Genomic DNA, 43,601 nt, shown 5'->3' on the forward strand with positions numbered 1-43,601 from the left:
GGCCCGCGCCACCGTCTCCCGCTCCAGCGCCAGCCCGCCCCGCCGGAACGTCGCGCTCAGGTGCAGGCCCGCCACGGAGGGCACCACCTGGAGCCAGTCCCCGCAGTGGCGCGCCAGCCCTTCCGCGACGCGCGCATGCCGCGCCTCGTACTCCCGCCGCATCTTGCGGATGTGCCGCGCGAGCCCACCGCTGTCGATGAACCGCGCGAGCGCGGCCTGTTCCGGCACCGGGCTGTGCCAATCCATCACGCGCCGGGCCCACCGCAGCTCCCGCTGGAGCGAGGGCGGCGCGACGAGGAAGCCCAACCGCAGCATGGGCACCATCACCTTCGAGAACGACCCCACGTAGAGCACCCGCCCGGAGCGGTCCATCCCGTGCAACGTCTCCAGGGGCCGGCCGCCGAAGCGGAACTCGCTGTCGTAGTCATCTTCAATCACCACCGCGTCCCGCTGCTTCGCCCACGCCAGCAACGCGACTCTCCGCGGGGGCGACATGGGCATCCCCAGCGGGAACTGGTGCGAAGGCGTGACATAGACGAGCCGCGCGGTGTCCGGCAGCGCCGCCACGTCCAGCCCCTCCGCGTCCACCGGCACAGGCACGACGCGCGCGCCCAATGACTGGAACACCTGCCGCGCGGGTGGATAGCCCGGCTCCTCCATGGCGACGCAGTCTCCCGGTTCGATGAGCACCCGGCCCACGAGGTCCAGCGCCTGCTGCGCGCCATTCGTGATGAGCACGTCCTCCGCCTCCGCGCGCACGCCCCGCGCGACGCCCACGTGCCTCGCCACCGCCTCCCGCAGCCCATGGTGTCCCGCGGCGTCCACGTAGCCCCGGGTCAGCGCGGCGGGCCGAAGCTGGCGCGCCACCAGCCGGCGCCAGGACTCGAAGGGAAAGCCCGAGACGTCCGGGCTGCCCACGCCAAAGTCATACGCGGCGGGAGCCAGCGGCACGGGCAGCTCCGGCAGCGCGCGCCAGAAGGCCCGGGCACGCAGCGGCACCTGGGGTTCCCTCCGGCCTCTCGGCCTGGAGGCGTCTCCCTGGACGAAGCTGCCCGCTCGCGTGCGCCCCGCGATGAGCCCCTCGGCGGTGAGCCACTCATACGCCACGCTCACGGTGTTGCGCGCCACGTCCAGGCGCAGCGCCAGCTCGCGGGTGGGCGGCAAGCGTTCCCCGCGCCGCAGGCGCCCGTCGAGGATGGCCGCGCGCAGCCCCCGGTAGATCTGCCCGGCCAGGTCCCGGCGGCCACGGAGCTCCACATGGAAATCCATGCCCCATCCTCCCACGGATTGGCCCAATGGAATTCGTCAATCCTGGCCCTGTCAGCGGGCCAGCGGCGGACCATCCTGCCGGCATGACCTCTTCCTCCTACGCCTCCCACCCCATCGACTCCGAACGCATGCCGTGGATCCCCATGGGCCGGCCCGGGCTCGCGTTCAAGCCGCTGCGCTTCTTCCGCGACGGCAGCGGCTGGATGTACCTCTTCCGCCTGGAGCCCGGCACCCTCATCCCCCGGCACCGCCACGTCGGCGAGTCGCACGCCTTCAACATCTCCGGCCGCCGCCAGCTGCTCGACACCGGCGAGGTGATTGGCCCGGGCACGTATGTCTATGAACCGCCCGGCAACGTCGACAGCTGGCAGGTCGTGGGCGACGAACCCGTCGTCCTGCACATCACCGTGAAGGGCGGCATCGAATACCTGGGCGAAGACGGCCAGGTCCTCAAGAGCGTGAGCCCCGCGGAGCGGCTGGAGACCTACCGCCGCTGGTGCCAGGAGCACGGCACGGAGTTCCTCGCCACCTGCGAGTAACCCGCGCCCTAAAAATGTCAGACACGCTTGCTAGGGTTCTCTTCATCCGACGGACGGCAACGAGAGTCTTTCCGCCGCCGCGGGTGCAACACCTTCTCACAAACCGAGGAGCAACCCTTGAAGCGTCTTGCATGGAAGGCTTTCGCCGCGGCGTGGCTGACGTGTTCCCTCGCGGGTTGTGGCCCTGAGTTCGAAGCACCGGCGGAAGAGACCGTGGAACAGGCCCCGCTGGCACCGAAGGGGCCGCCGCCGGAGGAGCGGGTCGGGGCGCTGGCCTCTGGCTGCTCGGGGACCATCGCGCTCGCCAGCAACGTCCCCGTCAGCAACATCAGCGCGAATACCGGCGAATGGTCCTGCACCTACACCTTCAACGTCACCTCACCGAACAGCACCCTGAAGATCACCACCACCAGTGGCACGGGCGACGCGGACCTCTACGTGCGCTACGGCTCGGAGCCGTCCACCACCGGCGTGAATGATTGCAAGTCCGACCAGAGCAGCAACGCCGAGACCTGCGAAATCACCAACGCGAAGGTCGGCGTCTATTACGTGAAGGTCTACGGCTACGCGGCCTTCACCGGCTTGAAGCTGACGGCGGTCTACACGCCCGTGGGCAGCTCCGGTTGCTCCAGCACCACCACGATGAGCAACGGCGTCCCCGCGTACGGCGTGGGCACGGCGGAGGCCAGCTGGTCCTGCATCTACATGCTCTATGTCCCCACGGGGGCCACCCGGGTGGACTTCGTCACCAGCGGGGGCAGCGGCGACGGTGACCTGTTCGTCCGCCGGGGCTCGTCCCCCAATGACGTGACGTATGACTGCAAGGCCGCCGGCCCCACCAACGTGGAGACCTGCACGCTCACCGTGACGGAGCCCGGCATCTACTACGCGCGGATGTATGGCTATCACGCGTTCTCCGGCGCCTCCATCACGGGCACCTACACCCTGACCACGGGCCAGCCGGGCTGCACGACCACCAGCCCCCTCACCAACAACTCGCCCACCTCCGGAGTGAGCGCGCCTGCCGGGACCTTCTCCTGCGACTACACGCTGGAAGTCCCGGCCGGAGCCACCAGCGTCACGTTCAACACCTACGGCGGCTCCGGCGCTCCCGCGCACCTCTACGTGAAGCGCGGCAGCGCCCCCACCCTGAGCGCCTACGACTGCGCCGGCACGCTGGGCGGCAGCAGCAACAACAGCCAGACGTGCACCCTCAACACGCCCGCGGCGGGCACCTGGCACGTGCGCCTGTACAACGCGGGCTCGTCCCTGCCGCTCACCGGCGCCACCCTGCGCGGCGCGTATGTCACCGGCGGCGGGAACCCCAGCAGCGGCACGCTGGTGAACGACGTGCCGGTGAGCAATCTCTCCGGCCTCAAGGACTCGTACCGCTACTGGACCATCACCGTGCCGTCCGGGAAGTCCTCGCTGCTCGTGACGACGACGGGTGGCACGGGGGACGCGGACCTGTACGTCCGTCAGGGCTCGAAGCCCGAGGATTACGTCTACGACTGCCGCCCGCTGACGGGAGGCAACACGGAGTCGTGCCTCATCAGCAATCCCGTCGCGGGCGTCTACCACGTGATGATCAAGGGCTACGCGGACTACGCCGGGGTGACCTTGAAGGCGACCTACTGAAGGCGACTCGCTGAAGCCCCCTGAAGTGTGAAGCAGTGCCCGGCTCCAGGGTGATTTCTTCCCCTGGGGCCGGGGTTGGGGGAACACTCCGGACCCATGAGCGCTCGGCGGTTCGACGTGGTGGTCCTCGGCTCCGGTCCGGGGGGTGAAGGGGCTTCGATGAAGGCGGCGAAGTCCGGCCGCAAGGTGTGCGCCGTGGAGCAGGGGGCGCTGGTGGGTGGCGCCTGCACGCACACCGCCACCATCCCCTCCAAGGCCCTGCGCCACGCCATCCAGCGGCTGATGGACGTGCAGAAGGACCACCCGGAGATGCGGGCGGACCTGGCCCGCCACACCACCCTCAAGGACATGATGCGCGCGGCGACCAACGTCGTGTCCAAGCAGGTGGACCTGCGCACCACCTTCTACGAGCGCAACCGGGTGGAGCTGGTGGTGGGCCGGGCGAAGTTCCGGGACGCCCACACCGTGGAAGTGATGGAGCCGCGCGGCTCCGTGGAGCTGCTCACCGCGGATGCCTTCGTCATCGCCACGGGCTCGCGGCCCTACCGGCCCGCGAACGTGGACTTCCGCCACCCGCGCATCTTCGACTCGGACACCATCCTCAAGCTGCGCGAGTCCCCGCTGTCGATGATCATCTACGGCGCGGGCGTCATCGGCTGCGAGTACGCCTCCATGTTCCGGATGCTCGGCGTGAAGGTGGACCTGGTGAACACGCGCGACCGGCTCCTGTCCTTCCTGGACGACGAAATCTCCGACGCCCTCTCCTACCACCTGCGCGAGCAGGGCGTGCTCATCCGCCACCAGGAGGAGATGGTGTCCGTGGAGCCGCACGACGACAGCGTGGTGCTCCACCTGAAGAGCGGCAAGCGGCTGAAGGCGGACGTGTTCCTCTGGGCCAACGGCCGCTCCGGCAACAGCCAGGACCTGGGGCTGGAGGCGCTGGGCGTCGCGGTGGACTCCCGCGGCTGCATCCAGGTCAACGACGGCTACCAGACGTCCGTGCCCCACATCTACGCGGTGGGTGACGTGGTGGGCGCCCCGTCCCTGGCGAGCGCGTCCTATGACCAGGGCCGCTTCGCCGCCACGCACATCGTGGAGGGGCGGCTGGAGCACAAGCTGGTGAAGGACATCCCCACCGGCATCTACACCAGCCCTGAAATCAGCAGCCTGGGCCGCACCGAGCGCGAGCTCACCCAGGCGGGCGTCCCCTACGAAGTGGGCCACGCCTTCTTCAAGAGCCTGGCCCGCGCGCAAATCACCGGCCGCACCGTGGGCATGCTGAAGCTGCTGTTCCACCGGGAGACGCGGGAGATTCTCGGCATCCACTGCTTCGGGGACAACGCCTCGGAGATCATCCACATCGGCCAGGCCATCATGGCGCAGGACTGGCCGGGCAACGGCATCGACTACTTCATCAATACAACCTTCAACTACCCCACCATGGCGGAGGCGTACCGCGTGGCGGCGCTCAACGGCCTCAACCGGCTGTTCTAGCCGGAAACACGAAGGGCACCGCGGGCGGCAAGGCCCACGGTGCCCCGGGTGTGTCACATCAGGCAGGGACTAGTAGCGGTAGGTGTCCTGCTTGTACGGGCCGCTCTTCTCCACGCCGATGTACTGCGCCTGCTCCGGGGTGAGCTCCGTGAGCTGGGCGTTGAGCTTCTTGAGCTGGAGCCGGGCGACCTTCTCGTCCAGGTGCTTGGGCAGCACGTACACCTTGCCCACCTGGTACTTGTCGCTGTGCGAGTAGAGCTCGATCTGCGCGATGGTCTGGTTCGCGAAGGAGCTGGACATCACGTAGCTGGGGTGGCCGGTGCCGCAGCCCAGGTTCACCAGGCGGCCCTTGGCCAGCAGGATGATGCGCTTGTTGTCCGGGAAGATGACGTGGTCGACCTGGGGCTTGATCTCCTCCCACTGGTACTTCTCCAGGGAGGCGACCTCGATCTCATTGTCGAAGTGGCCGATGTTGCAGACGATGGCCTGGTCCTTCATCTTGGCCATGTGCTCATGGGTGATGACGGACTTGTTGCCCGTGGCGGTGACGAAGATGTCCGCCTTGTCCGCGGCGTACTCCATGGTCACGACGCGGTAGCCCTCCATCGCGGCCTGGAGCGCGCAGATGGGGTCGATTTCGGTCACCCACACCTGGGCGGACAGCGCGCGCAGGGCCTGCGCGGAGCCCTTGCCCACGTCGCCATAGCCCGCGACGACGGCGATCTTCCCGGCCACCATCACGTCCGTGGCGCGCTTGATGCCGTCCACCAGGGACTCACGGCAGCCGTAGAGGTTGTCGAACTTGCTCTTCGTCACGCTGTCGTTGACGTTGATGGCGCGGAACAGAAGCGTGCCCTTGGCGGACATCTCCTGGAGGCGGTGCACGCCCGTGGTCGTCTCTTCCGTGACGCCCATGATCTTGGCGCTCTTGCGCGAGTACCAGGTCGCGTCCTCGGCGAGCTTGGCCTTGATGGAGGCGTACAGCTCCGTCTCCTCCTCGCTCTGGGGGTTGGCGATGACGGACAGGTCCTTCTCCGCGCGCTTGCCCAGGTGCATGAGCAGCGTGGCGTCACCGCCGTCGTCGAGGATCATGTTCGGACCCTCGTGGTCGCTGCCGGCGGGGCCGAACTCGAAGATGCGGTGGGTGAAGTCCCAGTACTCCTTGAGGGACTCGCCCTTGTGGGCGAACACCGGCGTACCGGCCTCCACCAGCGCGGCGGCCGCGTGGTCCTGGGTGGAGAAGATGTTGCACGACGCCCAGCGCACCTGCGCGCCCAGCGCCTGGAGCGTCTCCACCAGCACGGCCGTCTGGATGGTCATGTGCAGGGAGCCCGTGACGCGCGCGCCCTTGAGCGGCTGCTGCTTCGCGTACTCGTCGCGGATCGCCATGAGCGCGGGCATCTCGCTCTCGGCGATGCGGATCTCCTTGCGGCCCCAGCTGGCGAGCTTGAGGTCGGCGATGGCGTAGTCGTGATTCTGCTGCTTGGTAACCGCGGTCATGGTGTGGCTCCGGATCCAGGTGTGGCGCGCCGTGCTGGCAAAGGAGAGGCTTGGGCCCAGGAACGGCCGCCTCACCCTCGCAAGAAACGCGTACAGGTGAGCGCCGTTGGGTCATTCGGCTTCGAGCCTGGGGCCGGGAAGGCCTCGCAACGCTCCTCGAAGTCGCGGGGGAAACTACGGGAAGGCGTCCGTAATTTCAAAGGGAGATTGGCGCTCGCCGGGTCGGCCGCTGGTCCCATGTAGGAGTGGGCGGGAGGACACCCGCCCGCTCCCACGTCCGCCCTCCTAGAAGCAGGCTGCCACGGTGCCCTTGTAGTCGTAGTAGCGGCCACGCACGCCGTGCTGGACGTAATAGGGACCGCAGTCACAGTCCTCGCGGCCCACCTCGATGGTCTTCGCGGCGTCGCTGTACCACCACATGGTCCAGGTCCGCGAACCGTCACAGGGGTAGATGATCCCCTGCTCCTGGCTGGACAGCTCCTCGTTGGCGGCGGCCTCGTCGGTGGGCGCTCCACCGCAGGCGGAGAGGAACAGGGCCGCGACAGCCGCGAACACAACGCGCTTCATCGACATGGGTTTCCCTCGCTCAGCGGACGCGCGAAAGGCGCATCCGAGCGCTGGAGGATCTCCCGGCTTCTGGCGGGAAAGCAAATCACCATAGCAATCACACACACGGGAGCACCGGCAGCGCGTCCAATGACACACTGACCTTCAATCCCCGAACCCACCCTGGCGTGGTGCGCACGGACCTGGGCGCACGGCCGGGCTCATAGGCTGGCTGCTGTCCCAGGACGGGGGCGCTCGCGGCTGGACAGCGAGTGGAAGCTCCTGTGGCGACGGATCGACCGCCATCCCAGGGCCGACCACCCAACCAGCCAGGCCTTAAAACCCATTTATCCATCGAAATCTGAGAGAACTGGAGTGAGAATGGCATACCTCCTGACTTCCAGGTGGTTCGGCTTCGGGGGTGTTTGTGCGCTTGGTGGGAGCCGTCGCGTTATTGTTTTTTGTGGGAGGGTGTGCGACCACTCGCGTTATCCACGTTGATGTTGGAGACGGCAGGCAGGTGGTCCACGAATCCGTGGAGGTTGCTCCGGTCCAGGTGAGTGAGGACGCGTTCAAGGCCGCCCTCGCGCAGCTCATCCTGGACATCCGCATGGACGTTGCCTTCCGCGAGACCGATGCGGCCGACCAGCGAGGATCGGTGAGGTCCAGGACCCTGCTCGCGTCCGCGAAGGGACTCGCGGACCCTGGCTCGGGCAGCTCACCTGAATCGCTGTACGCGCGCATCTGCCCTGACGGGGACGACTGCTTGACCCTGGTGGGCGGGACGGGGCTGACGTTCTCGCGCAAGGACCGAACAATGATGGCGCTATCGTTCGCGCTCGACACCGTGTGGGATAGTGTCGAGGCCGAGGTCGGCAAGATGCTGAACCCGGTGGTGCTCAAGGCCATGGTGACCTCGGTCGCCTTGTCCGTGCTCCTCACGATGACGCTGCCCGAACCCGTCACGAAGGTCATCGCGGTGGCACTGACCGCGGCGATGGTGGCCTACCTGGGGGTGGTGCCGGTCTGGGAAATGGGACGGGGCTTCGTACGGTTGTGGGACGACGCCGGGACGGCAACGAGCGTCATCGAGTTGCAGGACATTGGCCATCGCTTCGGCAAGGTGCTCGGGACAAACGGGACGCGTGTCCTGGTGTTGCTCGTCACCACGGCCTTGGGAGGAAGGAGTGCGATGGCGGCCCAGGGGCCCAGGCTCCCGGGCTTCTCCCAGGCCGCACTTCGCGCGCAGGCCGAAGGCGGATTCGGACTCGCCGCTGCTTTGAATGGCGGAGTGGGCTCAATCTCGTTGCCTTCTGCCGGTGTGCTCAACGTGGCGCTGGCTCCGGGAGCGGCGGCTGCACTGGCGATGTACTCAGACGGGCGGTTTCCCGGGGACGCGACGGGACCGGTTCATCACATCTGCACGAACAAGAACCCCATCTCCGATGTGACTGGCGGTCCCTGGACGCCTCAGTGCGCGAAGATATTCGAGAAGGCCGGAATGACTCTCGAAGATGCTGCCAACAAGGTGCGGCTCAAGGGGCACGAAGGGCCTCACCCTGAGCTGTACCACCAAAAAGTAGTTCGGCGCCTTGAACGCTCGGTTGCGCACTGCCGAACAACGGAGGCCTGCCGGGCTGTATTGATGAGGGAGCTTGCGAGGATAGCCAACGAACTTCTGACGCAAGGTTCCGAGTTACGGAGTTTCATCGTAAAGGTGGAGAGCTGAGATGGAACGTCACTTCTACTCGGTGGAGCTTGGAAATGTTCCGCGGTGGCTCCTTGAGACGCCGACACGGGATTCTGGAGAGGCGTTTGACGAGCCTTGGATGTTCGCGGATGGTCGCGTCCTTCCCGACCTGGGAGCCCTTAGGGCGCGAATCGCACATCCAGGCAGGAAACGGACGTTTGATTTCTCTGTGATTGAAGCAGCTCCCATTGCCAGTGAGCTTGTCGCAAATATTTTCAGAACACTAGCCCCCGATGACGTGCAACTCTTCCCGGTGTCAATTGAGGGAGAGGCCGAGCCGTTCTTCGTCGTCAATGCCACCAAGGTGGTTGATTGCATCGACGAGGCACGGTGCCGGGAGGTGCATCACTACGATGAGGACAACCCCTCCACTGACTACCCGGGGGAGTACAACTGGATCTACGGACTGCGAATCGACCCAGCAAAGACCAGGGGCGCTCAGGTCTTCCGGCTGAAGAAGTTCAAGGTCGCGTTCATCGTCTCTGAGGACGTCAAGAACGCCCTCGAAGCGGTCGGCAACCTCGGGGTGTCTTTCGAGCACGTAACCGGCCCCAGTGGAGGTCAGAATGACCAGCACGCCTGAGTGGCAACCTTTCAGTGTCGGTCTGCCCAGTGATGATCCGACATTGAATGACAGAAAATGCAGCCCATTCAGTGTAGTTCATCACGTCACCCATCTGGATGCGGCGCACACGATTTTAACCCAACGGAAGCTGCGAGCTGGGCTCATAGGGGACGAAAGCAAGCTAAGGAAGCATCGAATTCTCGTGAATTGGCTTTCACCCAACACATGGACGAACGGCTCTCGATACGGCAATGTTCAATTTACATTCAGATGGCCTGAGCTTGTTGAGGGGCTGAAGTTCTACTGGGTCGAAGTGATGGACCATTCGATCAAGGCGCCCAGGATCCTGGCAACGGATCGGAACCACGACAAGCTACTTGAACCTTATGACCCGACTGTGCGCGAGGGGCCTTGGTGGCACTCTCGGGAGCGGGGCACTCACTACTGGAATGGGAACCATACGCTCGAAATAATGGTTGAGCGCGATATCGATCTCTCTGAATGCAAAGAGATCGGGTTTGTCAGGCACAACCCCAACATGTGCTGCATCGACTGGAAGAATTGCCGCGAGAGGGGGATGTACGACTTCAAGGCTGCGACCAAGTTTCTTGGCGGGCACCTTGCCGGGTACGGATTTGCGTCTGCGGAGACTGCAAAGTGGGATGGCCCACCAATCGAGCCAAAGCAACTGCGGGATGCCTGGGATTCTATTGAGTCCATTCTGACGCGCCATACGAAGAAGCTCTCCTTCGAAGACGGGAGCATCACGGTGGACGATTCGATGGCTCCTGTGTTGGCGCGATCATTGTTTCGGGTCTTCGCAACGGCCCCCAGGGAGAATGTCGATGAGGAACAACTGAGGAACATCGCAGCTCTCTTTGCGAACCAGTGGGCTGTCCTTGACGCTTGCAAGGCCGAGTTCACGCGGGTCTTCGGAGAATTGCGTGAACGGCCCATTTAACGCATTGGCTGTACGAAGCAGCGTGAGTGATAGAGAAGGTCTATTCCCCGAATTTCGGGCCAGTTGAAGCAAGAGAGAGTGGGAGTACTCGTGACCAAGCGGCATGTAGATCCGCATTCAGAGAGAGGCTGAGCCCCCTGGCGCCAGTGTGGTGGAGGTGTGTCCTAGGTGAAGCGCGCGTGGAAGCGCCCGGAGGGCTGCGCCGCACGGCTCGCGCGCGGGCGATGGTCCCCTCTGGAGGATGCCCGCTGGATGCTGGAGGAAGCCGAGCAGCCGTGGCTGCGATGTCACCCGGGGCACGGCCACACGACAGGCATTGCGTGACACTACCGCCCAGCTGCTCGCCTCCCGCTGACGGGCAGCCCTGCCCGTGGCCAGCTTCCCCCTGGGAGGCATGCCATGCAGGAGCCATCACAGCCCAGGAAGCAGGCCGTCCTTCGTTCCCCTGACGTGCCTTCCGTCCCCTGGCATGCGCTGCCCGCGGAGGCCGTGCTGGAGCGGCTCGGCAGTACGCCCCAGGGGTTGACGGAGGAGGCAGCGAGGGAGCGGCTCGCGCGCCATGGCCCCAACGTGCTGGAGCGCTCGCGGCCTGACAGCGCGTGGAAGCTCTTGTGGCGGCAGATCGACAGCCCGCTCATCTGGGTCCTCATCGCTTCGGCGGGCCTGGCCATCCTCCTTGGCAAGGTGACGGATGGGCTGGTGGTCGCGGCCGTCGTGGTCCTCAACACCGTCATCGGCTTCGTGCAGGAGTACCGCGCGGGGCGGGCCATTGAAGCGCTGAACCACATGGTGCCGGAGACCGCCCATGTGCTGCGGGAGGGGCACCCCGTGGCGCGGCCCGCCGCGGAGCTCGTCCCCGGTGACATCGTGCAGCTGGCGTCAGGTGACCGCGTGCCCGCGGACCTGCGACTCCTGCGCTCCCGCAACTTCCAGGTGGAGGAGGCCGCGCTCACCGGTGAATCCGTCCCCTCCAGCAAGCACGTCGCGACCGTCGCCGGGGACGCGGAGCTGGGAGACCGGGCGAACTTGGCCTTCGGTGGCACGCTGGTGACGTCCGGCACCTCCACCGCCGTCGTCGTCGCCACGGGCAGCGCCACGGAGCTGGGCCGCATCTCCCACATGATGGAGCAGACCGCGGACCTGAGCACGCCCCTCACGCGCGAGCTGGCCCGGCTGGGGCGCGTCATCTCGGGCGGCATCGTGGTGCTGTCCGCCGTGCTGCTCGGGGTGGGGATGATCCGGGGCTATGCCTTCAGCGACGCCGTGCTGGTGGCCATCACCCTGGCGGTGGCCGCCATCCCGGAGGGCCTGCCCGCCATCGTCACCATTGCCCTGGCCATTGGCGTGCAACGCATGGCGGCCCGCCGCGCCGTCATCCGCAAGCTGCCCGCCGTGGAGACGCTGGGCAGCACCACCGTCATCTGCACCGACAAGACGGGCACCCTCACCCGCAACGAGATGACCGTGCAGGCGCTGTGGACCTGGCGCGGGCACACCGCGCTCACCGGCGTGGGCCACACCCCCGAGGGACAGCTGCTGCGCAACGGGCGCCCCGTGGAGGAGCTGCCCGGGGACGTGCACGCGCTACTGCTCGCGGGTGTGCTCTGCAACGAGGCCGACCTCCAGCCCCGCGAGGGACGCTGGGGCATGACGGGCGACCCCACGGAGGGCGCGCTGCTCTTCGCCGCGAAGAAGGTAGGCCTGGGCGTCACGGAGCTGCGCGAGCGTCATCCGCGCCTGGACGCCATCCCCTTCGAGTCCGAGCACCAGTACATGGCCACGCTCCACGCGGACGGCCCGGAGGGCGCGGAGCTGTTCCTGAAGGGCGCTCCGGAGGTGGTGCTGCGCCGCTGCGGACCGGGGACGGACCGGGACGCCGTGCTGGTGGAGGTGGAGCGCATGGCGCGGCAGGGGCTGCGCGTGCTCGCCTTCGCGCACAAGGGCATGGCCCTCGCGGAGGCCCTGCGGCCCCAGGACGTGGAGGACGGCTTCACGCTGCTGGGCCTGCAGGGGATGATCGACCCGCCCCGTGAAGAGGCGATGGCCTCCGTGAAGGGCTGCCACGCCGCCGGCATCCGCGTGAAGATGATGACCGGTGACCACCTGGGCACGGCGGAGGCCATCGGTCTGAAGCTGGGCATCCACTCCCCGGCACACCCGGGCCTCACCGGCGCGCAGCTGGCCCGCATGAGCGACGCGGAGCTGGCCGAAGCGGTGAAGGACACGAACGTGTTCGCGCGCCTGGCCCCTGAACACAAGCTGCGGCTGGTGCGCGCGCTCCAGGCTCAAGGGCACGTGGTGGCGATGACGGGCGACGGCGTCAACGACGCGCCCTCGCTCAAACAGGCGAACATCGGCGTGGCCATGGGCATCACCGGCACGGCGGTGTCCCGAGAGGCCGCGGACCTGGTGCTGACGGACGACAACTTCGCCACCATCGTCGCCGCCGTTGAAGAGGGCCGCCGCGTCTATGACAACCTCATCAAGTCACTCGCCTTCGTGCTGCCCACCAACCTGGGGCTCGCCCTCATCCTCATGCTGGGCGTGACCTTCTTCCCGCTTCAAGAGGCCGGCGGCGTGCGCGAACCGCTGCTGGCCATGCGCCCCACGCAGCTCTTGTGGATCAACCTGGTGGCCACCGTCACGCTGGCGCTGCCCCTGGCCTTCGAGGCGAAGGAGCGCCACGTCATGCGCCGCCCGCCACGCGCGCCGGACACGCCCGTGCTGAGCCACTTCGTGGTGATGCGCACGGGGCTCGTCGCGGTGTTGATGGCGGCGGGCGCCATTGGCCTGTTCCTCTGGGAGTTCGCGCGCCAGGGCGGCACCGGCACGGTCCCCCCTGAATTGGCCCTGGCCGAGGCGCGCACCATGGCCGTCAACACCGTGGTCAGCTTTCAAATCTTCTACCTGTGGCTGTGCCGCACGCTGACCGGCTCCACGCGCGAGGTGGGCTTCACCAGCAACCGCACCGTGTTCGTGGGCATCGCGGCGCTGGTGCTCCTGCAGGCGGCCTTCATGTACGTGCCCTTCTTCCAGCGCCTCTTCGGCTCCGCGCCGCTGTCCGCGGGGGACATCGCGCGGTCGGTGCTGGCGGGCGCCTGCGTGCTGCCCGTCGTGGGCCTGGAGAAGTGGCTGCGCTCACGGCGGCGGGAAGGGGGCCGGAGCGTGAGCGCCACCTGAAGGCCTCAGATGTGCGCCCCGGAGTGCGCGTCGGCGGACCAGGCCACCGGCAGCGTGAAGGAGAACGTGCTCCCCGCGCCTGGCGTGCTCTCCACCCCCACCTGCCCGCCATGGGCCGCCACCAGCCCCTTCACGATGGCCAGCCCCAGCCCCGCGCCCTCCTTGCGCTTCGGTCCGGATTGCCAGAAGCGCTCGAAGACGCGCGGCAGGTCCTCCTCCGGAATCCCGGGGCCCGTGTCGCTCACCCGGAAGCGGACCTGCCCCCCCTCTGGCTGGACGCGCAGGGTGATGCAGCCTCCCTCGGGCGTGAACTTGAACGCGTTGCCCAGCAGGTTGGCGAGGATCTGCAGCACCCGCTCCCGGTCCGCCAGGACGCAGGGCAGGTCCCGAGGCACGTGGGCCACGAGCCGCAGGGACTTCGCCTCCGCGAGCGCGCGGTGCTGCTCCACGGCCTCCTGGGCGAGCGGCGCCACCTCCAACGGCTCCCGCTCCACCGACAGCGCTCCCCCTTCCATCCGGGCCACGTCCAGCAGGTCCTGGATGAGCCGGTTCGCCCGCTGGACGGACTTCTGGAGGGTGTCCAGGTGCCGCCGGGGGCCATTGCCCGCGGGCAGCCCCTTCTCCAGCATCCCGGCGCTGAGCTGGATGACATTGAGCGGGGCGCGCAGGTCGTGCGCCACGATGCGCAGGACCTCGTCGCGCATGCGGCTGGCCTGTCTGGACCTTTCGAACAGGCGGGCGTTGTCCATGGCGAGCGCGGCGCGGCGGGCCAGCTCCTCCGCCAGCGCAAGGTCCCGCGGCCCGTAGCGGCGCCCCAGGCCGTACGTCGCGAGGATGAGGGCGCCCAGGTTCCGCTCCCGGCTGCGCAGCGGCACGATGATGAGCGACCGGAGCGCCAGCAGGCGCAGCTGCTCCAGGTGCCCGGCATCCAGCGCGGCCGTTTCGAGCACGTCCGGCGGGACCTCCGGCAGCAGCACCGGCTGGCCCGTGCGCAACACGAAGGCGACGATGCCCGCCGGGGGGAAGGGGTTCGGTCCATACGCCGTGGTCAGCGACTTCAGCCGCGCCGCCGTGCGGGGGTCCTGGGCCGCGCTCTCCACCCGCAGGAGGCGCCCTTCCCCGTCCAGGCTGGCCACCACGCATCCATCCGCCAGCGCCGGCACGGCGAGCGTCGCCACCGTGGCCAGCGTCGTCCGGGGCGCCAGTGACGCCGCGAGCAGCGGCCCCGCGTCCGCCAGGAAGCGCCACGCCTGCTCCAGCTCCTGGCGCGCCGTGATGTCCTGCATCTGCGAGATGAAGTGGATGGGCCTTCCCCACGCGTCGCGCACCACCGCGCCCCACACGATGACGCTGATGCGCCGGCCGTCCTTGCGGACGTAGTGCTTCTCCCGCTGGAAGGAGTCGAGTTCACCGCGGCGCATCCGCGCGGCGTTCTCCTGGTCCACGGACAGGTCCTCCGGCACGGTGAGGTCCTGGAACGACCGGTGGAGCAGTTCCTCCCGGGAGTAGCCAACGAGGCCGCAGAGCGCTTCGTTGACGTGGAGGAAGCGGCCCTGCAGGTCCACCAGCGCCATGCCGGTGGGCGCGCCCTCGAACGAGGTCCGGAAGCGCTCCTCGCTCAGCCGCAGCGAGTGCTCCACCTCCCTCCGGCTGGCGTCCAGCCGGGAGAGCGCGTTCGCATTCCAGAGGGACACGGTGAGGAAGACGGCCAGGGTCACGAGCACCAGGAGCGTGGTGCCCGTGGCCGTCCCATACAGCCCCAGCCGCTCTCCCAGGAGCCGGGCCGCCCCCGCTACGGGCACGATGAGCAGTGCCGCGAGCAGGAGCCGCCGCGCCGAGTGGCCCCCCAGGTCGCTGCGCAGGAGCGCGCGCATCAACCCCCGCTCCGGATGGACGCAGAGGATGCCGAGCGCCAGCAGCAGCAGGGCTCCCGCCATGGGAAGCCCCAGCGGCGTGGCGGGCCCATCCGCCACATGCAGGGGCGCCAGCCCGAAGCGGTGCTCCTGGTACAGCCCTCCAATGAGGCTCCATGCCGCGAGCAGCACGGTGCCGGAGGCCAGCCACCGCGCGGGGTGCCAACCCTGGTGCGTGCGGACATGGAGCATCCCGAGCGACAGCCCCGTGAGCAGCAGGCCCGCCCCGCTCCCCGGGGCATGCCGGACGAGCTCCCCGACGCCCAGGAGGCAGGCCGCCCCCGCCAGGGTCCAACCCACCGCGCGCCGCACTCCGCGCGCCGCCTCGTCATGAAGCAGCCAGAGCCCGCCCCCCGCCGCGAGCAGGCCCCAGGCGTCACCGGGCAGCGGGAGGCCCTCGCCCGCCGGGCCGGGCTCCGGAAGGGACAGGGCCCGGCCGCACAGCATGAGCGCACCCGTCAGGATCGCGACCACGCTCGCGATGGGCACGGAGACCGCGAACGCCCGCGCGAGCCGCGGCGGACCGTCAGGACGGGCTCGCGCGACCTGGCGAGGACGGGGCAGGCGACTGACGGGAACAGGGATTCGCATGACACCCCTCAGGGAACCTGGGGTCCGGCGTGGGGCCCGGCAATGCGTCCTGCCTCCCTGGATGCGCGGGAACCGCGAGCGGCCTGGCGCGCGCCACGGCGCCTCCCTTCCTCCGGGGCGGGTGGCGCGGGCGCGGTGACTTAGGTTCAAGGCAGGGGGAGGCCCGACATGAACATCGCGTGCACCACCAACTTCTCGGATGCCTCCCAGCGCGCATGCGAGACGGCGGCCCTGCTTGCCCGGCGGATGAATGCCGCGCTGCTGCTGGCGCATGCGGTGCCGGCCAACGTGGTGCGGACCTTCGGTGCGCGTGCCCACGAGGCCGTGGAGGACGCGCTCCAGGAGGAGGCGCGCAGGCTGGAGGCCCTGTCCGGCGTGAGCGTGGAGCCCGTGGTGCTGACCGGGGAGGCGGAGAAGGCCCTGAGCGCGCTGGTGACGGAGCGCGGCCTGACGCTGGTGGTGGCCGCGGCGCCTCGCGAGGAGACGCCCTTCCTGGGCCTGGGCGGCACGGTCGACCGGATGGCGCAGATGCTGACGGTGCCCTTCCTGGTGGTGCGTGAAGGCGGGGCGCTGGATGCGTGGGCGCGCGGCGAGCGTCCCCTGCGGGTGATGGTGGGCGTGGACCGCTCGCGCCCCTTCGAGGTCGCGCGGGAGTGGGTGAAGGGGCTCTCCCACTTCGGGCCGCTAGAGGTGGTGGGCGGCCGCATCTTCTGGGTCTCCGAGGAGGCGAAGCGGCTGGGGCTGGTGCACCCGCGCAGCTACAAGGACGTGTCGCTGGAGCTGCGGGAGGCGCTGGAGCGGGAGGCGGATTCGCTGCTGGAGCCGCTGCGCATGCCCGGCGTGACGGTGCGTGCGCGGTTGGAGCCGGGGCTGGGCCGCGTCGCGGATCACCTGGTCGCGCTGGCCGGGGAGGAACACGTGGACGTGCTGGTGGTGGGCACGCACCACCGCAAGGCCCTGGCGCGGCTGTGGAGTGTGTCGCAGCACGCGCGGCGGCTGGCGTCCATGTCGGTGGTGAGCGTGCCGGTGCTCACGGCCGAGCAGGGCCGGGTGGAGGAGCCGCCCCGGGTGCGCGCGGTGCTGGCGACCACCGACTTCACGGAGCCGGGGGACCGCGCCGTCGCCTACGCCTTCGCGCTCACGCCGCCCGGGGGCACCGTGCACCTCCTGCACGTGGAGCCCGCGGACGCATCCCCCGAGGCCCTCCAGGCCGCCCGGCACCAGCTGGAGCTGCGGGTGCCTCCGACGGAGCAGGAGGGGCTGCACAAGGTGGAGCTGTCGGTGCTGAAGGGCGACGACGTGGCGGGGGTCATCACCCAGGCCGCGGAGCGCTACTGCGTGGACCTCTTGTGTTTGGGCACGCACGCCCGCACCGGCGTGAGCCGCGCGGTGCTGGGCTCGGTGGCGCAGCAGGTGATGGCCCGCAGCGACCGGCCCGCGGTCACGGTCCGCATGCCGCGCGCCTGAAGAAAGCCCTGTTCCGAGGCCCACGTGCACATCCTGCGCGGCGAGGGTTGCGTCGAGGGCTGCCTTCAGGCGCCGCGTCAGGCGCTCCGCCCCGCGCGCGCGTCCAGCTGTTCCAGCAGGGCCACCAGGTCCTTGAGGTGGCGCACGGCGGTGTAGTGGAGGCGCACGTGCTCGTGGGCCTCGGTCCCCAGGCGGGCCGCCAGGACGGGCTCCTCCAGGAGCCTGCGCAGCGCGGCGGCGAACTCCGGCAGGGCGGCGGGATCCCTCACGAGCAGGCCGTCCACCTCGTGGCGCACCTGGTCCTGGAGGCCGCCCACCGCGCTGGCCACCACGGGGCGGGCCTTCCACATGGCCTCCGTGATGGTGAGCCCGAAGCCCTCCCGCAGGCTCTTCTGCACCACCACCGCCGCGTGCCGCTGGAGCGCGTTGACGATGGCGGCGTTCTCCTCCGGGTCCACCATGGGCAGGCTCGCCAGGTGCACGCGCTGCCGCAGGAAGCGCGGCTGCTCGCGCCATACCGCGATGACGTTCTCGAGCGTCGCCGCCGCCTCCGGATCATCCGCGACGGACGCCACCGACGGTCCGGCCAGGATCAGATCCGCGCAGAGGCCGGGGGAGTCCCGCAGGAGCAACGAGAAGCCCCGCAGGACGCCCACCGGGTCCTTCAAGGGGTCCCAGCGGGAGACCTGCACCACGAGCGGTGAGCCGGGGGCGGGCGCCGAGCCTAGCCGCACGATGTCCACCCCGCGTGATACGTGGGCCGGGACCCCGTCCGTCCGGGTGAAGACGGGCGCGGGGGACTCCGGCGCCAGGGCCACGAGCCCGGTGTGGCCCAGGATGGCGCTCGCGACCTCCGGCGCCATGGGCTGGTTCTTCACCGCGAAGATGTCGATGGAGGGCGGGATGACGACGGAGCGGTCCGCGAGCAGCGGCGGCACGTAGGAGGCCCGGGAGAAGACCGCGAGCCGCGCGGCGACGAGCCCCGGCGCGAGGAACGCCCACGCCCGCTCGACCTCTTCGTCTGGCGTGTCACACCCGATGTGGCAGCGCCAGACCACGCGGGCGCCCGCCGAGGCCAGCGTCGGCGCGAGCCCCGCGGTCTGGGGGTCGTGCAGCAGCACCACGTCACCCGGCCGCACCAGGACGAGCAGCTCCTCCGCGTTGTCGCGGAGCACCTCGTCGTAACAGGCGCGCTCGGCGGGCCCCAGGGGTGAGCCGTCCCCCCGCGAGCCGTGCAGCGCGTGGTGCAGCCGCTTCGTGATGCGAAAGAAGGCGGGCGTGCCCTGCACCACCATCCAGCGCGTGTCCACGCCCGCCCCGCGCGCGTAGGCGAGCATCCGGGGCAGCATCTCCGCCACGCCGCCGCCCCGGGCCGTGGAGTTCACGTTCCAGACGGTGCGGCCCGCCATGTGCTCCCGGGCCTGGGCCGCGTGGGCCTGGAGCGCCTCCCACTCCGCCTCGGTGAGCTCCGGCTGGAAGCACGCCAGCGAGCGGCCCTGCACATGGACCTCGAAGGGCTTGAGCATGAGGACCCCGTCATGGCAGCGCGGAATGTTTGACCACCAGCACCGGCCGGCGGCTCCGGGCCACCACCTCCTGGGCCACGGACCCGAGCACCGCGCGGCGCACGCCCGTCCGCCGCTCCAGGGCCCCGCGCGCCGGGCTTCGCGAGGAGGCGCCCGTGAGCGGAACGTTGGAGCCGGGGCCCGCGGGCGCAAGGGGCCGGACGGGGAGGTGCAGGCGGACGGGCCGGGGCCTCGCGCGAGCCCTCACCCCGGGGCGGGCACCGCGCGGCCCCCGTGCACCGGCGGCAGGGGGGAGCGGTGGACCCGGAGTCCGCCGCCAGGAGGGGCCCCGGCGCCGTGACGGGCAGCCCCTGGTGTCCCCCCTCCCGTGACGGCGTGCGTCCGGAGGGCCCTGGCAACAGCTTGGAAGGAGCGCGGACGCACCGTCACGCCACACCCCCTCCCTGCCAGGAGCCAAGACCATGGACCCGTCCCTTCCCCCCGAGTCCGCCGCCCAGACACCGCGACCCCAAGAGGCTCCGCCCCCGTCCATCCTCGGGTTCGACTCGCTGTCCCGGGAGGACGTGGCCCTGGCCGGGGGCAAGGGCGCCAACCTGGGAGAGCTGACCCGCGCCGGGCTGCCCGTGCCCCCGGGCTTCGTCATCACCGCGGCGGCCTTCCAACACGCCATGGAGCCCGTGCGCGCCCGGCTGCGGGAGCTGTGGGGGCGCGTGGACCCGGACGACGCCCGGTCGCTCGCCGGGCTCACGGAGTCGCTGCGCGACCTGGTGCTCCAGGCCCCCCTGCCGGACTGGCTGCACGCCGGCATCCTCGCGGCGTATCACCAGCTGAAGGGGTCCACCGCGGTCGCCGTGCGCTCGTCCGCCACCGCGGAGGACACCGCCACCACCTCCTTCGCGGGCATGCACGAGTCGTTCACCAACGTGGCGGGTGACGACGCGCTCATCGAGCGCGTGCGTGCGTGCTGGGCCTCGGCCTTCGCCCCGCGCGTGGTTGCCTACCGCAAGGCCCAGGGGCTCACGGGGGTGCCGGAGATCGCCGTGGTGGTGCAGGCCATGGTGGACGCGGCGCGCTCGGGCGTCCTGTTCACCGTGGACCCCGCCAGCGGCGAGCGCGGGCACCTGATCATCGAGGGGGCCTTCGGCCTGGGGGAGGTCGTCGTGGGCGGCCAGGTGGAGCCCGACACCTACGTCGTGGACCGCGTGGGGCCGCGCCTGCTGGAGGCACGCGTGGGCGTGAAGTCCTTCCAGCTCGTGCGCGAGGGCGTGGGCCGCGAGCGGCGCGAGGACCTCACGCCGGAGCGGGCCCGCGCGAGGGTGCTCACGGACGTGCAGGTGCTGGAGCTGGCACGCCTGGGGCTGCGCGTGGAGCGGCACTACGGCGCGCCCCAGGACATCGAGTGGGCGGAGCAGGGCGGAAGGTTCTATCTGGTCCAGTCGCGTCCGGTGACGACCGGACTGGAGGACGCTCCGCGCGCGCCCCCGCCCGCCGCCCTGGGCCCCACGCTCGTGTCGGGCCTGGGCGCGTCCCCCGGTACCGTGTCCGGCCGCGTGCGCGTGCTGTGGGACGCCCGGGAGGGTTCGAAGCTGGAGGCCGGGGAGATCCTCGTGGCGCGCATGACCTCTCCGGACTGGGTGCCCACGCTGCGCAGAGCGGCGGCGGTCGTCACCGACAGTGGCGGCATGACGTGCCACGCGGCCATCGTCAGCCGCGAGCTGCGCAAGCCCTGCGTGGTGGGCACGCGCACCGCCACGAAGGTCCTGCACGACGGAGAGGAGATCACCGTGGACGGCGCCAGCGGCACCGTGCGCGAGGGCCGCGCCCCGGAGGCCCCGTCCGGCGTCACGGCGGCAACGCCGGCCCGGAAGGAGGCCCCGCTCCTGCGCGAGGCCGCCGCGCCCGAGGCGCTGGGCACGCGGCTCTACGTGAACCTGGCCCTGCCGGGGCAGGCGGAGGAGGCGGCGGCGCTCCCGGTGGACGGCGTGGGCCTGTTGAGGGCGGAGTTCATGCTCACCGAGGCCCTGGGCGGCGTGCACCCGCGCAAGCTCATCGCGGAGGGCCGCGGCCGCGAGTTCGCCGAGCGGATGTCCAGCGCGCTGCTGTCCATCACCCGCGCCTTCCGGGGCCGCCCGGTGGTGTACCGGACCACGGACTTCCGCACGAACGAGTTCCGGGGGCTGGAGGGCGGGAGCGACTTCGAGGCCACCGAGGCCAACCCGATGATTGGCTTCCGGGGTTGCTACCGCTACCTGCGCGAGCCCGAGGTGTTCCAGCTGGAGCTGGAGGTCCTCGCCCGCGTGCGGGACGAGACGCCCAACCTCCACCTGATGATTCCCTTCGTGAGGACGAAGTGGGAGCTGGAGGCGTGCCTGGAGGCCGTGGACGCAAGCCCGCTGGGACGCCAGCGCGGGCTGGAGCGCTGGGTGATGGCGGAGGTGCCGTCCGTCGTCTACCGCATCCCCGAGTACGCGCGGATGGGCATCACCGGCGTCTCCATCGGGTCCAATGACCTGACGCAGCTCATGCTGGGCGTGGACCGGGACTCGGAGCTATGCGCGGAGCTCTTCGACGAGGAGGACGCGGCGGTGCTGGACGCCATCGTCCGCATCATCCAGGCCAGCCGCGAGGCGGGCATCACGTCGTCCCTCTGCGGCCAGGCCCCGTCGAACCGGCCCGCCTTCGCGGAGCACCTGGTCCGCGCGGGCATCACCTCCCTCTCCGTGGACCCCGCGGCCGCCGGCGCCACCCGGGCGGTGGTCGCGGCGGCGGAGCGGCGGTTGCTGCTGGAGTCCGCCCGTCGCCGGTAGCGCGCTGGGGAAGGGCCGCCATCGCTCCCAGGAGCCGGGGCAGGCACCTGGCGCATCATGGGGGCCGCGGGGCCGTCGTGGGCCGGCCGGCCCGCCACCGGGGCCAGTCTGCCTGCTCGCGCGGCCACGCGAGCAGCAGGGGCACCAGCGCGGCGGCGACGGCGGCCAGGACCCGGACCCCGTCGCGGAGGTGGAGGGGATGCAGCCCCACGAGCGCGGCCAGCGCGGGCACCTGGATGAGCAGCCCGGAGAGGCCCAGCGACAGGGCGCAGACCCACCGCGCGGTGCGCGTCCGCAGCCGCGTGAGCACGGCCGCGAAGGTGGCGCTCGCCAGCACGAGCGTGGCCACCGCCACCGCCCGCGCGCGCTCCACGTCATGGCCTTCCGCCAGGCACCGCGCGTAGGCCCAGACGAGCCCGCACGCCATCAGCCCGCCCACCCCCGTGAGCACGGCCCACTCCCTCCAGGAGAAGACGCTGGACGCGGGCCGCACGCGCAAGGGGGTGAGGCGCCCGGGCCGGGCGGGCGCCTGGAAGGCGAGCATCGCGGTGGGGTGGATGATGAGCTCCAGCCACACGATGTGGATGGGCAGGTACAGGAGCGGCTGCCCCCAGAGCGGCACCAGCGCCGCCGTGCCCACCAGCGGGATGTGGATGAGCAGCAGGTAGAGAAAGCAGCGCTGGAGGTTGGAGAAGAGCTGCCGGCCCTCCGCGATGGCGGAGACCAGCGTGCCGAAGTCGTCGTTGAGCAGCACGATGGAGGACGCCTCGCGAGCGCTCCGGGTCCCCCGCTCCCCCATGGCGATGCCCACGTCCGCGGCCTGGAGCGCCGGCACGTCGTTCACCCCGTCCCCCGTTGCGGCCACCACCTCCCCCTGCTCGCGGAGCGCCTTCACCAGCGCGTACTTCTGCGCGGGCAGCGCACGCGCCACCACGTCCACGGGCGGCACCTGGCCGGTGTCCGCCAGCCGGGACTCCAGGGCCTCTCCCGTGAGCACCGTGGGGTGCGCGCCGCCCAGGCCCAGCTTCCGGGCCACCGCGAGCGCCGTCCGGGGATGGTCCCCCGTCACCATCACCGTGCGCAGCCCCGCGTCGCGGCACTCGCGCACCGCCTCCTCCACCCCCGCGCGCACCGGGTCCTCGCACCCCACGAGCCCCAGGAAGTCGTAGCCCTGCTCCGGCTCACCGCCATGCCAGTGCCCGGCGTCCAGCGTCCGGCACGCGCACGCGATGACCTTGTGGCCCTCGCGCGCGAGCGCGTCCACGCGAAGCGCCCACTCCCGCGCCGCGTCCGGGGAGAGGTCGCACAGCGCCAGCACCCGCTCGGGTGCGCCCTTCACCGCGGCGAGCAGCGTCCCGGGCCCCTGCCGCACCACGGCCGTCTCGCGCTGGCGCTCCTCGGTGAACGGGAAGGTGGCCTCGCGGGCGGGGCCGGGCAGCTCCGGCAGCTCCCGCGCCCCCGCCTCCCGCAGCGCCACGTCCAGGGGGTCCCGCCCCTCCTCCCGCGACGCCAGCACCGCGGTCCACAGCAGCGTTCGCGGCGAGGTCCCCGGGGACGGCAGCAGCCGGGCCACCCGCAGGAGCCCCTCGGTCAGCGTGCCCGTCTTGTCCGAGCAGACGCAGCTCACGCGGCCGATGTTCTCCACGGAGACGGCCTGCCGCACCAGCGCCTGCCGCCGGGCCAGCCGGTACACGCCCGCCCCCAGGAAGAACGTGAGGGCCACCGGGAACTCCTCGGGCAGCGCCGCCACGCCGAGCGTCGCCGCGCTCAGGAGCGCGTCCAGCCACCCGAAGCCCTGGCGCCAGCGGACGAGCGCCAGCACCGCGCAGAGCGCGGCCGCCACGCCCACCAGCACCGCCACCAGGTGCGCCACCGCGTGCTGGAGCGGCGTGCGGGCCCGGACCTCCTGCCCCGCGGAGCGCAGGATGCTCCCATACAGGGTCTCGGGGCCGGTGAAGATGACGCGCACCCAGGCCGTCCCGGTGAGCAGCCGCGTCCCCGCGAACCCCCAGTGCGCCCCCTCCACCGCTGGCTCCGCGCCAGGAGGGAGGCCCCCGAGCGGCCGTTTGCGCGCGGGCAGGGACTCACCGGTGAGCGAGGACTCCTCGGCCTGCAACCCGTCTCCCCGCACCACCAGGCCGTCCGCGGGGAACTGGTCGCCCGCCTCCACGCGCGCCAGGTCCCCCGGCACCACGTCCTCCGCCGGCACCTCCTCTTCACGACCATCGCGCAGCACGGTGGCGCGCGCGGCCAGGCGTCCGCGCAGGCCTTCGGTGGAGGCCCGCGTCCGGTGGTGCAGGAAGACATCCATGCCCAGCAACGGCGCGAGCGCCACCAGCATCACGACGCCGTCCACGCGCTCGCCCAGGGCGAAGTAGAGGAGGCTCGTGCCCACGAGGAACCAGGACATCGGGTCGCTCGCGGCCTCGCGCAGGCTCTGGAACGCGGAGTGGGGAGGCTGGCCCCGCACGTCGTTGCGGCCGTGAAGCGCGCGCCGCGCCTGCACCTCGCCGGCCTCCAGACCGCGTGCGTCTTGCCACCCATGTGGCAGGCGATGGACCGGCACGATGATTCGCATGACGCCCCCCGGGAGGAAGCTGGGGTCCTGCGTGGGCGCCGGCAATGCGTCCCCCATCCAGCCCGTGGGGACGCGGGCATCCTGGCGCCTGGGTAGAGCCACCGGGAGGTGCGCTCGGCATGGCGCCCCTTGCGAACACCGCCCGGCCGCTCCACGCATGAAGGAGGCCGCCGAGGAGGGCTCGGATGCGGATCCTCATCACCTATGGAAGCAGACGGGGCGGGACCCGGGAGATCGCCGGCCAGCTCGCCAGCGACCTGCGCTACGAGGGCTTCGACGCGGTGGCGCGTGCCCCCGGGGACGTCGACGACGTGCGCGCCTACGATGCCGTCATCGTTGGAGGCGGGCTCTACGCCAGCCGCTGGCACCGGCAGGCACGGCGCTTCGTGCACCGGCACGTCCAGGCCCTGCGCGAGCGCCCCGTATGGTTCTTCTCCAGCGGTCCGCTCGACGACTCGGCGTCGCGGGAGCGCATACCGCCCACGGCCCAGGTCCGGGCTCTCATGGAACAGGTGGGCGCGCGGGGCCACGTGACCTTTGGAGGAAGGCTGGAGCGCGACGCCCGGGGCTTCATCGCCCGCGCCATGGCGCGCGAGCACGCAGGGGACTGGCGGGCCCCCGAGCACATCGCCCGGTGGGCGCGCAGCGTGGCCGCGGAGTTGAGGGAGGCGGCCCAGCCGCCGGGCGGCTTCGGAGCCACGTCCCGGGAGTCACCGCGATGACGCGGTGACCAGATTGGAGAGGTGAGTGCAAGGAGAGGCCATGACCATCGCCTGCGCGACCAACTTCTCGGAGAGCGCCCGGCGCGCCTGTGACACGGCGGCGCTGCTCGCCCGGCGGATGAACGCTCCGCTGTGCATCGTGCACGTGCTGACCGGGACCCTGGTGCGGACCTTCGGAGACGCCATCCGCGAAACCGCCCGGGCCACGCTGCGCGACGAATGCGAGCGGCTGCGGGCCACCGGCATCCAGGTGGACTCCGTGCTCCTCACGGGGGAGCCCGAGGAGCAGATGCAGGTGCTGGTGGAGAAGCGCGGCCTCCAGTGGGTGGTGGCCGGCGCGCCGCGCGAGGACACGCCCTTCCGGGGTCTGGGGGGCACGGTCGACCGGATGGCGCAGCGGCTGGAGGTCCCCTTCCTGGTGGTCCGCGAGGGTTCGGGCCTGGAGGCCTGGGCACGCGGTGAGCGCCCCCTGCGGCTCATGCTGGGCGTGGATCGCTCCAGGCCCTTCGAGGTCGCGCGGGAGTGGGTGAAGGCGCTCGCGAAGTTCGGGCCCCTGGAGGTCGTGGGCGGGCGCATCGTCTGGGCGGGCAGCGAGGCGGAGCGGCTGGGGATGGTGCATCCGCACAGCTACAAGGACATGTTCCCGGAGCTGCGGGAGGCGCTGGAGCGCGAGTCCGCCGCGCTGCTGGAGCCCCTGCGCGCCGCGGGCCTGCCGGTGCGCTCGCGACTGGAGCCGGGGCTGGGCCGCATCGCGGACCACCTCATCGCCCTGGCCGAGGAAGAACAGGTGGACCTGTTGGTGGTGGGCACGCACCACCGCAAGGCCCTGGCGCGGCTGTGGAGCGTGTCCCAGTCCGCCCGGCGCCTGGCGCCCATGTCGGTGGTGAGCGTGCCGGTGCGCGCGGCGGAGCAGGGGCTGGAGCAGGAGCCGCCCCGGGTGCGCACGGTGCTGGCGACCACCGACTTCACGGAGCCGGGGGACCGCGCCGTCGCCTACGCCTTCGCGCTCACGCCGCCCGGGGGCACCGTGCACCTCTTGCACGTGGAGCCCGCGGACGCGACGCCCGAGCAACTCCAGGCCGCCCGGCACCAGTTGGAGCTGCGCGTGCCGGGCCCGGAGCACGATGGGAGCCACCAGGTGGAGCTGTCGGTGCTGAGGGGCGACGACGTGGCGGAGGTCATCACCCAGGCCGCGGAGCGCTACTGCGTGGACCTCTTGTGCCTGGGCACGCACGCCCGCACCGGCGTGAGCCGCGCGGTGCTGGGCTCGGTGGCGCAGCAGGTGATGACCCGCAGCGACCGGCCCGCGGTCACGGTGCGCATGCCGCGCGCCTGAAGACAGACGAGGTGAGCCATGAAGGCAACCGTGTTCCGAGGCACCCAGAAGGTGGGCGTGGAGGAGGTGGAGAAGCCGAAGCCGGGCGCGGGCGAGGCCATCGTCCGGGTGACGCTCACCACCATCTGCGGCACCGACGTGCACATCCTGCGCGGCGAGTACCCGGTGAAGCCCGGCCTCACCGTGGGCCATGAGATGGTGGGCGTCATCGACGAGCTGGGACCGGGAGTGACGGGCTACCAGGTGGGGCAGCGCGTGCTGGTGGGCGCCATCACGCCGTGCGGCCAGTGCCGGGGCTGCCTCTCCGGGCACGCGTCCCAGTGCGGCCACGGTGAAGGCCTGGAGGCCATGGGCGGTTGGCGGCTGGGCAACACGATGAACGGCGTGCAGGCGGAGTTCGTGCGCGTGCCGTTCGCGCAGGCGAACCTGGCCCCCATCCCGGATGAGCTGAAGGACGAACAGGTGCTGCTGCTGGCGGACATCGCGTCCACGGGTTTCAGCGGCGCGGAGTCCGGCGGCGTGAAAATTGGGGACGCGGTGGTGGTGTTCGCGCAGGGACCCATCGGCCTGTGCGCCACCGTGGGGGCCCGGCTCATGGGGGCTTCGCTGGTGATTGGCGTGGACGGGGACGAGACGCGCCTGGCCATGGCGCGGAAGTTGGGCGCGGACGTGGTGCTCGACTTCCGGAACCAGGACGTGGAGGCGGAGGTGAAGCGGCTCACCGGCGGCGGCGTGGACGTGGCCATCGAGGCGCTGGGCACGCAGCAGACCTTCGAGAGCGCGCTGCGCTCGCTCAACCCCGGCGGCACGCTGTCCAGCCTGGGTGTGTATTCCGGGAAGCTGCAGCTGCCCTACGACGCCTTCGCCGCGGGGCTGGGGGACCACCGCATCGTCACCACGCTCTGCCCGGGCGGCAAGGAGCGCATGCGGCGCCTGATGGAGGTGGTGCGCGCGAAGCGCGTGGACCTGACGCCGCTCTTCACGCACCGCTTCCAGCTCAAGGACATCCGCGACGCGTATGAGCTGTTCAGCCAGCGCAAGGACGGCGTGCTCAAGGTCGCCATCCAACCTTGAGCACGCCGGGGTGCTATCTCGGCGAGAACGTGCCGTTGTTCACGGTTCCCGAGGCATTTCCCATGAATTGCCGGATGAACGTCAGGTTCGACTCGTTGAAGGAGAACGGCGTCATGAGGGGAAAGCCCTCCGAATCCACCTCCACCAGGGCCCGCGACACCTCCAGGTCCATCATGAAGCTCCCGGACGGGTGCTGAAGGTGGATCATGGGGACCCAGCCAGCGCCCTGGGAGCCGCCCTCCAGGGTGAAGTACAGCGGAAGTCCCCGGAGCGCGGAGGCAAACTGCTGCAGGACGGCGGAGGGCGCGCCACCGAACTGAAAGGTGATGGGGCCGGTCTCCACCAGCACCCGCTTGGACCAATACTCGTCCACCCGCGTTACCGTCGCGGACTCGAAGTTGATGACGAAGGGAACCGACTTCCCGCGCAGCTCCGCGAAGTAGTCGGGAGGGTCGGCGGGAAGCGGCCCGACATAGGGCTCGAACTGGATGGTTCCGGAAATCCACCCGCCGGTATCCACGCCGATGCCCACGTTCGCGGTGCCATCCTCGGGCACCTTGAACAGGAAGCGCACCGGACGCGTCTCACCCTCGCCCAGGGTGAACGTCATCGGATTGGGCGACACCAGCGTGACGGGCACCGTGACACCCGGCGCATCGGTACGCTCCACGTGCCAGCCCTCATTCAGCTGGATGGAGTACGCCCCCGCGATGAGCGGCACGCTCACCGTCTCCGCGGACGTATCCGTGACGCTGGTGTTCTGCGGGCCGGTGATGGCGAACGTCGCCCCCACCAGCTTGTAGCTGCGTCCCGCCGAGGTCGACACCAGCGGCAGCTCCACCAGTCCCTCGCCGTCGCGAAGCACCGGGGTGGACGTCTCGGAAACCTCACCACACGCGACCGCCAGCAACGCAATCGCGCCCACGAACCACTTCAGCATTTGCATGGACTTCCCTCTCATGAAGGCAACGAAGACAACTCCAACCACTCACAACCCAGACGGCACGCGGCAGTGGGTGCCATCAAGGCGAGAACATGCCGGCGCGGACCTCGGTGAAAACGCGCTCTGAACCGCTGGCGGCGAGCTCCGCGTACCCTGTCGTGAAGGCCGCGGCCTTCGGGAGGGGATAGCCTTCCGCGTCCTGTCCGATGAGGGCCGGTGGCAGGCTGAGATAGAACTGGACGCGGTGATCCTGGCTGTCCAACAGGAGCGTCCCCAGATAGACGCTGGAAGGCCCAGAGGCCTCCATGAACATCTTCAACGTCACCCCTTGAAGCGCAGCGACGTATTGCTGCTGAATCGCTCGAGTCGTCTCGCCCCCGAGCTGGAAGGTCACCGGTCCTGTCTGGACCCGGAGTTGCTTGTATCCGGACTCAATCGACCGCGTCGCCGTCGAGGACGCGAAGCTGATGACGAACGGAATGCTCTTCCCGCGCAGGTCGACGAAGATGTCCGCGGGGTTCCCGGGCGGAGGCGGCGAGAGCGGCTCGAACACAAGCGTTCCCGAAATCCAGCCGCCCGAGTCCACGCCAATGCCCACGTTCACGGCGCCATCCCCCGGCACCTTGAACAGGAAGCGCACCGGGCGCGTCTCACCCTCGCCCAGTGTGAACGACATGGGATTCGGCGACACCAGCGTGACGGGCACCGTGACGCCCGGCGCGTCCGTGCGCTCCACGCGCCAGTCGCCGTTCAGCTGGATGGAGTACGCCCCCGCCATGAGCGGCACGCTCACCGTCTCCGCGGACGTGTCCGTGATGGTGGTGTTCTGCGGGCCGGTGATGGCGAACGTCGCCCCCACCAGCTTGTAGCTGCGCCCCGCCGAGGTCGACACCAGCGGCAGTTCCAGCAGCCCCTCACCGTCGCGAATCACCGGCGTGGACGTCGCGGCGGGTTCACCACACGCGAGCGCCAGCAACGCGAGCGCGCCGACCCACCACTTCAGCATTTGCATGGACTTCCCCCTCAGGAAGGCGCCGACGATAGGGTTTTGAACAGTGCACGGTCAAGGCAGCCGGACCCGCACGCGCAATGACAGTCACACCCGGCCCGCGCGTGCATCCTGTGGCGCATGAGTGACACCCCTGACGCCAAGACCGCCGACCTCTGCGACGCCCACGCGGGAACTCCGCGATTCCAGGTCGCTGAGCCGGGATTCCTGGACTACGGCGGGCGCCGGAGTTTCTCCGGACCCATCAGCACGGTGCGCGCGCCGGAGGACAACTCGCTCGTGCGCAAGGCATTGGAGGAACCCGGCCAGGGCCGCGTGCTGGTGGTGGATGGCGGAGGCAGCCGCCGCTGCGCACTGGTGGGGGACGTGCTCGCGGCCCTGGGCCAGAAGAACGGCTGGGCGGGCGTGGTGGTGAATGGCTGCATCCGCGACGCGGAGGAGGTGGGCCGCACCGCCATCGGCGTGAAGGCGCTGGGCACCCACCCGCTCAAGAGCGGCAAGCGCAACGAGGGCCAGCGCGACGTGGAGGTGCGCTTCGCGGGAGTCAGCTTCACCCCGGGCCACCACCTCTACGCGGACGCGGACGGCATCGTCACTTCGGAGAAGCCGCTGCGCTGAGCTTCCCCTTCCCTGCCCCGGGCCACACGGAGCGCAGCGTCCCCGCGATGGCGCGCAGTGCTTCCGCCCTCGGGTGCCCCGGGCGCCACGCCAGCACGAGTGTCCGGCCCGGCCCCGGCGGCGCGAAGGGCCGTATCACCAGCTGCCCCTGCCGGTTCTCCGTGGACACCGCCAGCCGGGGCAGCAGCGTGACGCTGCCCATCGCCATCACCATCTGCGCGAGCGTCGTCAGGCTGGTGGCGCGGAAGTCCACCTCCCGCGCCCCCACGCGCGTGCACAGCGCCAGCGTCTGGCTGCGGAAGCAGTGCCCGTCCTCCAGCAGCAGCACGTCCTCTTCATCCAGGTCGCGCAGCCGCACCTGCTTCTTTTTCTCCAGCCGGTGCCCCGCCGGCGCCGCGACGACGAAGGGGTCCTCCGCGATGACCGCGTGCTCCACCTGACGCCCCAGCTCCGCGTCCATCGCGAGCAGCGCCGCGTCCAGCCGGCCCTCGTCCATCTCCCGCATGAGCAGCGCGGTCTTCTCCTCGCGCAGCCGCAGCTGGAGCTTCGGGTAGTGCTTCACCAGCGCGGGCACCACCTCCGGCAGCACGTAGGGCGCCACCGTGGGGATGGCCCCCAGGTATAGCGGCCCCGCGAACGGGTCCCCCATCCGCGCCGCCGCCTTGAGGATGTCCTCCGCCTCCGTGAGCACCCGCCGCGCCCGCGCCACCAGCTCCGCGCCCTGCGGCGTGAGCATCACCCGGCGCGCGTCCCGTTCGAACACCTTCACGCCGAGCACCGACTCCAGCTGTTGCACCTGCGTGCTCAGGGCAGGCTGGGAGACGTGGCACCGCTCGGCCGCGCGCCGGAAGCCCAGGGTGTCCGCCACCGCCACCAGGTATTCCAATCGAAGTGCCCCTGAAGGCCTCACGCCAAGGAAAGCGTCCATGTCCCAGCGTCCCACCCTGACCACCGAAGCCGGCGCTCCCGTCTCCGACAACCAGCACTCGCAGACCGCTGGCCCCAGCGGCCCGGTGCTGCTCCAGGACCACCACCTGCTGGAGAAGCTGGCCCGCTTCAACCGTGAGCGCATCCCGGAGCGCGTGGTGCATGCGGTGGGCTCCGGCGCCTACGGCACCTTCGAAGTCACGCAGGACATCACCCGCTTCACCCGCATGAAGGTCTTCAGCGCGGTGGGCAAGAAGACGGAGACCTTCCTGCGCTTCTCCACCGTGGCGGGCTCCAAGGGCGCGCCGGACACCGCCCGCGACCCGCGCGGCTTCGCGGTGCGCTTCTACACGGAGGACGGCAACTGGGACCTCGTGGGCAACAACACGCCGGTGTTCTTCCTGCGTGACGGCATCAAGTTCCCGGACTTCATCCACTCGCAGAAGTACGACCCGTATACGAACTGCCAGGAGCCGGACAACGTCTGGGATTTCTTCTCCCATTCGCCGGAGGCCACGCACCAGTTCACCTGGCTCTTCGGGGACCGGGGCATCCCCGCGACGCTGCGGCACATGGATGGCTTTGGCTCGCACACCTTCCAGTGGGTGAACGCCACCGGCGAGCGCTTCTGGGTGAAGTTCCACTTCAAGACGGACCAGGGCATCCGCACCCTCACCACGCAGGAGGCGGAGGCCGCCGGTGGCAAGGACCCGCAGCACCACCAGCGCGACCTGTATCAGGCCATCGACCGGGGCGAGTTCCCCTCGTGGACGCTCAAGGTGCAGGTGATGCCGGAGGCGGACGCGGCGAACTACCGCTTCAACCCGTTCGACCTCACCAAGGTGTGGCCCTACAAGGACTACCCGCTGATGGAGGTGGGCAAGCTCACGCTCAACCGCAATCCGGAGAACTTCTTCGCGGAGGTGGAGCAGGCGGCGCTGGACCCGTCGCACTTCATGCCCGGCATCGGCCCGTCTCCGGACCGGATGCTCCAGGCGCGCCTGTTCGCCTACGGCGACGCGCACCGCTACCGGCTGGGCATCAACAGCACGCAGCTTCCGGTGAACTCGCCCAAGGGCGTGAAGGGCGGCGCGCGCAACTACGGCCGTGACGGTGCCATGCGCTTCGACGGCAACGGCGGCCGCGGACCCAACTACGAGCCCAACAGCTTCAACGGCCCCGCCCAGACGGACGAGTCCCCGGGCACGGGCTACGCGGTGAGCGGCATGACGGGCACCTTCGTGCACGGCAAGCACGCCGAGGACACCGATTACGTCCAGGCCGGCGCCCTCTACCGGCTGATGGACGAGGCGGCGAAGGCGCGGCTGGTGGAGAACATCTCCGGCAGCCTCGCGCAGGTCCGTCGCGAAGACATCATCGCCCGCGCCGTGACCCACTTCCGCGCGGCGGATGAGGAGTATGGTTCCCGCATCGCCAACGCCGTCCAGCAGAAGCGCCGCGCTCGCTAGGAAGGAACACCGACCATGAGCCCCCCGAACGACCCGAAGAACTCCCCGTCCGCCGAGGACGCCGCCCTGCAGGACTTCGTCCGGAGCGCCTTCGCGCTGGTCCGCTCGGGGGACGCCGGGAAGCTGCGCGAGATGCTCGACGCCGGGCTTCCCGTGACCGTGCGCAACGAGCGGGGGGACTCGCTCCTGATGCTGGCCAGCTACTACGGCCACGTGGAGGCGACACGCCTGCTGCTGGAGCGCGGCGCGGATCCGGAGCAGCCCAACGACGCGGGCCAGACGCCCCTGGCCGGCGCGGCCTTCAAGGGCAACGAGGCCATCGCCACGGTGCTGCTGGACGCGGGGGCGGACATCGACGGCGCGGGCCCGGACGGCCGCACGCCGCTGATGTTCGCGGCCATGTTCGACAAGCTGGAGATGCTGGAGCTGCTGCTCCAGCGCGGTGCGAACCACCGGGCCCGGGACGCGGACAAGCGCACCGCGCTGGACTACGCACGGTCCATGGGCGCGGCGCGCGCGGCCGACCGGCTGGATCCGAAGCAGCCCTGAGAAGACACGCAGGGGCTACGCGTTCGTGTGGCCCCAGGCGTTCTCGGACGGCCTGCCATCCCCGCCCCGGGCCGTCGTCTCCTCCCTCAACGAGGTGACGGCCTCCACGATGTGCCCGGCGTCGATGCCCGCGGCGTCCAGCAGCTCCGCGGGCTTGCCGGAGCCGGGCATCTTCGTCACCGCGAGCCGCACCACGGTGGGCAGCTGCTCGCGCGCGCCGGTGAAGGCCTCCAGCACCGCGTCCGCCAGCCCCCCTTCCGCCCAGTGGTCCTCCACCACGATGAGCCGCCCCAGCGTCTCGCGCGCGGCCTGGCGCAGCGTCTTCGCGTCCACCGGCTTCACTGAGTAGAGGTCGATGACGCGCACCGCGATGCCGTCCTTCTTCAGCGCTTCGTAGGCCTTGAGCGCTTCGTGCAGCGTGATGCCGGCGGCCACCACCGTCGCCACGTCCTCATCGGACTGGCGCAGCACCTTGCTGCCGCCAATGGGGAAGTCCTCCGTCGCGGGGTAGAGCACGGGCGTCTTCTCGCGCGTGCTGCGCAGGTAGGTGATGCCCTGGCGGTCGGCCAGCTGCGCCAGCAGCTTCGCGGTCTGGTTGGCGTCGCTCGGGTAGAGCACCGTGCTGCCGCCCACCGCGCGCATCATCGCCAGGTCCTCCAGCGCCATCTGTGACGGCCCGTCCTCGCCAATGGACACGCCCGCGTGGCTGCCGCACAGGTGCACCGTGGCGTTGGAGATGGCCGCCATGCGCACCTGGTCATACGCGCGGGACAGGAAGGCGGCGAAGGTGCTGACGAAGGCCTTCTTGCCCAGCACCGCCATGCCCACCGCGCTGGACACCATGTTCTGCTCCGCGATGAACATCTCGAAGTAGCGCTTCGGGTGCGCCTTCTGGAACTCGTTGGCGTACGTGGAGTTGGACACCTCCGCGTCCAGCGCCACCACGTCCGGCCGGGCGTTGCCCAGCGCCAGCAGCGCGTCGCCGTACGCCTTGCGCGTGGCCTCCTTCTGCCCGACCTCGTACGTGGGCAACTCCAGCGGCGAGGCCTTGTCCTGAACGGTGGCCTTCAGCGCCTCCGGCTTCTGCACCTGGATGCGCACGTGGCGCTCCCCGCCCAGCTCGCGGATGGCATCCTTCGCCTTGTCCTCCGGCAGCGGCTTGCCGTGCCAGCCGTCCTGGTTGGCGATGAGCGAGGAGCCGTGCCCCTTCTCCGTGCGGCAGATGAGGCAGGTGGGCTGGCCCTTCTTCGCCTGCGCTTCGGCGAAGGCGCGGTCGATGGCGCCCAGGTCATGGCCATCCAGCGTGACGGCGTTCCAGCCGAAGGCGCGGACGCGGGCCGCGTAGGCCTCCAGGTTCCAGCCCAGCTCCGTCTCCCGGCTCTGGCCCAGGCGGTTCACGTCGATGATGGCGCACAGGTTGTCGAGCCCGTAGTGGCCCGCCTTGTCGAACGCCTCCCAGACGGAGCCCTCCGCTGTCTCGCTGTCCCCCATGAGGACGTACGTTCGGAAGGGCAGTCCGTCCAGGCGCGCGGCGAGCGCCATGCCCACGCCCACCGCCAGGCCCTGCCCGAGCGAGCCGGTGGCCACGTCCACGAGCGGCAGCACGTGCGGGTTCGGGTGGCCCTCCAGCCGGCTGCCGAACTTGCGCAGCGACAACAATTCCCGGTCGTCGATGGCCCCCGCCGCCTTGAAGGCGGAGTAGAGGACCGGGCAGGCGTGCCCCTTGGAGAGCACGAAGCGGTCGTTGTTGGGTGCTTTGGGTTGCTGGAAGTCGAAGCGCAGGTACTTCTGGAACAGCACGGCCATGATGTCCGCCGCGGACATGGACGAACTGGGGTGGCCCGAGCCCGCCGCCGTGGTGCAGCGGATGCTGTCGATGCGCAGCTGCGCCGCGAGGTCCGCCAAGGTGTCCGCCATCGTGTCGCTCCGGGGGTTGGGGGGACGAAGGGTGTGCCCCCGCAACTGTGTTGACTGACCCGGGTCGCGAGAAGCGTTGCCCCCCGCTGGCCCTGTTCGCAGGCAGAATCCGCGAGTGCCTGCCCGCCCGGCCGGACCTGGGGGACGGGCCATGCGCAACTTGAAACAACGCCATCCGGGAGCCTTGCGCCCCCGCCGGGAGAATCCATGAATCCGCTGCGACAGCTCGCCGAGTTCGGCCAATCCGTCTGGGTGGACAACCTCCAGCGCAGCTACATCACGAAGGGCACGCTGAAGAAGTTCATCGAGGAGGACGGGCTCAAGGGGCTCACCTCCAACCCGACCATCTTCCAGAAGGCCGTGTCGGGCAGCGACGACTACCAGGACCTCTTCGACGCGGCGAAGGGCAAGGGCGTCAACGGCAACGACCTCTACGAGCAGCTGGCGGTGCGCGACGTGCAGGGCGCCGCGGACCTGCTCAAGCCGGTCTACGACGCGACGAAGGGCCAGGACGGCTACGCGTCGCTGGAGGTGTCCCCCCGGCTGGCGCTGGAGACGCAGGGCACGCTGGAGGAGGCGCGGCGGCTGTGGAAGACGCTGTCGCGGCCCAACGTGATGATCAAGGTCCCGGGCACGGTGCCGGGCGTCCCCGCCTTTCAGCAGCTCACCTCCGAGGGCATCAACGTCAACGTGACGCTGCTCTTCAGCCAGGAGCGCTACAAGGAGATCGCCGAGGCCTATGTCTCCGGCCTGGAGAAGTTCGCCGCGTCCGGCGGGGACGTGAGCCGCGTGGCGAGCGTGGCGTCGTTCTTCATCAGCCGCATTGACGCCATCGTGGACAAGGAGATTGAGAAGAAGCTGAAGGCGGGCGCCACGCCGGAGCAGCAGAAGGCGATGGAGGGGCTGAGCGGCAAGGTGGCCATCGCCAACGCGAAGCTCGCCTACCGCACCTTCAAGGAGGTCTTCGGGACCGAGCGCTGGAAGGCGCTCGCGGCGAAGGGCGCCAAGGTGCAGCGCGTGCTCTGGGCGAGCACCAGCACCAAGAGCCCGAAGCTGCGCGACGTGCTCTACGTGGAGGAGCTCATCGGCCGCGACACGGTGAACACCATGCCGCCCGCGACCATCGACGCGTTCCGGGACCACGGCAAGGTGCGCGCGAGCCTGGAGGAGGACCTGCCCGCGGCGGAGGCGACCATGCGCCAGCTGGAGGCCGCGGGCATCTCCATGAAGACGGTGACGGACGAGCTGGCCACCGACGGCATCCGCCTGTTCTCCGAGTCCTTCGACCAGCTGCTCGGCGCGGTGGGCGAGAAGCTGAAGAAGACCTAGCGCCGGAGTCCCCGGGAGCCCCAGGAACACTCCCACCTCCTCCCGGTGCCCGTTGGAAGCCAATGCCTTGCACCCCACCCTTCCGGCCGCTGTGAGCCGGGAGGAGAAGGACATGGGTGTGAGGAATTGGGGCATGGTGGCGTGGCTGGGATTGGCGGCGTGTGGAGGTCCGGCCGAGGAGGCCGTCTCCACCGCCCCGGCGGCGGAGGACTCGCGCGAGGTGGAGGCCCAGGCATGTCCCGCCGGGGTGGCATCGCGGGTGAAGATTGTCATTCCCCCGGACCCCGACGACTACAAGACGCTGGAAGGGCTCACCCACGTCCAGGGGACGCTCTACTTCGCCACCAACGACTTTCTCCCCGAACCGTCCACCCTGTGGCGCAGCAATGGCACGGAGGCGGGCACCGTCCCGGTGAGGACGTTCCCGTTTGGGTACGGGGAGCTCACGGAGCCGGTGGCGGTGGGCAGCCGGCTCTTCTTCCAGCTGTATTCGCCGGCCACGGGAAACGAGCTGTGGCTCAGCGACGGGACGTCCAGCGGAACCCGGCTCGTCGAGGACATCACGGCGGGCCCGGCCGGCTCCACGCTGCGCAATCCGGTCTCGCTCAACGGCCGGCTCGTGTTCTTCCGGGAGGGGACGGGGACGGCGGACACGGAGCTGTGGCGCTCGGACGGGACGGCGTCGGGGACGCTGCGCGTGAGGGCGGTCGACGGCACCCAGGGCCTCTACAACCGGCTGACCCTGCAGGTCGGCGGCGCGCTGCTCTTCTTCCGCGACGAAGCCACGGGCACGCGGCTGTGGCGCACCAACGGCATGCTGGCGGGGACCGAGGCCGTGCTCCGGTTGAGCCCGGGTCAGACGACCATCCAGCAGGTGGCACAGGCCGGGAACCTGGGCCTGTTCGTCCTGCAGAACGGCCCCAACCATCAGGTCTGGAAGACGGATGGCACCGCCCAGGGGACGGTCCTGCTGGAGGCGTTCGGCCGGTACGTCAAGATCCTGGGCGTGCTGGGCTCGCGGGTCTACTTGGCGTCCGTCGACGCAGCCTCGCAGCAGATGCGCATCCAGAGCCTCCTCTTGTCCGGGGGCGGCAAGTCCTCCGTGGCCACGCTCCCGAAGTACAGCGCGGACGACTTCCCCTTCGTGCAGAACACGGCCACCTCCGCGGGGAGCCTGTATTTCGCCGTGGGTCACCTTGGCGACGGTCCGGCCCCGGATGCCGTGGAGCTGTGGGCGACGGATGGCACGTCCTCGGGGACGCGCAGGCTCTTCGCGACGCTGTCCCGAGGCGACGAAGTCTACTCGCCCGTCTTCGCCACCGGAGAGGGAGTGGTGCTCTTCAACGGCTCGCCCACCGACGACCTCGTGGAGCCCTGGTTCACCCGGGGCACCGCGGCGACGACCGGGCGGCTCGTGGCCCCCGGCCCGGGAACGCGGATCATCGGGGGACATGAATTCACCCGCATGGGCAGCCGCGTCTACTTCACCCTCTACGACGACACCGAACGCTCCCAGCTCTGGTCCGCGCCGGCGTCCTTCACCTGCCCACCGGGGCTGAGCGAAGCGCGGTAGGCAATGCCAGACACCCTCCGCCCACCGGCACCTTCCGGTGGGCGGGGGTTTTCAGGCCCTATTGATAGGTGTCCAGGTAGGCGCGGTGGCTGTTGGAGAACTCGAAGTTCGTGAACTTGTCCCAGTTGATGGACCAGGTCATCAGCCCCTTGAAGCCCGGGTAGCCGCCGGACTGGCGCAGCACGTAGGTGCCGCCGAAGGACTGGCCCTTCATCAGGTAGTCCAGCGCCTTCTGCACGTTGGCGGGCGTCGTGTAGCCCCCGCCCGCGGCCTGCGGCGAGGACGGCAGACCGATGACGACCTGCTCCGGCCGGAGCGCGGGGAAGACGGCGCTCGCGTTGCCACCCACGGGGAAGCCCTGGAGCAGCATCTCCGCCATGGCCACGTGGAAGTCGGGGGTGCTCTGCGCGTAGGCGCGGCCGTCCAGTCCCGTCACGGTGCCGGTGTTGTAGTGCTGCACGTGCAGGTACGTGAGCCGGTCGCGCAGCGCGTGGATGACGGGGAGGTAGGCGCCCCACGGGCCGCCATAGGCCGCGTAGCCGCCCTGCACGTAGGCCGTCTCCGGCGCCATGGTGAGCAGGAAGCCCGCGCCGTTGTCATTGAGCAACTGCCGGGTGCCGGCGATGAGGTGCTGGATGCGCGGCGTGGTGGGGTTGCGGAAGTCGGTGTCCCCGCCGTTGAGCGCCAGCGACGCGCCCTCCAGGTCCAGGTCCAGCCCGTCAAAGCCATACGTGTTGATGAGCCCCTGCATGCTGGTGACGAAGGCCTGCCGCGCCGCCGCGTTGTCCAGGTGGATGGTGCCGTTGGCGCCGCCCAGGGAGATGAGCACCTTGCGGCCCTGCGCCTTGAGCGTGGCGATGTCCGCCTTGAAGTCCGCGACGGTGGCGTTGTACGGCGTGAAGCCCATGGTGCCCGACGGCGCGCCCGCCACCGGCTCCGCGAAGGCCACCTGGATGACGTTGAACTTCGAGGACACGTCGCGCAGCCGGATGTTGGTGGAGCCGTTGTCGAAGTTGTGCCAGTAGCCGACCAGCACCTTGCTGCCGGAGGGCGCCGTGTTGCCCGTCGTCACGGCGACGCTGTTGCTCGCGGAGGAGCGGTTGCCCGCCGCGTCGCGCGCCTTCGCGGTGAACGTATAGGCGGTGTTGGCGGCGAGCCCCGTGACGGTGGCGCTGGTCGTGGTGCTGGTGGCCGCCGCGCTGGTGCCGCCGTTGACGAAGATTTCGTAGCCGGTGACGCCCACGTTGTCGCTGGACGCATTGAACGCCAGGGACACGCTGGAGGCCGTCACGCCTGTGGAGCGCAGGGAGCCGGGCGCGGTGGGGGCCTGCGTGTCGGAGGCGGGACGCGGGGGCGTGGTGGTGCTGAGCGCGGCGCTGGCCGCGGAGCGGTTGCCCGCCGCGTCGCGCGCCTTCACGGTGAACGTGTAGGCGGTGTTGGGGGCGAGCCCCGTGACGGTGGCGCTCGCGCTGGTGGAGGTGACGGACGCGGCAGCGCCGTTGTTGACGAAGACCTCGTAGCCCGTGACCCCCACGTTGTCGGTGGAGGCGCTCCAGGTCAGCGACACGCTGTCATGCGTCTTGGAGGGTGACGTAAGGCCCGAGGGGGCGGTGGGGGCCTGGGTGTCGGAGGGAGGGGTGCCGGTGCGCTCCAGCCACAGGGCGAGCACGTTGGGCGGCTCCCAGCCCACCAGGGACGTGTGGGACTGGCGGCAGTCGTAGCCCTTGCCCCCATAGGAGGCGATGTCGCCCACGGTGTACGCGACGCCCGGGGCCCAGGCGCCGCGGTCCGCCGCCAGGGCCAGGGTGGGCAGCAGGAACAGGAGCACGGCGAGGGCCGCGCGGGATGAGGAACGAGGGGGATGCATGAGGGGGAAATTCTCCCGGAAAAGGGTCCGGACACAGGGAGGACGGGACCGGCGGAAGCGGGTCAAAGCTCGCGGTGGATTTCCCGGATTTCCGGAAGGTTGGACAGCGAACGGAGGAGCGACCCCCTGGGTTCCGGACATCGGCTTCCGGGCGCCTCGATTTAGAGTCGCCCCATGAAGTTTCTAGGCGAATTGGACGAGGCATCTCTCGGGCGGACGCAGCGGTGCAACCGGCGTCTCACGGACCCGAACCGTCTGCGGGCCATCAAGGACACCGGGCTGATGGGCACGCCCCAGGAGGAAGCCTTTGACCGCCTCGCGCGCCTGGCGGCGCAGTTGCTCAACGTCCCACTGACCATCATGTCGCTGGTGGATGCGGACCGGCAGTTCTTCAAGGCGGACTTCGGGTTGCCCTCGCCCTTCCGGGAGACCCGGACGCTGCCCATCGACGCGTCCCTGTGCCGCTACACGCTCGAGGGGGAGTCCATCATCTCCTCGAACGCGCCCGCGGACCCGTTCCTGAAGTTCCATCCCTCCACCGGGCCCTGGGGCATCGTCGCGCTCATCGTGCTGCCGCTCATCAACCCGGACGGGCACGTGCTGGGCACCTTCTGCTGCATCCAGCCCACGGTGCGCGAGTGGACGCAGCAGGACCTCACGGTGATGAAGGAGCTGACGGCGTCCATCATGACGGAGATCAACCTCCGTGATCAGATCCGGAAGCTGAAGGCCGAGCAGAACCTGCGGGAGACCTTCGTCGCGGCGCTCACCCACGACCTGCGCACGCCCCTGACGGCGTCGAAGCTGAGCGTGCAGCTTTTGGGCAGACGCCACGCGGACCTGCCGAGCGTCCAGACCTCCGTGGCCCGCGTGAGCGCGAGCCTGGACCGCGCGGAGCGGATGATCCAGAACCTGCTGGACGCCAGCCGCCTCAAGGCCGGCAAGCGGATGTCCCTGGAGCTGGCGGAGTGCGACCTGCACACGGTCGCGGCCCAGACGCTGGACGAGCTGGCGACGGTCTATCCGGAGCGCTTCGTCCTGAAGGCGGAAGGCGTGTTCACGATGCGGGCGGATCCGCTCGGGCTGCGCCGCATCGTGGAGAACCTGGCCTCCAACGCGGCGAAGTACGGCGCGCCGGGCACTCCCATTGAAGTCGTGCTCGACCGGAGCGAGACCCAGGTGCAGCTCCAGGTGCGCAACCAGGGCCCCCCCATCGCCGCGGAGGATTTGCAGACCATCTTCGAGCCGTTCCACCGGACCCGGTCCGCGACGGAGAGCGCGGAGAAGGGCTGGGGACTGGGCCTGCCCCTGGTGAGGGGACTTGCCGCGGCGCACGGCGGAAAGGCCACCGTGACGAGCAGCTCCGAGGAGGGGACCTGCTTCACCATCACCCTTCCGCTCGACGCGACCGCGCAGCGGCTCTCCGCATAGGGGATGGGGAGCCCGAGGGCAGTGCACCTCGCGCTATCCAGGCGCGCACGATGAACAACCGCTCCACCCCGGAGTTGATTGCCCTCGCGTTGCAGGGGGACGAGGAGGATGAAACGGCCTGGGAGGCCATCCGTGAGCTGCGGGAGCGTGGCGGCGACGAGGTGTTCCAGGCCGCGGTGACGCTGCTGCACTCCGAGTCTTCACACGAGCGTGGACGCGGCACGGACATCCTCGCGCAGCTGGGCGGGCGGAAACGCAGCGACGCACTCGTCACGAAATGCGCGGATGAAGTCCTGTCCGCGCTGTCCACGGAGCAGGATGCCGCCGTCCTGGGCTCGATGGGTGCGGCCCTGGGGCATCTTCGGGATCCCCGGGCTGTTGCCGCGTTGCAGCCCTTCGAGGACCACCCGGACGCGGACGTCCGGATGGGCGTGGTCATGGGCATGGCGCCGCACCGGACTCCAGCCGCCATCCAGACCTTGATCCACCTCTCCCGCGACCGCGACGAGGACGTCCGGAACTGGGCGACCTTCAGCCTGGGCAGCCTGGCGGAGGAGGTGGACACGCCCGAGCTCCGGGACGCGTTGTTCGACCGGCTCACGGAGTCCGACGCGGAGCTTCGCGGCGAGGCCCTGGTGGGACTGGCGCTGCGCAAGGACCCACGCGTCCTGGAGCCGCTGCGCCGCGAGCTGGAGGGCAACACCGTCATCATCCTGGCCGTCGAAGCCGCCCAGGCGCTGGAGGACGTCTCGCTCCTGCCGCTGCTCCTTCCGCTCCGGGACGGTCCTGGCGAAGCCGACAGCTTCTTCCGCGCCGTCCTCGAAGAGGCCATCACCCACCTGGAAGCGCTGACGCGCTGAAGCCCCTGTCCTGTGTTGTGGACAGGGGGAGGTGTCATGGTTGCCTGCGTGCCGTCCGCGCCAGCGGTCGCCGGGCGACAGGAAGCGGGCGCGCACCGCACGTGCGCCTTGCAGCGGGGCTGTGGGTGCACTAGCCATCGGGGGACGAGGGCCGACGGCGCCAACCGCTCGGGTCCTCCGAGGATGACTTTATGGCCCAGCGCCGCCCGACCCGACCTTCCGCTTCCCCTGATACGTCCAAGTCCCGCAGTGCCGCTGGCAAGGCCGCCACGAAGCCCGGGGGCCGTCCCGCCGGGGGCAAGGCCTCCGCCCCGGCGAAGAAGGCCGCGGTCGCGAAGCCGGTGGCGCAGGCCCTGAAGACCGTGGCCTCGAAGCTGAAGCAGGCCGCCAAGGCGGTGAAGAGCGCGGCGGCGAAGAAGGCACCGGCCGCCAAGGCAAAGCCTGTCACGAAGCCTCCCGTGAAGGCCGCACCGCCCCCGAAGGCTTCCGCGAAGTCCGGTGCCCAGGCCTCAAAGGCACCTGCGGCGAAGCCCGGCGCGCAGACCTCGAAGACGCCTGCGGCGAAGCCAGGTGCACAGGCGCTGAAGACGCCTGCGGCGAAGTCCGCCTCGCAGGCTCCGAAAGCTCCCGTCGCGAAGCCGAGCGCTCAGCCTTCGAAGTCTTCCGTCGCGAAGCCGAGCGCTCAGCCTTCGAAGTCTTCCGCCGCGAAGCCGAGCGCTCAGCCTTCGAAGGCTCCCGCCGCGAAGTCCGAGGAGCAGACTCCGAAGGCGCCTGCCACGAAGACCGCCGCGCAGGCACAGAAGGATTCGAAGGCGCCTGCCACGAAGACCGCATCGAGTGCGCCGCAGACTCCTGCGCCGGCCTCCAAGGAGCCTCTGTCGACGACAAAGGCTTCCGCCACGAAGGCCTCCGCAGTTCCTGCGGCGGAGCCCGCATCGAGCAAGAAGAGCCCGAAGGCTTCCGCGGCAAAGACCTCCGGACAGCCGTCAACGGCTCCCGCGGCAGAGGCCGTGCCGGCCGAGAAGAACTCCCACGTCGCAGCATCGCAGCCCTCCGAAGCGCCTGCGGAGGAGCCTGCATCGTCCAAGAAGAGCTCGAAGGCTTCCGCATCGAAGGCCTCCGGACAGCCGTCACCGGCGCCTGCGACGGAATCTCCTTCAACCGAGGAGAGCCCCAAGGCTGACGCATCGCAGCCCTCCGAAGTGCCCGCGGTGGCCGCTGAACAATCCCCTCAAGCCCCTGAGACGACCTCCGTGGGCTCGGAGACGGCTGAGCTGAAGACGGGCACCAGCGAGGCCCCGTCGAAGCGCGCGGGGAAGGGCTCCAAGGGTTCATCCGCGAAGAAGACCCCTGCGGAAGGCACTTCCGCCTCCACGTCGCAGGAGACTCCGGCGCCCGCTCCTTCGGAGAGCACCGCGGAAGCCTCCACGCCCGCGCCACAGGCGGAGACGGGCTCCACCGGCACCGCTCCCTCGAGCACCGTGGAAGAGACGCCTCCCGCCGCTGAAGCGCCTTCGCGCAAGGCCTCGGGCCGTGCCACGAAGAAGAAGACCTCCGAAGCCGAAGCCGCTCCCGCTGAAGCACCGGAAGAGGCCCCCACCCCTCCCGCGGACGAAGAGCCTTCGTCGAAGTCGAAGCGCGGAGCCAAGGGCG

Annotated in this window: 32 protein-coding genes and 1 riboswitch; of the genes, 19 read left to right on the forward strand and 13 right to left on the reverse strand. The window is 70.1% G+C overall.

Features of this window, described 5'->3' with window-relative positions; genetic code table 11:
* Window positions 1–1,269: MocR-like pyridoxine biosynthesis transcription factor PdxR (pdxR, locus tag D7W81_RS10305; protein ID WP_147445419.1), on the reverse strand; the 1,269-nt coding region annotated here is incomplete at its 3' end.
* 83 nt (window positions 1,270–1,352) lie between these two features.
* Here pdxR and D7W81_RS10310 point away from each other — a divergent pair.
* The 3 genes from D7W81_RS10310 (at window position 1,353) to sthA (ending at window position 4,940) form a co-directional block, all read left to right on the forward strand.
* Complete coding sequence (locus D7W81_RS10310; protein WP_120555174.1) at window positions 1,353–1,808, forward strand: cupin domain-containing protein; 456 nt, start codon at window positions 1,353–1,355, stop codon at window positions 1,806–1,808.
* Window positions 1,809–1,925: 117 nt separating this feature from the next.
* Window positions 1,926–3,446 carry a PPC domain-containing protein gene (locus tag D7W81_RS10315; RefSeq protein WP_158621540.1) on the forward strand — a complete coding sequence of 507 codons (1,521 nt, stop codon included), beginning with the start codon at window positions 1,926–1,928 and terminating at the stop codon, window positions 3,444–3,446.
* Between the two features lie 96 nt (window positions 3,447–3,542).
* The gene (gene sthA, locus D7W81_RS10320; protein WP_120555176.1) at window positions 3,543–4,940 is read left to right on the forward strand and encodes a Si-specific NAD(P)(+) transhydrogenase; all 1,398 of its coding nucleotides are present in this window, start codon (window positions 3,543–3,545) and stop codon (window positions 4,938–4,940) included.
* Between the two features lie 69 nt (window positions 4,941–5,009).
* Here the strand turns inward: sthA and ahcY are convergent, their stop codons facing one another.
* A complete protein-coding gene (gene ahcY / locus D7W81_RS10325; RefSeq protein WP_120555177.1) occupies window positions 5,010–6,440 on the reverse strand; it encodes an adenosylhomocysteinase in 1,431 nt (476 codons plus the stop codon).
* 91 nt (window positions 6,441–6,531) lie between these two features.
* A riboswitch (S-adenosyl-L-homocysteine riboswitch) is annotated at window positions 6,532–6,604 on the reverse strand.
* Window positions 6,605–6,725: 121 nt separating this feature from the next.
* Window positions 6,726–7,007 (reverse strand): membrane lipoprotein lipid attachment site-containing protein, encoded by a 282-nt coding sequence (locus tag D7W81_RS10330; protein WP_120555178.1) that lies wholly within the window; start codon window positions 7,005–7,007, stop codon window positions 6,726–6,728.
* Between the two features lie 406 nt (window positions 7,008–7,413).
* Between D7W81_RS10330 and D7W81_RS10335 the strand changes: the two genes are divergently transcribed.
* The 4 genes from D7W81_RS10335 to D7W81_RS10350 all read left to right on the forward strand — a co-directional run bounded on the left by D7W81_RS10335 (window position 7,414) and on the right by D7W81_RS10350 (window position 13,442).
* Window positions 7,414–8,715 (forward strand): AHH domain-containing protein, encoded by a 1,302-nt coding sequence (locus tag D7W81_RS10335; RefSeq protein ID WP_120555201.1) that lies wholly within the window; start codon window positions 7,414–7,416, stop codon window positions 8,713–8,715.
* Window position 8,716: 1 nt separating this feature from the next.
* Window positions 8,717–9,319: an imm11 family protein gene (locus D7W81_RS10340; RefSeq protein ID WP_208721250.1), complete on the forward strand. Its 603-nt coding sequence runs from the start codon at window positions 8,717–8,719 to the stop codon at window positions 9,317–9,319.
* Entirely contained in the window at window positions 9,303–10,262 is a 960-nt protein-coding gene (locus tag D7W81_RS41910) for a hypothetical protein (RefSeq protein WP_147445420.1), read from the forward strand. The genes D7W81_RS10340 and D7W81_RS41910 overlap by 17 nt, the downstream gene beginning before the upstream one ends.
* A gap of 399 nt (window positions 10,263–10,661) precedes the next feature.
* Window positions 10,662–13,442, forward strand: a complete 2,781-nt coding sequence (locus D7W81_RS10350; protein ID WP_120555181.1) for a cation-translocating P-type ATPase — start codon at window positions 10,662–10,664, stop codon at window positions 13,440–13,442.
* Between the two features lie 5 nt (window positions 13,443–13,447).
* Here the strand turns inward: D7W81_RS10350 and D7W81_RS10355 are convergent, their stop codons facing one another.
* Window positions 13,448–15,946, reverse strand: a complete 2,499-nt coding sequence (locus D7W81_RS10355) for a sensor histidine kinase (RefSeq protein WP_147445421.1) — start codon at window positions 15,944–15,946, stop codon at window positions 13,448–13,450.
* Between the two features lie 168 nt (window positions 15,947–16,114).
* Here D7W81_RS10355 and D7W81_RS10360 point away from each other — a divergent pair, with 168 nt between their 5' ends.
* Window positions 16,115–17,413 carry a universal stress protein gene (locus tag D7W81_RS10360; protein ID WP_120555183.1) on the forward strand — a complete coding sequence of 433 codons (1,299 nt, stop codon included), beginning with the start codon at window positions 16,115–16,117 and terminating at the stop codon, window positions 17,411–17,413.
* Between the two features lie 77 nt (window positions 17,414–17,490).
* On the opposite strand, the gene D7W81_RS10365 is transcribed toward D7W81_RS10360, so the two are convergent.
* Window positions 17,491–18,939 (reverse strand): glycosyltransferase, encoded by a 1,449-nt coding sequence (locus D7W81_RS10365; RefSeq protein WP_120555184.1) that lies wholly within the window; start codon window positions 18,937–18,939, stop codon window positions 17,491–17,493.
* Between the two features lie 461 nt (window positions 18,940–19,400).
* Here D7W81_RS10365 and ppsA point away from each other — a divergent pair, with 461 nt between their 5' ends.
* Window positions 19,401–21,746 carry a phosphoenolpyruvate synthase gene (gene ppsA / locus D7W81_RS10375; protein ID WP_120555185.1) on the forward strand — a complete coding sequence of 782 codons (2,346 nt, stop codon included), beginning with the start codon at window positions 19,401–19,403 and terminating at the stop codon, window positions 21,744–21,746.
* 55 nt (window positions 21,747–21,801) lie between these two features.
* On the opposite strand, the gene D7W81_RS10380 is transcribed toward ppsA, so the two are convergent.
* Complete coding sequence (locus tag D7W81_RS10380; protein WP_120555203.1) at window positions 21,802–24,324, reverse strand: cation-translocating P-type ATPase; 2,523 nt, start codon at window positions 24,322–24,324, stop codon at window positions 21,802–21,804.
* 185 nt (window positions 24,325–24,509) lie between these two features.
* Between D7W81_RS10380 and D7W81_RS10385 the strand changes: the two genes are divergently transcribed.
* The 3 genes from D7W81_RS10385 to D7W81_RS10395 are packed head-to-tail and all read left to right on the forward strand — an operon-like array spanning window position 24,510 to window position 27,456.
* Entirely contained in the window at window positions 24,510–25,046 is a 537-nt protein-coding gene (locus D7W81_RS10385) for a flavodoxin domain-containing protein (RefSeq protein ID WP_120555186.1), read from the forward strand.
* Window positions 25,047–25,086: 40 nt separating this feature from the next.
* On the forward strand, window positions 25,087–26,382 hold the full coding sequence (locus tag D7W81_RS10390; protein ID WP_120555187.1) for a universal stress protein: 1,296 nt from the start codon (window positions 25,087–25,089) through the stop codon (window positions 26,380–26,382).
* Window positions 26,383–26,400: 18 nt separating this feature from the next.
* Window positions 26,401–27,456, forward strand: coding sequence for a zinc-binding dehydrogenase (locus D7W81_RS10395; RefSeq protein WP_120555188.1), 1,056 nt, complete (start codon window positions 26,401–26,403; stop codon window positions 27,454–27,456).
* A 13-nt stretch (window positions 27,457–27,469) separates the two neighbouring features.
* On the opposite strand, the gene D7W81_RS10400 is transcribed toward D7W81_RS10395, so the two are convergent.
* On the reverse strand, window positions 27,470–28,402 hold the full coding sequence (locus tag D7W81_RS10400; RefSeq protein WP_147445422.1) for a hypothetical protein: 933 nt from the start codon (window positions 28,400–28,402) through the stop codon (window positions 27,470–27,472).
* Between the two features lie 76 nt (window positions 28,403–28,478).
* Window positions 28,479–29,411, reverse strand: coding sequence for a hypothetical protein (locus D7W81_RS10405; protein ID WP_147445423.1), 933 nt, complete (start codon window positions 29,409–29,411; stop codon window positions 28,479–28,481).
* 117 nt (window positions 29,412–29,528) lie between these two features.
* On the opposite strand from D7W81_RS10405, the gene rraA reads away from it, so the two are divergent.
* On the forward strand, window positions 29,529–30,026 hold the full coding sequence (rraA, locus tag D7W81_RS10410) for a ribonuclease E activity regulator RraA (protein WP_120555191.1): 498 nt from the start codon (window positions 29,529–29,531) through the stop codon (window positions 30,024–30,026).
* Here the strand turns inward: rraA and D7W81_RS10415 are convergent.
* Window positions 30,001–30,954, reverse strand: a complete 954-nt coding sequence (locus D7W81_RS10415; RefSeq protein ID WP_120555204.1) for a LysR substrate-binding domain-containing protein — start codon at window positions 30,952–30,954, stop codon at window positions 30,001–30,003. The two genes, rraA and D7W81_RS10415, sit on opposite strands and share 26 nt — an antisense overlap.
* Here D7W81_RS10415 and D7W81_RS10420 point away from each other — a divergent pair.
* Window positions 30,953–32,422, forward strand: coding sequence for a catalase (locus tag D7W81_RS10420; protein ID WP_120555192.1), 1,470 nt, complete (start codon window positions 30,953–30,955; stop codon window positions 32,420–32,422). The genes D7W81_RS10415 and D7W81_RS10420 overlap by 2 nt on opposite strands.
* Window positions 32,423–32,437: 15 nt before the next feature.
* Window positions 32,438–32,971 (forward strand): ankyrin repeat domain-containing protein, encoded by a 534-nt coding sequence (locus D7W81_RS10425; protein WP_120555193.1) that lies wholly within the window; start codon window positions 32,438–32,440, stop codon window positions 32,969–32,971.
* 15 nt (window positions 32,972–32,986) lie between these two features.
* On the opposite strand, the gene D7W81_RS10430 is transcribed toward D7W81_RS10425, so the two are convergent.
* Window positions 32,987–34,888: a transketolase gene (locus tag D7W81_RS10430; RefSeq protein ID WP_120555194.1), complete on the reverse strand. Its 1,902-nt coding sequence runs from the start codon at window positions 34,886–34,888 to the stop codon at window positions 32,987–32,989.
* Between the two features lie 207 nt (window positions 34,889–35,095).
* On the opposite strand from D7W81_RS10430, the gene tal reads away from it, so the two are divergent.
* Together tal and D7W81_RS10440 are read left to right on the forward strand one after the other, a co-directional pair.
* On the forward strand, window positions 35,096–36,217 hold the full coding sequence (gene tal / locus D7W81_RS10435) for a transaldolase (protein WP_120555195.1): 1,122 nt from the start codon (window positions 35,096–35,098) through the stop codon (window positions 36,215–36,217).
* A 112-nt stretch (window positions 36,218–36,329) separates the two neighbouring features.
* On the forward strand, window positions 36,330–37,790 hold the full coding sequence (locus tag D7W81_RS10440; protein ID WP_120555205.1) for a hypothetical protein: 1,461 nt from the start codon (window positions 36,330–36,332) through the stop codon (window positions 37,788–37,790).
* Window positions 37,791–37,848: 58 nt separating this feature from the next.
* On the opposite strand, the gene D7W81_RS10445 is transcribed toward D7W81_RS10440, so the two are convergent.
* On the reverse strand, window positions 37,849–39,657 hold the full coding sequence (locus D7W81_RS10445; protein ID WP_120555196.1) for a fibronectin type III domain-containing protein: 1,809 nt from the start codon (window positions 39,655–39,657) through the stop codon (window positions 37,849–37,851).
* Window positions 39,658–39,831: 174 nt separating this feature from the next.
* Here D7W81_RS10445 and D7W81_RS10450 point away from each other — a divergent pair, with 174 nt between their 5' ends.
* Window positions 39,832–41,088 carry a GAF domain-containing sensor histidine kinase gene (locus tag D7W81_RS10450; RefSeq protein WP_120555197.1) on the forward strand — a complete coding sequence of 419 codons (1,257 nt, stop codon included), beginning with the start codon at window positions 39,832–39,834 and terminating at the stop codon, window positions 41,086–41,088.
* 50 nt (window positions 41,089–41,138) lie between these two features.
* A complete protein-coding gene (locus tag D7W81_RS10455; protein WP_120555198.1) occupies window positions 41,139–41,948 on the forward strand; it encodes a HEAT repeat domain-containing protein in 810 nt (269 codons plus the stop codon).
* 718 nt (window positions 41,949–42,666) lie between these two features.
* On the opposite strand, the gene D7W81_RS10465 is transcribed toward D7W81_RS10455, so the two are convergent.
* Window positions 42,667–43,125: a hypothetical protein gene (locus tag D7W81_RS10465; RefSeq protein ID WP_120555199.1), complete on the reverse strand. Its 459-nt coding sequence runs from the start codon at window positions 43,123–43,125 to the stop codon at window positions 42,667–42,669.
* Between the two features lie 54 nt (window positions 43,126–43,179).
* Window positions 43,180–43,601, reverse strand: a 422-nt coding sequence (locus tag D7W81_RS42305) for a hypothetical protein (RefSeq protein ID WP_208721252.1), incomplete at its 5' end; no start/stop codon positions are given.

The organism is Corallococcus aberystwythensis (assembly GCF_003612165.1).
GTDB lineage: Bacteria > Myxococcota > Myxococcia > Myxococcales > Myxococcaceae > Corallococcus > Corallococcus aberystwythensis.

Bases quoted from the DNA above. Each gene is read 5' to 3' on its own strand.
- D7W81_RS10310 (WP_120555174.1), top strand. From the start codon at position 1,353: ATGACCTCTTCCTCCTACGCCTCCCACCCCATCGACTCCGAACGCATG.
- sthA (WP_120555176.1), top strand. From the start codon at position 3,543: ATGAGCGCTCGGCGGTTCGACGTGGTGGTCCTCGGCTCCGGTCCGGGG.
- ahcY (WP_120555177.1), bottom strand. From the start codon at position 6,440: ATGACCGCGGTTACCAAGCAGCAGAATCACGACTACGCCATCGCCGAC.
- D7W81_RS10330 (WP_120555178.1), bottom strand. From the start codon at position 7,007: ATGAAGCGCGTTGTGTTCGCGGCTGTCGCGGCCCTGTTCCTCTCCGCC.
- D7W81_RS10340 (WP_208721250.1), top strand. From the start codon at position 8,717: ATGGAACGTCACTTCTACTCGGTGGAGCTTGGAAATGTTCCGCGGTGG.
- D7W81_RS41910 (WP_147445420.1), top strand. From the start codon at position 9,303: ATGACCAGCACGCCTGAGTGGCAACCTTTCAGTGTCGGTCTGCCCAGT.
- D7W81_RS10350 (WP_120555181.1), top strand. From the start codon at position 10,662: ATGCAGGAGCCATCACAGCCCAGGAAGCAGGCCGTCCTTCGTTCCCCT.
- D7W81_RS10355 (WP_147445421.1), bottom strand. From the start codon at position 15,946: ATGCGAATCCCTGTTCCCGTCAGTCGCCTGCCCCGTCCTCGCCAGGTC.
- D7W81_RS10360 (WP_120555183.1), top strand. From the start codon at position 16,115: ATGAACATCGCGTGCACCACCAACTTCTCGGATGCCTCCCAGCGCGCA.
- D7W81_RS10365 (WP_120555184.1), bottom strand. From the start codon at position 18,939: ATGCTCAAGCCCTTCGAGGTCCATGTGCAGGGCCGCTCGCTGGCGTGC.
- ppsA (WP_120555185.1), top strand. From the start codon at position 19,401: ATGGACCCGTCCCTTCCCCCCGAGTCCGCCGCCCAGACACCGCGACCC.
- D7W81_RS10380 (WP_120555203.1), bottom strand. From the start codon at position 24,324: ATGCGAATCATCGTGCCGGTCCATCGCCTGCCACATGGGTGGCAAGAC.
- D7W81_RS10385 (WP_120555186.1), top strand. From the start codon at position 24,510: ATGCGGATCCTCATCACCTATGGAAGCAGACGGGGCGGGACCCGGGAG.
- D7W81_RS10390 (WP_120555187.1), top strand. From the start codon at position 25,087: ATGACCATCGCCTGCGCGACCAACTTCTCGGAGAGCGCCCGGCGCGCC.
- D7W81_RS10395 (WP_120555188.1), top strand. From the start codon at position 26,401: ATGAAGGCAACCGTGTTCCGAGGCACCCAGAAGGTGGGCGTGGAGGAG.
- D7W81_RS10400 (WP_147445422.1), bottom strand. From the start codon at position 28,402: ATGCAAATGCTGAAGTGGTTCGTGGGCGCGATTGCGTTGCTGGCGGTC.
- D7W81_RS10405 (WP_147445423.1), bottom strand. From the start codon at position 29,411: ATGCAAATGCTGAAGTGGTGGGTCGGCGCGCTCGCGTTGCTGGCGCTC.
- rraA (WP_120555191.1), top strand. From the start codon at position 29,529: ATGAGTGACACCCCTGACGCCAAGACCGCCGACCTCTGCGACGCCCAC.
- D7W81_RS10420 (WP_120555192.1), top strand. From the start codon at position 30,953: ATGTCCCAGCGTCCCACCCTGACCACCGAAGCCGGCGCTCCCGTCTCC.
- D7W81_RS10415 (WP_120555204.1), bottom strand. From the start codon at position 30,954: ATGGACGCTTTCCTTGGCGTGAGGCCTTCAGGGGCACTTCGATTGGAA.
- D7W81_RS10425 (WP_120555193.1), top strand. From the start codon at position 32,438: ATGAGCCCCCCGAACGACCCGAAGAACTCCCCGTCCGCCGAGGACGCC.
- D7W81_RS10430 (WP_120555194.1), bottom strand. From the start codon at position 34,888: ATGGCGGACACCTTGGCGGACCTCGCGGCGCAGCTGCGCATCGACAGC.
- tal (WP_120555195.1), top strand. From the start codon at position 35,096: ATGAATCCGCTGCGACAGCTCGCCGAGTTCGGCCAATCCGTCTGGGTG.
- D7W81_RS10440 (WP_120555205.1), top strand. From the start codon at position 36,330: ATGGGTGTGAGGAATTGGGGCATGGTGGCGTGGCTGGGATTGGCGGCG.
- D7W81_RS10445 (WP_120555196.1), bottom strand. From the start codon at position 39,657: ATGCATCCCCCTCGTTCCTCATCCCGCGCGGCCCTCGCCGTGCTCCTG.
- D7W81_RS10450 (WP_120555197.1), top strand. From the start codon at position 39,832: ATGAAGTTTCTAGGCGAATTGGACGAGGCATCTCTCGGGCGGACGCAG.
- D7W81_RS10455 (WP_120555198.1), top strand. From the start codon at position 41,139: ATGAACAACCGCTCCACCCCGGAGTTGATTGCCCTCGCGTTGCAGGGG.